Below are 57,671 nucleotides of genomic sequence, written 5' to 3' on the forward strand. Positions count from 1 at the left end.
TTGTGACGACAGACGGTACAATTGCTGAAATACCGCGCAGCTCTTACGTTGAATCAGAAGAGCGTGTCATTAACGAGCTAAAAGAAGTAGGTAAGCCATTTGTACTTGTCATCAACTCGACGCGCCCTAAAAGTGAAGAAGTGCAGGCGCTCCGCAGTGAGCTTCAAGAAAAATATGATATACCGGTAATGGCGGTCAGTGCTGCTACGATGGGTGAAGAAGACGTGATGGGGGTTCTGAGAGAGGTATTGTACGAATTCCCGGTTCACGAGGTCAACGTAAATTTGCCAAGCTGGGTTATGGTGTTGAACGATCAACATTGGCTCCGATCCAGTTACGAAAACTCTGTTCGCGATACAGTTAAGGATATTCGTCGCTTGCGAGATGTGGATCGTGTCGTACAGCAGTTTTTAGAATATGAGTTTATCGCGCGAGCGGGTCTCAGCGGTATGAATATGGGGCAAGGTGTTGCAGAGATTGATTTGTATGCACCAGATGAACTCTATGATCAGATATTGATGGAAGTTGTTGGTGTTGAGATTCGCGGCAAAGACCATTTACTGCAATTGATGCAGGAATTCTCACACGCCAAGCGTGAATATGATCGCTTTGCCGGAGCGCTTGAGATGGTGAAGACGACAGGTTACGGTATCGCTGCGCCAACCTTAACTGAGATGGCGTTGGATGAGCCGGAATTGATTCGACAAGGTTCTCGATTCGGACTGCGCTTGAAGGCAACAGCACCTTCTATTCATATGATACGGGTGGATGTGGAATCGGAATTTGCACCTATCATCGGTACAGAGAAACAGAGCGAAGAACTGATGAGATACTTAATGCAGGACTTTGAGAATGATCCTACGAAGATTTGGGAATCCGATATATTCGGGCGCTCCTTGCATTCGATCGTCCGCGAAGGTATTCAGGGCAAGATTGCGATGATGCCGGACAATGCTCGCTATAAGCTGCAGGAAACGCTAGGCCGCATTATTAATGAAGGCTCAGGCGGGTTGATTGCTATTATCTTGTAGGCACTTGAGATTGTGTACAAAAGCTCGTTCGAGCAGGCCCTTTGGTCTGCAACGAATGAGCTTTTTTGCTGATTTGACCTATCCAGCCTAAAATAAAAAACAGCTAATGTGCAAATGCTCATTTTAGGGTATGATGAATAATGATGAGGCAGGGGTTAACCTTGAGAATGTAAAAAGAGAGGGATAGGCATGAGTTTACACATCGAGCAAGCTGCTTTGAAGCAGATCGCAGAGAATGAATTTACAGGCAACGTCATATTCAAGTTAGAAGGATTTCATTATCCATATGAGATCTCTTTCTTCAGCAAGAACGGTCGTGACTGGGATTATAGCTTGCATTTTACGTCACAATCAGGTGACGAGGACGAATATACGAAGTTGGACGAGCGTCTTGAACAGGACGATGAACTGTTTGATGCGCTGCTGGATGCTGCACTTCAATCTCATGAAGATGCGGAACAACCCAAGTCATAGTAGTGGATACTTCCCTATTCATGTACGTCAATAGTAATGGTGCATAGCCGCTAAGACCACTGAAATAACATAAGAATAATGAAGAGGTTGAGCAGATCCGAACTGTGACCCGTAAGATGGATACTTTGAAAAAAGTGGCCTCTGACGGGTCTTTTTGTGTATTGCTAAAGAATAAAAAATGGTAATTGAAAGCGATTTATAACTGGAGACAAACAGCTTATTTTCAAAAAAATATAATTATTTTCAATAAACCGATTTACATACTCGGAATTAGCGTATATATTATTGCTTAATGATTCGTGAGGTAAATGATGGATGTCATAAGCAGACAGTACAGGTGACTAGAGGGGGACATGAGGATGAAGGCACAACGGATTGAAAGTACGAAGCGTGGAAAAGGGATCATGATCACGATGCTGCTTGTTATGTCGATGCTGGCGAGCGCATGCGGCGTGAAGACAGCTGGCGAGCACAACGTTGCCAGCAGTTCAACTGAAGGCAGCAGTGGCGCAGCTGAAACGAAGCAGAACGATGCAATTGATCTGAAAGGCAAACGGATCGCACTCGTCATGGAGTTTAACACAGGAACCTTTTCTCAGCAGTATTTAGAAGGCGTCAAGGAAGAGGTAGCCCGTTTTGGTGGTGAACTAACTACTTTTGTAGCAGAGAACGATAAAGCGAAGATGGCATCGCAATTGGATATGGCAGTCAACCAGAAGTTTGATGGTATTTTAACGGATCACGGCAGCCCTGATTCACTCGCTTCAGGTGTTAACAAAGCACTCGCTCAAAAAACACCGGTTGTTGCTTTTGATGCTTTGTTGGACATCCCTGGGGTAACCGTGCTAGAGCAGGGAGATCAAAAGATGGCGGAGATGACGCTGGAACAGCTAGCGCAGGATATTGGCGGAAAAGGTAATATCGTGAAAGTATGGGTGGCTGGTTATGCGCCAATGGAACGGCGTCAATTAGCATATGAGGCCTTTCTGAAGAAGTACCCTGATATTAAGGAAATAGCTGCATTTGGTTCTGTGACAAGCAATACCGCATTGGACACGCAAGCCAAAATGGAAGCAATTCTGAAGCAGTATCCGAGCAAAGGTGAGATCGCTGGGGTATGGGCGGCGTATGATGAGTTCGCTAAAGGGGCAGCACGTGCTATCCAGCAGGCGGGACGTACAGATATTAAGGTTTACGGTATTGATATGAGTGATGAAGATCTGCAAATGATTCAAGATAAGAACAATCCATGGGTTGGCTCGGCAGCCGTAGATCCGAGAGATATCGGTCGCATTCAAGTGCGTTATTTGTATCAGCAGCTGCATGGGGAGAAGCCAGATGAAAAGGTCGTTTTAGAGCCCGTATTTGTGAAACGTGAAGATTTACCAGCAGATAAACAGGTGTCCACCAACGAGCTTAGTCAATATGTAAAAGGCTGGAGCGGCAGTAAACAAGGCGAGCAGGACTGGATGAGTGAATACAAGAAATAAGCAATTGAATTAATAGGGTGACCTATAAATGTAGCAAAGGCGTGAGTGAATGATGAATAAGACAGCAAGAAATAAACTCGCAGCCATACACTCCGAACTTGAGTGTGACGTGAAGACGGGAGACGCTGCTGTGGGCGTGTCCCGTTCCTTGCTTCGCATGAGCGGTATAGGGAAGTCGTTTAACGGTAACCCTGCCTTGCAGCATGTGGAGTTTGTCGCATATGGCGGCGAGATTCAAGCGCTGCTTGGCGCAAATGGTGCGGGTAAAAGCACTTTAATGAAAATATTGTCTGGAGCATACAGCTTGGATGAAGGAATCATTGAATTAAACGGTCAAGCCATTCACATTCATGCACCTGCTGATGCAAAACGGTTAGGCATTCATTGTGTCTACCAGGAGGTTGATACAGCGTTAATACCGCAATTATCGGTTGCGGAAAATGTGATGCTGGACCGTCTGGCATATGGCACTGGTTCTTGGTGGGTGAAGCCGTCCAAGATTCGAATGGAGGCAGAGCGGGCATGTCGAGAACTTGGAGTAGCATTGCCCTTGCACAAAAGAGTGGGCGAGTTGTCGCTCGCAGACAAACAGATGGTTTTAATCGCCAGAACGCTAGTCGAACAAGCCAAAGTTGTTATCTTTGACGAGCCTACTGCACCACTTAGTCAAGAAGAGTCAGAGACACTGTTTAGGGTCATGCGGACGATGCGTGATCGTGGAATCATTGTTATTTTTATTACGCATAGGCTGCCTGAAGTATTTGCAGCATGTGATCGGGTGACGGTGATGCGAGACGGGAAACTCGTATATCAGGAATTAACGAGAAGTAGCACCCAAGCGCACATTGTCAGTGAGATGTTAGGCAGGTCGTTCCAAGAAGAGTTTCCTAAGGCAGATGCAGAAATAGGCAATGTCGTACTGGAAGTCAGCGGCCTTCGGCTAGGCAACAAAGTGCGGGGAGTGGATTTGACGGTTAAAGCTGGCGAGATCGTCGGCATCGTGGGCCTGGTAGGCGCCGGCAAGACGGAATGCGCTCGTCTAATAGGTGGTGCAGATCAACCAGAAGCGGGGCAGTTTAAGATCCGAGGCCGCAAAGTTAGCTTCAGAGACCCCGCGCAAGCGTTAGCAATCGGCATTGCCCATATCCCGGAGGAACGGCGCAAGCAAGGAATTTTTGTGAATGAATCCGTGCGGGCCAACCTCAGTCTGCCGATACTGCGTAAGTTTGCTCACTTCGGCTGCATCTCCCGCGCAGGAGAACAAAGCTGGAGCAAAGCAGTTGTCGAACGGTTGGGCATCAAGACAGCTTCTGTCGAGAATGATGTGAAATATTTAAGTGGAGGCAACCAGCAAAAAGTATCAATCGGAAAATGGGTGGAAACTGCAGCAGACCTATACGTGTTTGATGAGCCAACCAAAGGTGTTGATATTGGAGCTAAAGGGGATATTTTTCGTCTCATTGGTCAGCTTGCACAGCAGGGGAAAGGCATCCTTTATTTTACATGCGAGTTTTCCGAAGCAGTTGGCATTGCTGATCGAACCATCGTGATGTGTGACGGAGAATTCGTTAAACATTTCAAGCGGGGCGAAGTAACGCAGGAACAACTGCTATTTTATGCAAGTGCTGGCAGAGAGGAGAACAGCAAGCATGAACACGGACATCAAAGATAAGCTGCTGCTATTTTTGTTTCGTTATGGGGCAATTATCGTGATCATAGGCGTTATCACTTTTTTCACGATACGATTAGATTATTTTTTTACAGGCTCTAACATCGCTGACATTTTGCGATCTATCTCTATCGTAACATTCGTGGCGATTGGTGTCACATTTTCACTTATTGTGGATGGCTTTGACCTCTCGGTCGGGTCTACTGTGTCGCTGACAACGGTAGTTACCGCTGCTATGATGATATGGTATGAAATGCCGCTAGCGGTTGTTATTTTCGTCCCGATTATTACTGGCGCTGCGATTGGATTATTAAATGCATTGTTTATCGTAAAATTTCGAATTCCGGACCTTCTGGCGACTTTAGCGGTTATGTACATCATTGCGGGTATCCACAAGACGTATACCAAAGGCTATTCTATTTATAACCACATGCAATTTCAGGATGGAACCAAGGCGCCTGGCAGGATGTCAGATGCTTTTCTGACTATCGGGCAGGGTGAATTTTACATCGGAAGTTTCTCGATACCAATTCCAGTGCTGCTGATGATCGCTGCAGTAGTGGCAGCACATGTATTACTTTCTTATACCCGCTTTGGGAGACAAATGTATATGACAGGGGGCAATGAAGAAGCAGCTCGATTATCTGGTATCCGAGTTAAGCACATACGTACTTGGGCATATGTATTGTCCGGTATCTGTGCGTCTATTGGTGGAATTTTGTATGCTTCACGTGTTGGTACTGGTCAAATCGATGCAGGAGCTCCGTTATTAATGGAAGCTGTAGCAGCCGTGTTTGTAGGCTTTTCGGTATTCGGCGCGGGCAAGCCGAACATTCTGGGCACTTTTGTCGGCTCTGTGCTTATCGGAGTGCTTGTTAACGGGTTAACGATGATGAATTTGCAATATTACACACATGATATTGTCAAAGGAACGGTGTTAATTCTGGCATTGGCTGTTACATTTTACGTGGTTCAAAGGTCGCGTAGAGCCTAACGGATTGTTAAAAGGGCAGGAATGCCCTTGCAATTGTGAATCGTGTATATTACTATAAATTTGTTCCAATTTGCGGAATATGCAATCAAGAACATGATATCGCATATTCAGATGTATAAATTGTCATAAATCCGTGCACAAAAGGGATATTGGCATACTAGAATCGAGAGGTGAGTTTAAAATGAACAAATCCGAATTAATTAATGAAGTGGCAGAAGCAACCGAGTTGTCCAAGAAAGACGTGACAAAAGCAGTTGATGCAGTATTCGAAGCCATTTCGAACGCACTGCAGAATGGTGACAAGGTTCAACTCGTTGGCTTTGGCAACTTTGAAGTCCGCGAACGTTCCGCTCGTAAAGGGCGTAATCCGCAGACTGGGGAAGAAATTGAGATCCCTGCTAGCAAGATCCCTGCATTCAAACCTGGTAAAGCTTTGAAAGACGGAATCAAGTAACCATCTCTTGTCGGTGACTTTTCGTAAGCTTACATAGTATCCATCGATGGCAAGCCGTGACGTTCGTCACGGCTTGCTTGCTTATTACGGCGAGAAATGGAGAACGGAGTGAATATGTGATCCCGGTTGACAAGCTTCCATGTTGCGGGCATCATTACTTATAGGATTAGGTAATTGAAAAGGAGGACACAGGTGTGGAACAATCGCAGAATGATTTTATTGTTGTAAAAGCGAAAGAACAGGGCGTTCAGGTTATAGGATTGACTCGTGGTCAAGATACTCGCTTTCACCATATGGAGAAGTTAGACAAGAATGAGGTGCTTGTAGCTCAATTTACAGACCACACTTCTGCAGTGAAAATACGTGGCAAAGCCATCGTGATGACTAAGCATGGCGTCATTCATACGGATACAGATGAATAATGCAGGCATAGCCTGCTTTTTTTCATTGTACAATGAGGTATGGACATCCTTGCATACGTCGAAACTATGATGTAAGCAAGGAGTTGACGATAAGAGGTGAATTGCATTGCAAAAGCTTCGCTTAATAGTCTTGTCTCTCCTCATAACCGTAGGAGGTACGGTTGGATTGGGAATTGTTGCTTCGCTCGGGCAGAAACAGCAGGAAGTACGGAATCATGTGGCGGTGTTTACGCCTTCTCAGTCAACGATAACGCTTGATAACGATCATATCGTTGATCAACTGATAAGCAGCGGTTATTCCCTGCCTATCCGCCGCGTTCAGTTTAGTAAGGATGGCATGTTATCAATGGATATCAAAGTTTCCTCAAGTGTGCAGAATGCGAGTATTTTGTACGAAGAACTTCATCACTGGATGTACTACTGCTTTAACGAAACAAGTAATGTTAACCGGTTGCAGCTAAGAATTGTGCTGGAAGATGAACGATTGCGCAAAAAGCATGTTCTCCTTGCGGTGGATACGCTGCGAGACAAGGTTACTTCTGAACGACTACAGGAAATCAAGCATGCATATGACGGAATTTCAGCTGAAACCGTTCGTGCACTGCGTTTGACCTATACCCCGCTTTGGCTTCAGAAATTCTCAACATCAATGCGATAACGAATGGTGGCAGCTGTTGTGAAGTGGATATTTATCCTGACGAATAGGTGATTGCGTCAACCTGCACTTCGGTTTTGATTTGTCAATAAAATATGTCCGATCAAACAAAACATATGCTATAATAATCTAGATCACGACATCCAGAAGGATGACAGCACTCGGAGGCAGTTACATGAAAGGTTATCATATACCGCAACTCGTTCAACGGTATGTCGAGCATGACATGATTCAGGCGCACACAGAGCTGCCGGCATTAGCTAATGCACGCGCGGCGATGCTGTTCGCCTTTTTACAGCGCAATCGAGCTAATACCCATATTAGCGAGCTCGCCTGTGTCGTCACTTCATTGGTTCAGTTGGGGCTCGATACTCATGATTGGGTAGAGATGGCCGCGGATAAAGATGACCGCAATATGCGTTCTAGACAGCTTAAGGTGCTTGCAGGCGATTATTTCAGCAGTCGCTTTTATCATTTGTTAGCCCAAGCGGGACAAGTTGATGCGATCCGCTCGTTGAGTCGAGCGGTATGTGAAGTGAATCGCATGAAGATGACGATGGTGGAGAAGATGAGGCAGTGGAAAATAACAGCTGAGGGTTATTTGCAAGATTGCATTAACTTGAAGCAGTGCTTATTTCATGCCTTTGATGAGCGTTTGTTGGCACAGGATATTTCCTTTTGGGAAACGTTGCTGTATCGATTGTCAGAAGTTGAAGTAATGGAGCAGGAACAGGTCCGTGCCCACGATTATGATGCATTTGAAGGCAGTTGGTCTTTTTGGCATATTATGAATAGTGCTGATGCGGATGAACGTCATATGCTGATGAACAGAAGCTTCGACCAGATCTCGTGGATGCAGTTAATGGACAAATACGATTGCAAACAACAATTATCCAACCTGGTTCATAAAGCACAGCTCAAATATGAGCAAGCGATAGCTTTGTGCAGCCCAGACCTGCTTGTTGATTTAGGATATGTGTCAAGCGATGCGCCTTATGTATCGAATCCGACAACTATGCCTTCATTTAGCAGTGCTCCACAGCACGGATAATACACACAATATGACAGCAGGCGATGAAAGGACAAGGTGACGTGAACGTGAATACACATTCGCCAAAGACGGGCAAGTCCAAGGAAGAACACGTACACTCGGTGTTCGAGAGCATCGCGCCGAAGTACGATATTATGAATGATATTTTGAGCTTCCGTCGGCATAAAGCTTGGCGCGGCTACACGATGCGTAAGATGAATGTACAGCCAGGTCAGACCGCATTAGACCTGTGCTGCGGCACAGGAGACTGGACGATCCAACTTGCACAAGCAAGTCAGACAGGAGCTATTACAGGCCTAGATTTTAGTCCACACATGCTGTCCTATGGACAGAAGAAAGTGGACAAACTGGGGCTGCAGAATCAGATAAGGCTTATAGAAGGGAATGCAATGGCGCTCCCTTTTGCAGATGACAGCTTTGATTACGTGACGATTGGTTTTGGATTACGTAACGTACCTGATTTTATGCAAGTGATTCGAGAAATGAGACGTGTAGTTAAGCCGGGGGGCAAGGTGGTATGCTTGGAATTGTCCAAGCCAACTTGGCAGCCGTTTAAAGGGTTATATTATTTTTATTTCCGCAAGATGCTTCCGCTGCTTGGCAAGCTAATTGCCAAGCGATACGATCAGTACAAATGGCTTCCTGAATCTTTGACCACATTTCCTGACCATGTACAACTGGCCCAGATGTTTCGTGAAGCAGGTCTTGAGAGCGTTGAGGCCAAGCCATTCACAGGTGGCATCGCGGCATTGCATATAGGAACAAAGGGGAAGGGTCATGCTTAAAAAAATTCGAATATTCCTTGAGATGATCAAGATTGAACATACGTTATTTGCACTTCCATTTGCATTTATGGGAGCATTACTCGGATCTATGGTTGTTCATCAGCATTTACCAAGCTGGTCGCAGATCGGCTGGGTGCTTATGGCGATGGTAGGCGCACGAAGTGCTGCCATGGCGTTGAACCGTGTTATTGATGCGGCTATTGACGCCAAGAATCCGCGAACAGCCAATCGTGCTATTCCAGCCGGTTTGCTTAAGGCGGGGGAAGTCCTATTGTTTACTGGGGTATCGTTTGGACTGTTAATATGGGCAGCAGCTATGCTTGAGCCATTATCCTTTTATTTATTACCAATTGCAGTCTTTATGTTAGTTTTCTACTCCTTTACGAAGCGATTCACTTGGCTTTGTCATGTCGTACTTGGCTTAACGATAGCTTTGGCGCCATTGGGTGGCTGGGTTGCGGTTACCAATGTCATGGACTGGACTGCCATCGTATTTTTCCTGACGGTTTCTTGTTGGACAACAGGCTTTGATATTATTTATGCCTGTCAAGATTATGAGTTCGATAAGAAAGAAGGTTTGCACTCGATTCCCGTACGATTCGGAATAACACGTTCATTACGTATTGCGCGTTGGTTCCATATTGTGACGGCGATCGGATTTGTCATGCTGGCATTTATGACAAGTCTAAGTTGGTGGTACATTATTGGTATGGTGATTGCGTGCGGACTCCTTATTTATGAACACCTGATTGTGAAGCCGCATGATCTGACCAAATTGAATACGGCATTCTTTACGATGAATGGTGTGCTTAGCATCGTTGTATTCGGATTTACCCTCTTGGATTTGGTGGTGTTGCAGTAGTGGATAAACAAGATCGTTATGTTGTAGGTATCACAGGGGCGAGCGGCGCTATTTATGGCGTTCGCCTCGTTCAAGCTTTGCTTGAAGCAGGGCATTTTGTCCACCTGCTAATATCAGATGCCGGTTGGCGAGTGTTAAAGGAAGAATTGGATTGGGAGGTTACCAAACGGCAGGTTGCGATAGAACAGGCCTTTGGTGAACAAGTCCATAACATACAGTACCATCCAATTCAAGATATTGGTGCGAGTATTGCAAGTGGATCTTTCCGGGTAAAAGGTATGATTATTATGCCTTGCTCTATGGGGACGTTATCAGCGATTGCACAAGGCGCTTCCGACAATCTAATGGCAAGAGCGGCGGATGTTATGATGAAGGAAGATCGGCCGCTGATCATCGTACCACGGGAGACGCCACTGCATGCGATTCATCTGGAAAATATGCTGAAGCTGTCTCGAATGGGTGTACGCATGATTCCTGCTATGCCTGCATTTTACTATCGACCACAAACGCTGGATGATATCATCAATTTCCTTGTTGGCAAAGTATTAGACAGCTTGCGTATTGAGCATCAACTGTTCACGAGGTGGGGGGAGACCAATGCATAATCATCCGTTTGAATCGAACCATAATGAGGGCTGCATCCGAATTGGACGTATTAATTATACCAATGTATGGCCTATTTTTTATCATTTTAACCCGCAGCATACTAAAGCTGAGATTGAAATGATACCAGCCGTTCCTTCCACTCTTAACAAGGCAATGCGTGAAGGCAGCATTGATATGGGACCTATCTCGGCATTTGCTTATGGGGTCTCTAGCGATCAATATGCTTTGTTTCCTGATTTGTCCGTGAGTGCCCACGGCGCAGTTAATTCAATTTTGTTATTTTTGAACAAGCCGCTTGAGGAAGCGTTAAATGGGACGATTGCATTGACTACAACTTCCGCTACGTCTGTTAATTTACTGAAGATCATTGCGGAGAAATTTTATCATGCCAAGCCTTCTTACTTGCCTATGGACCCCAATATTGATAAAATGATGTCCCAAGCAGACGGCGCACTTTTGATCGGTGACCATGCTATTCGTGCTTATTGGTCGAACCGGGAGCATGGAAAGTATGAGGTCATTGATCTCGGCGAGCGTTGGAATCATTTTACGAAGCATTGGATGACATTTGCGGTATGGGCGGTCCGTAAGGAAGCAATCAAGCGATATCCGGAAGATATTCGTTGTATTGTTGATTCTTTTGAAGCGAGTAAGCAGCTCAGCATCGCAAATCCAGAACCTCTGGTCCAAGAAGCTGTCGATCAGATTGGTGGAGATGCAGCATACTGGCGTCATTATTTCCATCATCTGAATTATGATTTTGGCCCAGAGCAGCAGAGAGGCTTACAGCTATATTTTGAATATGCTTATGAATTAGGGCTTATTGATCACAAAGTACATTTAGATATTTGGTCGGAAAATACGGTTGGTTAGGTGAAAGCATGAAACTGTGGGACATTTATGCAACGATGAAAAATGACGTCTCCTTTATTGAACGTGAATTGGAACGGACGATCGTATCCGATCACGAACTGCTAAATGAGACGTCGTTGCATCTGTTAAAGTCTGGTGGCAAGCGAATACGGCCTGTATTCGTCTTGCTTGCCGGCAAGTTTGGTACATATGATTTAGAGCAATTAAAGCGGGTGGCTGTTCCCCTCGAGTTGATCCATATGGCTTCGTTGGTACATGATGATGTCATTGACGATGCGGATACAAGACGGGGCAATTTGACGGTGAAGTCAAAATGGGACAACCGAATTGCGATGTATACCGGGGATTATATTTATGCAAAAGCACTGACGATGATTACGGAGCTTGAGAATCCGCATATTCATCGCATCCTGTCCAAAGCAATGGTACAAATGTGTATTGGTGAGATGGAGCAGATTCGCGATTTCTTTAATACAGATCAGTCAGTCCGCCAATATTTGCTGCGCATTCGTCGTAAGACAGCTATTTTAATTGCGATAAGCTGCCAATTGGGCGCTTTGGCGGCAGGCTCGGACTTAAAGACTAGCCATTTGCTGTATCGTTATGGATACAACGTAGGGATGACTTTCCAAATTCGGGACGATGTGCTTGATTTGACGGGTACGGAGGCTCAGATTGGCAAACCCCCGGGCAATGATATCAAGCAAGGTAATATTACACTGCCTGTTTTGTTTGCTTTGCAAGACAACAATATCCGTCTTCCTTTATTAGAAGAGATTCATCGGATTCGTCAGCATAATGGAGATACCGATGTGTCGGAGGCGTTATCGATTATTCGGAATAGCAAAGGCATATCCGAAGCAGAGCAATTGGCTAACCGTTACATGCAGAAAGCTTTAGATGCTCTAGTACAGCTGCCTGATCGACGTGCCCGCAAAAGCTTGCGTGACATTGCTCACTTTATTGCCAATCGATCCCATTAAACATTTAACAAAATGATGAACAAAAATAGTGTACATACAAGATATATCTGGTATAATGCGTGTGTTGGACAACTTCACATGTATCGAGGAGTGAACGTATGGAACGCACATTCATCATGGTTAAGCCAGACGGCGTACAACGCGGTCTAATCGGAGAGATTGTAAACCGCTTTGAACGTAAGGGTTTCAAGCTAGTTGCCGGCAAACTAATGATTGTTTCCCGTCAACAGGCGGAGTTTCACTATGCGGAGCACAGCGAGAAACCTTTCTTCGGAGAACTAGTAGATTTTATTACATCCGGTCCGGTGTTCGCCATGGTATGGGAAGGCGATGATATTATTTCCCTCTCACGTCTCATGATCGGCAAGACAAAAGTTGCGGATGCACAACCAGGCACGATTCGTGGCGACTTTGCTTCACACACGAATTTTAACTTGGTTCATGGATCGGATTCGCCTGAAAGCGCTGCCCGCGAGATTGGTAACATGTTTGAAGAATCGGACGCTGTTCAATTTGAGCGTGCGATAGAGCCTTGGATTTAAGTCGAAATTATTATCTTTTTTGTTGCGAATAGATGTAAGAGCTTACATGAAGCAGGAACATCGAAGAACACGGCGAATGTTTAACATTCGACCGTGTTTTTTATTTCATGAAACAATAGCTGAACAGTACAGCTCACGGTAGGCTTGAGTATAAAGATAGCGAAATTTACGGGGTGAACGAAGTATGGACAACAAGAATGTTCGAATAGGTACGGGCCGTCCAGATACGGCTTCTGGTCTAGAAGAGCTGCAGGCACGATCCATCGTCTACACAGACGAAGAAACTAAAGATTATTATCGATTTATTGAGCAGGTTCGCAAGAAGAGCGGCATTGATCTTGCCCTTTACAAGGAAGCACAGATGCGGAGAAGATTAAATACACTGCGTGTGAAAAACGGATATGCAACTTTTGATGCTTTCTTTAGATCAATGGATGCTGATAAACAGTTATTTTATGAGTTTCTGGATCGGATGACAATTAACGTCTCCGAGTTCTGGAGAAATCCGAATCGCTGGCAAACGCTGCGTGAACGTGTCCTTCCTTATTTGTCAGCACAGAATCGAAGTCTTCGTTGTTGGAGTGCTGCATGTTCGACTGGGGAAGAACCGTATACGCTGGCTATGATCTTAGACGATGCTCGCTTGCTAAACACGACCACGATGATTGCAAGTGATATCGATGATAACGCGTTGGCTAAAGCTAAGGAAGCTTTGTATATGGAGCGCGCGCTAAAAGACGTGCCTACGTCTTTTCAAGATACATATTTTCATAAGGAAGAAGAAATGTACCGAGTACAAGACAAGTTGAAGCGTTCAATTACGTTTCGTAAGCAAAATTTATTGTCTGATACATTTGACGGCGGATATGATCTCATCATTTGCCGCAATGTGATGATCTATTTTACCGAAGAAGCCAAGCATGAACTGTATCACAAGTTTTCGAAGGCGCTGCGACCTGGCGGTGTATTGTTCGTAGGCAGCACAGAACAAATTTTTAATCCGGCCCAATATGAATTCGAGACGATGGAGACCTTTTTCTACCGTAAAGCGAAGTCGACCGTATAAGGCAGCGGCTAATATCCGATACTGAAGGTAACTGCTGGGTGAGTAGTTGCAGCTATGGTACTTGATATGGATATTCGGACCACATACGGAGGAACAACTATGGACAAAAGAACAGTCATATCGGCCTATTATCGAGGTGAATTATCTCTTCAAGAATGCGCGCAGATACTAGGCTTGGAGCTGAGCCCCTTACAGAGCTGGCTTCAGCAGGATAAGACTTGGAACTCGATCGCCCACGAAAGCCATGAGCTGCAATTGGATACCAATAGTGGCGCTGACGCATGGACTGGTGCAAGTGATCAAGTAGCTTCTTCCTTCGGGTTCCTCTTCAAAAAAGTGTAAAGTTCAGATTCATAAGATGAATATAAGCTCTAAGCATACGTACGAGCACGTTCCGGCGCCATACAGGCGATGCGGGACGTGCTTTTGTTTTCTTGTCAAACGTTGCCGCCTATACTATAATGAGCAAAAGAGATTGAGATTTTAGCAATTCAACGCAGCACAGTCAAAGGGGGAATACACGTGAGTTTACGTTATTTAACAGCAGGGGAAACACACGGACCACAATTGACTGCCATCATTGAAGGAATGCCAAGCAATATGGCCGTTGATTTTGAACAATTGAATTTCCAATTGCATCGTCGCCAGAAGGGATACGGTCGCGGTCGTCGCATGCAGATTGAACAGGATACAGCAACAATAGCAGGTGGAGTCCGTCATGGACGCACAACAGGAGCACCAATTGCGCTTATCGTAGAGAATAACGATTGGAAACATTGGATGAAAATTATGAACGTGGAACCAATCGAAGGAACAGATGAGGAGAAGCGTCGTGTTCATCGTCCGCGTCCAGGGCATGCCGATTTGAACGGTGGTTTGAAATATGATCTTAAAGATCTGCGTAATGTGCTTGAGCGTTCCAGTGCACGTGAGACCGCTGCTCGTGTTGCTTGTGGCGCACTTGCACGGCAATTGCTTGCTGCGTTTGGCATTAAGGTAGCAGGTCAGGTCATACGGATTGGTGAGATTGAGGCGCCAGCGCATAATCTGCCTATCGATGAGCTAATCGAACGAACGGAGCAATCTTCCGTTCGTGTCGTGGATCAGGAGACAGAGCAAAAGATGGAAGCTTACATCGATCAGATCAAAGAAGACGGCGATTCTATTGGCGGCATTGTGGAATGTATGATCGAGGGTGCTCCTATCGGTCTTGGCAGTCATGTACAATATGATCGAAAGTTGGACGGACGAATCGCACAGGCAGTTATGTCCATCAACGCATTTAAAGGCGTTGAGATCGGCATTGGATTTGAAGCGGGCCGTTTGCGCGGTTCACAAGTACATGACGAGATTGAATACGACGAGAGTCGTGGATTCACACGTGCCACTAACCGTCTGGGAGGCTTCGAAGGCGGCATGACCAATGGAATGCCGATCGTGGTTCGAGGTGTCATGAAGCCGATACCTACTTTGTACAAGCCGCTGCGCAGCGTGGATATTGATACAAAGGAAGCCTTTACAGCGCAAGTTGAACGCTCAGATGCGTGTGCTGTTCCCGCGGCAAGTGTCGTATTGGAAAATGTAGTCGCATGGGAAGTGGCGAAAGCCTTCTTGGAGAAGTTTGGCGGTGACTCGATGGAAGAGATTAGAGCCAATTATGAGAACTATTTAGCGCAGCTTGCGCGCTATTAGGTGATGATGATGAATATAAATGAACAAGTGCAGGCTGCGGAACTATCAGTCGATATTAACGGTCGCTCCTATCCAATCTGGATAGGAGAAGGCCTGCTTGTCCGTTCTGGGCAATTGTTTCAGTTGGCAGCTATCACATCGAAGAGTCCTGTGCTTATTATTACCGACACACATGTGGCGGAGTTTCATTTACACACTGTGAAGACATCGCTTGAGGCGGCTGGTTATCGGGTAGCAGAATATATTGTCCCGTCAGGGGAAACGTCCAAGTCTTTATCCCAATTGGAGCACTGTGTGACGGCAGCGTTGGCAGCTGGTCTTGATCGCAAATCAACCATTGTTGCACTTGGGGGCGGCGTTGTCGGTGATCTGGCGGGGTTTGTGGCGTCGTCCTATATGCGCGGTATTCGTTTTGTGCAAATGCCTACCACAATATTGGCACATGATAGCAGTGTCGGCGGTAAAGTTGCTGTCAATCACCCGCTTGCCAAAAATATCATTGGTGCGTTCCATCAACCAGAGATGGTTATTTATGATACAGAATCGCTGCGTACGTTATCTATTCGTGACATTCGTTCGGGACTTTCGGAGATGGTTAAGCATGGCCTTATCTGGGACGCTGACTTCGCTGCTTGGTGTGGCGAGCATGCTGCCGAATTGCTGCGTCTGGATAAGGAGAGTTTGCAGTACGGATTATACACAGGCTGCAGTGTTAAAGCGCAGGTCGTTTCACAAGATGAGCGGGAAAATGATCTGCGTGCGATACTCAATTTGGGCCATACGATAGGGCACGCTTTGGAGGCAGTCGGCCAATACGGAGAGTTGCTTCATGGCGAAGCGATTGCGATTGGCATGGTGGGATCGGCCATGCTTGCGGCCAGACTAGGGGAAGATCCGACTATCGAGTCTCGTACACGTGAATTGATGGAGGCATTTGGCCTGCCAACGGTTATTCCTGCCCATTATGATACAGATGCTATTATGTCAGCCATGATGCATGACAAGAAGTTCAGCGAGGGACAGATGGTGTTTGTAGTGCCGACTGCTATCGGAGCTGTGGACATCCGGCGCGATGTATCTGTATCTTTAGTGCGGGAAATCGTTGATCAGCTGAAAGGAGAGAGAGAATAAGATGCTCGTGAGGGGAATAAGAGGAGCTACTACTGTAACGACTAACGATGCCGATGAGATTCTACTGGCGACGACAGAGCTATTAAACAAGATTGTGCAAGAGAATAAGATTGATCCCGAGCACATCTCACATGTATGGATTACGATGACACAAGATCTAGATGCAACGTTTCCAGCGCGCGCAGTCAGAACGATTCCAGGTTGGGAACTGGTTCCAATCATGTGTTCATTGGAAATACCCGTGGCAGGCAGTTTGCCGATGTGTATTCGAATTATGTTAAATGTAAATACGGACAAAGCGCAGGCGGAAATTCATCATGTTTATTTGAATGAAGCGGCCAAACTACGACCAGATCTTGTGGACCGTACCCAAACTTTATCCTAATGTTTGACGAATGCGATGCTGTTGTTGTATATTGACAGTAGCAGAGTTGAGCAGAGTATAGTTTAGATGAGATTAGTTGAGCAGAGCAGAGCTGAGAATTAGAGCCTATGTTATTGAATTCGTTCAGGCAGATTATATGCAACGTCTTGTATCGAACAAGACTTTATTCTGGCATATTATCTATACCCTGAGCTGTATTCACCTACTCACTAATAATTTCATCGTTATTTACAACAACCTCTACTGTGCGTAGAGGTTTTTTTGTTGCACTCTGTCCATTTTAAATCAGCCTTTTGAGGCTAATGGACTGAAAGGAGTGAAGGACGATGTTTCCCCATATTAATCAAGTTCTTGAGTTATCCAAGCATTATAATGTGATTCCTTTATCCTGCACAATCGTAGCAGATACAGAAACACCAATACGGCTGTTTCAACGGCTCCAACATGAGAAGTATGCATTCCTGCTTGAAAGTGTAGAGGGGGGTACCCAGTGGGCCCGTTACTCTTTTATAGGTACAGACCCATTCTTGCTTTTCAAAGGAAAGAACGGTGTTAACGTTGTTGTTGAGCAGGGAAGACAGCATTGCATGGAAGATAAGCCGTTAGAAGCACTTCAAAGTCTGCTGCAGCAATACCGCAGCCCGATTATTCCGGGATTGCCGCCTTTGACTGGCGGGGCGATCGGATTTTTCGGTTACGACCTGATGCAGCAATATGAAGCACGACTGCCGCGTCATACCAAGGATGATTTGAACATGAACGATATTCAGTTTATGTTCTGTGATCAATTAATTGCATTTGATCATGTAAAGCAGCAGATGCAGGTGATGGTGAACCTACACGTTCCAGAGCATGCTGAAGCCACACAGATCACTCAATTGTATGAAGAAACTAAGATTAAGCTGGAGCGGCTAATCTGCTTACTATCAGCACCGCTAACCAATGCTCTGAGATCTATGCCCCATGAGGAGTTCACAACACAGCAGTCGACTGCCAGCCGTTCATTGCGCAGCAACGAAACCAAGCAATCCTTTATGGATAAAGTGGAACGGGCGAAGGCGTATATTCGAACAGGAGATGTGTTTCAGGTGGTGTTGTCGCAAAGATTTGAACAAACAACGGAGGCGGAGCCGCTAGATGTATATCGAATGCTTCGTATTACAAATCCGTCACCCTACATGTACATGCTTAAAATGGGAGAGGAGACACTTGTCGGGTCTTCGCCTGAGGCGTTAGTGCGGGTGAAAGAAGATCGCGTCGAGACTCGACCGATCGCAGGAACAAGACCAAGAGGAAACACGGTCGAATGCGACAATGCGCTGGAGCAAGAGCTTCTGGCAGATGAGAAAGAACGCGCCGAACACATCATGCTGGTTGATCTCGGAAGAAATGACATTGGACGTGTATGCGAATATGGTTCGGTTCAATGTGATTCATATATGAATGTTGAACGCTACTCGCACGTCATGCACATTGTGTCTAACGTATCCGGCCAACTTCGCGCAGACAAAAATTTCTTTGATGCTTTTATTTCTTGCCTGCCTGCTGGAACCGTATCAGGTGCGCCGAAAATTAGAGCGATGGAGATTATAGCAGAGCTGGAGCATGAAGCGCGTGGAGCTTATGCAGGTGCAATCGGGTATCTTGGCTTTAATGGCAATCTTGACACTTGTATTACGATCAGAACGATCATTTTTAAGCATGGCAAAGCTTATGTACAGGCAGGAGCCGGTATCGTGTGGGATTCGATCGCAGAAAAAGAATACGAAGAGACCGTAAATAAAGCAAAGGGAATGTTAGTGGCCATTGAACGAGCAGAACTAATATTCAGTGAACAGCTTCGTAAGCAGACAGTTGATAGCAGTACAGCGTCCCCTCCAACAACGGGGTGCAGCCAAGTGAATTGGGATTATTACTTACAGGTTGAACCGGGTTCGGAAATGGAAAGGGGGATTCAATGATGAACACAGATGAGCGGGTAAAAGAAGGGTTGCGTCTTGTGCTGGAAGGGAATCATCTATCAAGGGAACAGGCAAGAGCAGTCATGGAAGATATAATGGAAGGGCTGGCCACTTCGGCTCAGATCGGCGCCTTGTTGGCTGGTATGCGGCTAAAAATCGAAACCGTTGATGAAATTGCTGGCTTTGCGGAAGCGATGCGCAGCCGTGCTCATCAGGTTGTTACAGCAAAAGATCGCCTCCTGGATACGTGTGGTACAGGTGGATCAGGTATTCATAAATTTAATATTTCTACCGCTTCCGCTATTTTAGCAGCATCCTCGGAAGTACGTGTTGCCAAGCATGGTAATCGTTCAGCTTCGAGTAAAGCAGGCAGCGCGGACGTCTTAGAAGCGCTTGGGGTGAACATTCAGCTTAGCAGCGAGCAAGCTGCTGATTGCCTTGACCAGATTGGCATCTGCTTTATGTTTGCACAGGTATTCCACCCTGCAATGAAGCATGCTGCTGCTCCACGTAGAGAATTAGGTGTACGCACCGTATTTAATATGCTTGGGCCGCTAACGAATCCTGCTGGGGCTGATCGTCAGGTGCTGGGCATATATGATCGGACAAAGACGGATACAGTCGCAGCAGTGTTACGTGAACTGGGCCTAAAACGTGCCTTGGTCGTAGCTAGTGCAGACGGCTTGGATGAAATAAGCTTGTCTGCTCCTACACGGATCAGCGAGCTGAGAAATGGTGATATCATTACTTACGATATTACGCCAGAACAAATTGGGTTAGCTACAAAGCCGCTGAGCGAAGTACTGGGTGGGGATGCGAATGTGAATGCAGCTCTGATAAATCGAATACTGCACGGTGAGCATGGCGCACACCGCGACATCGTGCTTGCCAATGCAGGAGCCTGCATTTATGTATCAGGTCAAGCAGAGTCCATTGCTGAGGGAGTTCATACAGCATCAGCAGCAATCGACAGCGGTAAGGCATTGCATAAGCTTGAACAATGGATCGAAACGACAGGAGGCCTAAGTCATGTTTCTTAATCGAATCGTAGCAACTAAGCAAGAGGAAGTAGCGAATTTGCGCAAGACGATGAATCGTCATGAAGTAGAGCAAGCGGCGGCGAGTATGCCCGCTGTTCGTTCCCTGAAAGCGGCATTAACCACACAGCGCAAGCGTGCAATCGGCCTCATAGCAGAAGTGAAGAAAGCTTCGCCATCTAAGGGATTGATCCGGGCTGACTTTGACCCTGTTGCGATAGCGCGCGATTACGTTGGGGCAGGGGCTGATGCGCTATCTGTGCTGACTGACGTATCCTATTTTCAAGGTGGGATTGATATATTTAAAATGGTGAGAGCGGAAGTACAGGTCCCCTTGCTGCGTAAGGAATTCATTATAAGCGAAGAGCAGTTGTTAGAGGCCCGCGTGATTGGAGCTGATGCAGTTCTGTTGATCGCTGCGATACTGAACGATGATGAGCTTAAGCACCTGCACCAATTTACTCGTGAGCTTGGAATGGAAGCTCTTGTCGAAGTCCATGATGAAGCTGAACTGGCGAGAGTAAATGCTTTGGAGAATGTGGAATTAGTAGGGATTAACAATCGGAACCTCCATACTTTTGTAACTGATCTCAAACAGACGGAGAAGCTGCGCCCTCTTGTGCCAGAAGGACGTGTCTTAATAAGTGAGAGCGGAATTCATTTGCCAGAGCATCTGGCAGCATTGGCAGAACAGCATGTTGACGCAGTCCTGATCGGTGAACATTTTATGCGCCAAGGAGAAGTTGGAGCAGCCGTAAATGACCTTATGAGCGGGGTGGAGAACGCCTCTGAGCAAATTAATAGCTAGGAGGAGAACGATGAAGGTAAAGATTTGCGGCTTGAGCGATGTCCGTACTTTATGTGATGTAGCTGTTTTGAAGCCAGATCACATCGGCTTTGTGTTTGCACCGAGCAGGCGCCAGATTACTCCTCTTGAAGGGAAACGACTCATCAGACAGCTACAAGCATCAGTCGCTGATATTCCACACACAGTTGGTGTGTTTGCCAAAGTAGATCGTGATGGATTGCAGCAAGTGCTAGACCATGTTCCCCTGCAGGCTGTGCAATTGCACCACGTTGAGGATACAGACATATATCAATGGATTAAAGAACGTTGGGACGTTCAAATATGGAGTACGATATCGATAACAGAACCTCGTGTTGCTCAAAAAGATCAGATTTCATATACACGGAACGAACAAGCCGAGCGACAGCTGTCTACGTTGGACAGATGCAGCAATTATGTAGATCTGTTACTGCTGGATACACATGATCCTGTGCATGGCGGCGGGTCAGGTATAACTTTTGCATGGGACGTCATTCCGGCATATGCAAAAGTGGCTCATCAAATGCATTTACCGCTTTACGCGGCAGGTGGATTAGATCCTAATAATGTAGGCTCTCTTCTCTCACAATACTCTATTCAGGGAGTAGACGTATCCAGTGGGGTTGAATCTAACGGCATAAAAGACATAACTAAAGTGGCTTCATTTATAGAAAGGGTGAGATCTTATGACAAGCTCAACTGATACGACTAACACGTATACCTATCCGGATCAACAAGGTCGATATGGATCATTTGGAGGCCGCTATGTCCCAGAGACATTAATGAACGCACTCTTGGAACTGGAGGAAGCTTATAAACAGTATGTAGTTGATCCGGATTTTCAGAAAGAATTGATCCATTTGCTGCGAAATTATTCAGGCAGACCAACAGCCTTGTATCACGCAGAACGGCTTAGCGCAGAACTTGGCGGTGCTAAAATATATTTGAAACGCGAAGACCTAAACCACACTGGAGCACACAAAATTAATAATACGATCGGCCAGGCGCTGCTGGCCAAGCGTATGGGCAAACGTAAAGTCATTGCGGAGACGGGAGCGGGCCAACATGGTGTTGCCACGGCAACGGTTGCTGCACTGCTAGGCATGGAATGCAAAGTGTTTATGGGCGAAGAGGACATGAAGCGTCAGCAGCTAAATGTATTTCGCATGCGTCTACTTGGAGCGGAAGTCGTTCCCGTGCTATCTGGCACACGGACGCTCAAAGATGCTGGCAATGAGACGCTGCGCTACTGGGTCAGCCATGTCGAAGATACGTTTTATATATTAGGATCCGTTGTGGGTCCGCATCCTTATCCTATGATCGTAAGAGACTTTCAACGGATCATCGGCGATGAGACACGGAAACAACTACTTGAGATGGAAGGACGACTGCCAGATGCAGTAGTGGCTGCTGTTGGTGGGGGTAGCAATTCGATGGGGATGTTCTATCCTTTTATTGAAGACAACCAGGTCAGACTGATAGGGGTCGAGGCTGCTGGGAAAGGGATCGACACCGAGGAGCATGCGGCAACGATGACGCTCGGCCGTCCTGGTGTGTTTCAAGGATCGCTCAGCTACTTGCTCCAAGATAAGCATGGTCAGGTTCAGCCCGCACATTCCATCTCAGCTGGACTCGACTACCCTGGAGTGGGCCCTGAACATGCCTATCTTAAAGACTGCTCTCGCGCCGAATATGTGCCGATTACAGATGCTGAGGCGATTGAGGCGCTGCAGTTGTTGTGCAGAACAGAGGGCATTTTGCCTGCATTAGAGTCCTCCCATGCGATTGCACATGCAGTAAAGCTTGCGCCACAGATGAGCCCAGATCAACTTCTTGTAATCTGTTTGTCGGGTCGAGGCGATAAAGATGTAGGGACGATTATGCAAGCATTGGAATTAGGAGGCGAGTAGGATGACTAATGTAGGAAATGCAACTGCTCAAATAGAGAATCGAATTGATACTGCATTCGCACAATTAAAGGCGAGAGGCGAGACAGCACTTATCCCTTTTATTACAGTAGGAGACCCAAACAGACATATAACGCTGCAATTGCTGCTTGGTATGGAAGAAGCGGGTGCAGATGCAATTGAGCTCGGAATTCCTTACTCCGATCCCTTAGCGGATGGTCCTGTAATTGAGAAGGCGTCAGCTCGTGCTTTGCTGCACAATATTACAATCAGCGATGGGATTGAGTTGGCTAAGCAAGCACGCTTACAGGGTGCTAAAATTCCATATATTTTATTTACTTATTATAATCCTGTTCTTCAGTATGGCCTTGAGTCATTATTTCAGGCGTTATCAGAGGCAGATATTAGCGGAATAATCATCCCTGATCTCCCAGTAGAAGAAAGTGGGCCGGTACTTGAGATTGCTGATCATTACCAAGTGCATCTTGTACCTCTTGTAGCCCCGACTTCTAAAGAACGGATTCAGCGAATCGTGAACTCAGCTCGAGGCTTTGTTTACTGTGTCTCATCGCTTGGGGTGACCGGGACGCGAGATACGTTTGAAGCGAACGTAGAAGCGTTCTTGGACGAGGTGCGCGCTTCCACGGCATTGCCGATTGGTGTCGGGTTTGGTATCTCCACCGCAGAGCATGTACGCCGATTCAGTCCGCATTGCGACGGGGTTATTGTGGGTAGCGCAATCGTAAGGCAAATTGAAAATGCAATACCGTTGCTGCTGAACCCAGATACTTCCCATGCAGGGGTCTTGCAAATTTGTGAATTTGTGCGACAATTGAAGTCATAAATTTGTAAGCACAATGAGGGATTTGCAGAAAGGGTGGGGCAGCTATGCAGCCTAAGAAATCAGTCGTACATTTGCCTGTATATCAGCCAGGCAAGTCAGTTGAAGATGTGAAGCGTGAGCTAGGACTTGACGAAGTGATTAAATTAGCGTCGAACGAGAATCCATACGGCAGCTCCGAACTGGCTAAGCAAGCCATTGTAAATGAAGTAAACAATACCAGTCTTTACCCTGATGGTGCAGCTTTGCAGACAACAGCGGCTGTTGCTCATCACTTGGGTGTAAACACGAACCAGATTATTTTTGGAGCTGGCTCTGATGAGATTATATTAATGATCTGCCGGGCTTACCTCGTCGCAGGTGATGAGACAATCATGGCGGATCAGACGTTCCCACAGTATAAGCATAACGCGGAGATTGAAGGCGCAAAGTGTATTGAAGTACCGATGAAGCACGGTGCTCATGATCTGGATGCTATGCTTGCCGCTGTCACGGAACGTACCAAGATTGTATGGATCTGCAATCCGAACAATCCGACAGGCACTATTTTATCCCACAATGAGATTGTGGCTTTTATGAATCAGATGCCTAAGCATGTATTAGTCGTGCTGGATGAAGCATATGTTGAATATGTGACAGATGATCAATTTCCGGACACGTTTGCTTTGTTGAAAGAGTTCAACAATTTAATATCATTGCGTACATTTTCAAAAATTTATGGGTTGGCATCCCTCCGCATCGGATATGGGGTTGGCGATCCTGCTGTGATCCACACAATTAATCAAGTACGTGAGCCTTTTAATACGACACGTTTTGCGCAGGCTGCCGCAAAGGCTGCTATTGAAGACCAGGCCTTCATTGAAATGTGCAGGAACAACAACAAACAAGGAAGAGAGTACCTGCAAGAGCAGTTCAATCGTCTTCAATTGCACAGCTTTCCTGCCCATGGCAACTTTGTCCTCGTAGATGTTGGCATGCCCGCACAAGACATGTTCCTGATGCTAATGCAGAGAGGAATAATTACACGAGCAGGTCATGGGAAGTACCCAACATATTTGCGTGTTTCAATAGGGAAGCCTGAGCACAACGAAGCTTTCGTACAAGCATTGGAGCAGATTCTGCTGGAAGTTAAGGTGACATCATGAGTACAAACATTGCAATTCTGGGCGTAGGGCTCATCGGCGGCTCGCTCGCCCTTTGCTTTAAAGGTAAACCAGGTATTAAAGTGATCGGGTATTCACCAAATCCATCGTCCACAGATAAATACGTAAAACGAGGAGTAGTTGATACGGCAACGACCTCACTTGAGGAAGCCGTAAGCGATGCAGATTACATTTTTGTATGCTCCCCCGTAGGCATGCTCGATAGCATGCTCTTGCGTCTTCGTGCTTTACCGCTTAGACGCGGTTGTGTTGTTACGGATGTGGGCAGTACAAAAGCCTCAGTATCTAAATGCGCGCGTGAACTGAATTGGGAGGACGTACATTTTATTGGCGGTCATCCGATGGCAGGTTCTGAGCGCTCTGGAGTTGAAGCAGCTTCTACATTATTGTTTGAGAATGCATTCTATGTCCTGACACCTGACGAAGAAGTCAATGAGTCTGCTTATCAGCGTCTGGTCGACTTACTGCAGTACACGCGTGCTCATATTATTAGGATGAATCCGGAGGAGCATGATCGCGTTGTAGGTGCAATCAGTCATCTTCCGCACATCGTGGCTGCGGCGCTTGTTAATCAAGTGCGAGAATATAATGAGCAAAATGACATGTATGTTCATTTGGCTGCTGGAGGGTTTCGAGATATTACACGGATTGCTTCCAGCGACCCGACGATATGGAGTGATATCTTAATTAATAATCGGGATGTTATGCTCACGCTGTTGCGTGATTGGAGACATAACGTTGAGGATTGGATTGACATCTTAACGAACAAAGACAGTGATCGAATTCAGCAGGCGTTCAAACAGTCTGGTGAATTCAGGAGCCGGATGCCAGAACGGCGGAAAGGGATTATCCATGCCTTATACGATTTGTACATGGATGTTCCTGATACGCCAGGTATTATTGGTAAGATTGCAACGGTGCTTGGCAGTCATCACATTAACTTGAGCAATCTCCAGATCATTGAAAGTCGGGAGGATGTGCCAGGGGTGCTGCGACTGTCCTTCCGCCAGCAGGATGATTGGGATAAGGCTAATGCACTGCTGACGTCAATTGGATACACGGTATATGTATAAGGGAGTTAGTGCCAAAACAGTAGATGCAGAGGGCTTGTGAAGGTTCGTAAACAGGGCCCAAACGGAAAAATTTGATAAAATAAGAAATTATTTTTGTAATGTTATTGACATAATGAAAACGTATACAATATAATAACAGTACAGTATGGTTTCTCTCCACTCCTATCCAATATTTGCACAGTGTGCAGCCACTCCTTGATGGAGTGGTTTTTTTTTTGTTTTTAAATTTTTTTATGCCGTGTGCAACAAAACAGGAAAGCTATGCGTTAGATATACAGAAGCATAATGAATGGTACCTAATTTTGAATCTTAAGAAAATTTAAGGTTAATTGGCTTTTGACCTATGTTAAAATACGATTGTGCCCAATAGTATGACAAAAGCTAGCATAACTTGACAAAATGGTAGAACATATTAAGAGATTTATAGTTTTGAATCACCGATTCGCAACTTTTTATAACTTCTGGAGTATAAACGTAAGGTAGCGCATCGGGATCGAAATGGAAAGCTAGGAGGATCGCAATCCATGACTGATTCCCAGATCATTCGCGATATTAAAGACGGTGATGTCGAATTATATGCGGATTTGATGAATCGTTATCAACGTAAAGTGTTAGCCTTTATTTATCACATGCTCAAAAGTTCTCAGCTAGAGCTGATGGCGGAAGATTTGTGCGCGGATACTTTCTATAAGGCATTTAGAAGCTTACATACGTTCCGAGAGGCTGAGGCGTCATTTTCAACCTGGCTGTATACGATTGCACGCAATACGGTGCTAAGCGAGCTACGCAAGCAGCGCAGCATTCAGGTCTCACTTGACGAGGACAACAGTATCGTACCGGAAGCGCCTAAGGAAGTAGTCCCTGAATATGCAGCATTACGAAACGAGAAAGTGAATCTCGTCAGGGAAGCAATTAATAATTTGCCCGAGAAACAAAGATCCGCTATCATCTTACGTGAATACGACCAGCTCGACTATCAAGAGATCGCACATAAGCTGGGGCAGACAGTTAGTTCCGTTAAGTCACTGTTGTTCCGGGCAAGAGCGAGCATCAAATTGCAGCTGGAAGGCTACATTGCTGAGCCTGGGTTGAAGGGATGAACGGATAATGAAATGTGCGGAAGCGCTCGATTGGATATCGGAATACACCGATATGCCGGCTGACGATCCGCGACGTCTTGCGATTGATATCCATTTGCAAGAATGTGAGGGGTGTGCGGAGCAATATCGCATATGGGCAGCAAGTGAAGAATGGAATGAAGACCTCATGGATTGGGAGGCAGAAGATGAGGTGTTCGAAAGAATATCATTCGAGCCCGCCTTGGTGATGGAACGCATTTATAGCGAGGACCAGTGGCTAATGCCGGTTCATCGTCGCGGTCATCGCATGTCACCGCGTACACGCAATGTATTAGCGGGGATCATTTCATTTTGTCTTGCTGTGTTTCTGTGTAGTCTGATCGTGTTAGTTATCCGCCTTGAACCGAGCAAGGCAGAGCCAGTAACAGGTCTTATCCCGGCTGTTATTGCAGGAAGTACAGACGCAACGACGAATGCTATTATCGTCGATATACCTGCAGATAGTGCGATTGAACCACTTCTTCTTGTTCCAACAGTCCCTCATTATTGGATAGCATTATCTTTGTTTGGAGTGACGTTTGCGTTACTGCTTCTGAATTGGTTGACGAGGGTGAAGCAGTAAGTTCATAATATAGTGAGGGGATTCCCCATCGTAATCAACCTAGTAGATTTAAGGTGAACTAAGGAGAATTCATGACTTCACAAATAATCGGACTTGTCCGTCATGGATTGACGGATTGGAATGCGTTAGGCAAGATACAGGGACAGACCGATATTCCGCTGAATGAGGTGGGTCGTTCGCAAGCTTTAATGTTAGCTGACCGGCTTAAGCAAGAATCTTACCGTTTTGATGCTGTCATTTCAAGTGGTTTGATGCGTGCTGAAGAAACGGCCACCATTATTGCGCGTGAACTCGACCTCCCGTTATTAGCACCGCATCTAGGATTGTTAGAGCGTTATTATGGTCAGATAGAAGGTACGACTGCGGAGGAACGAGAAACGATGTGGGGCTTGAACTGGCGCAAGATGGAGCTTGGTCAAGAGACTGACGAAGTGCTTCGTCAACGAGCTCATGATAGTCTGGAGCACATTGCATCCGCCGCAGATGGGAAGAACATTTTAATTGTATCTCATGGCAGCTGGCTGGCCCAGCTGTTTATTGGTTTGTTCGGTGAGTCATGTACAGGACATATTGGCAATTTGTCATTTACAGTTATCGAGCGCAATCACACGGAGTGGCACTCTTTGCTGATGAATTGCTCAGCCCACGTTCAACCCCACTCATTGCAACGCTAATAAAGTCTGTATTAGAGTAAGGTATTCGCATTTGTTTGCGATTAGACACAACGAATAAGCCTGTGGTTTGCATGCTGCTAAGCATGTACCCGCAGGCTTATTTTATTTGTATAAAAAGTTTTTTTAATCTGTTTGTATATAGATCGTATAAATAAGTGCATTTTTCCAATAATGGTTACTGTACAACGAGATTCGGCAAGAAATTAAAAGAATACGGGATGGAGGTGAAACATGAACTTAGCGGATATGCTTAGTTACGCGGATATACAGCAGCTTGCTCGTATTGCCCGTCAATATGATTGTGAATGCAACTCGCATTCCAAACATGACCTGATTCAATCCATTCTGAGCGCTGTGGGCAGCAGAGATATATTCGAGCACCAAGTGAATACGATGTCATTAGAAGAGCTGCGGTTTTTAAATTCTTTGCTTTTCGATGAACGAGCTGCATTTAGTCTGGAAGAGCTCATTTCGCGTGTGCAGCAGACTCGGTTTGATTCACAGGCGGCTGATAACAAGGAAGCAGCAAATCCAAGGGATACCATCGTCAAGTTTAAACATAGTGGCTGGTTATTTAATGGATGCAGTCAGCAAACCAAGTATTTGTTCCAGGTTCCAGATGATCTGAAAAGAAGGTTTCGTGATGTACTGCACAAGCGATTTCAGCATCAGTTGGTTCATGTGCACGAGCCTGAGGCGTATAGGGATGAGGATGGGCGACTAGGAGAAGATCTGATAGAGCTGCTTCGGTTTGTTCATACTGGAGTAGTGCCGCTTAACAACGAAAGTGTGATGTACAAAAAAACACAGCAGCAGTTGTTAGACAGCTTTGCAGTGAAGGAAGCTGTTGTCCAGAAAGGCGAGTGGCGATTTGGATACGGCAGGCGGTTCCATGATTACCCGAATCGGATGTCCTTGATCTATGATTATGCATTTTATCAGGGCTGGTTGGAGGAAATGGAAGGCCACCTGCGCTTAACAGCGACAGGACAAGAACGGTTTATTAATGGGGGCGGATATGAACCGATTCAACCCATCTATCGTTTTTGGTTAAAGTTATACAAAAATGCGGTGCCCAATTTATTGTCGATTGTGCACTGGGTAAACTTGTGCAGCGCTCGCTGGTCAACAATAGAATCGTTAGAATCCATTCTACAGCCATATCTGAAGCCATTTTATTATGATACGCCGCAATCTATTTTCAGAGAGCGCATTATTCGTATGATGGTATATTTGGGGCTGCTGCGATATGGAGAACATTCGCAGCTTGGTCCGCTCGTGCAGGTTACGAAGCGTGGACAAACCTTAATTCAAGGCGTGTATGTCGATCATGATGATAAGATTCCATTAATTGTTGACAAGCAGCAACGGCATTGCTAAGATGATTCCAACTTTTTTCTTGCTGCGCTTGCAGAAATCCATCCGGTATTCTGAAGGAGCAAGAACCTGTTGGAGGCGATCATTTGTTGTACATACCCTATCAAGATAAGATGCCACGTATCGATGAATCAGTATATGTGGCGGATGGAGCCAAGCTTATTGGCGACGTTACAATCGGCGCAGGCTCCACTGTGTGGTTTAACGCGGTGCTGCGCGGAGATCTAGCACCTATTCATATTGCTGAACGCGTCAATATTCAGGACGGTGTTATCGGACACGTCAACACGAATCAGCCGCTTCTTGTAAGTGAAGATGTATCTGTCGGGCATGCCGCCATTATACACGGCTGCCGGATAGGCAAGGGTACATTAATCGGCATGGGGGCTATCGTCCTGAACGGTGCGGAACTCGGTGAATATGCTTTAATAGGGGCAGGATCGGTCATTACCGAAAATAAAAAAATACCGGCCTATACTCTTTCTCTCGGTTCACCCGCACGAGTTATCCGCGAGCTGACAGAAGAAGATTTACAGCGCATGAAACGAACAACAGATAGCTATGTGGTGAAAGGAAAGGAATATAGGAGCTCTTAAGCGTTCGGGTTTGGAGGTGCATCCTATGGATAAAATGAAGGTTTCTTACGAAGTGATGTTGGGCTTGACGGCAGAGATGATATGGGACGACGCGATTCGTAAGCATCGTACCCGTCAAATTTACGTAGCAATTGATGAAGCATTGGCTACAGGGGATGAAGCATCCTTTCAAATGCTGACGAACGAGCTGAAAACGTTACAATGAAGAACGCATCATGCGATTCTTCATTTTTTTGTGCAAATCAGTATAATGGAGAGGAAGAAGTAGGAAAAACGGGGGGGACATCATGAAGTTCAGTGAAATCTCGGAAGCGCAGTGGCAACAATGGAAACCGTATTTAGATACGTGTGTAATTCCTGTAACCGGATTGACAGGGGCTCTGGCACCTTATCAAGCGACACAATGCTTGGAGCAATTAAGAGATTGGCTGGAGCATGTCGAAATTCCTTTTCATGGACGTATCGTTACTTATCCAGCATACCATTTTGTTGGTCATCCATCTGACATCTCTGTTGCACATGGAGAGTGGACAAAGTTGGATCGATTAGCCGCAGAGCTTAAAGGTGCTGGCTTCCGTTATGTTATTGGTATGTCTGCTCAGGTGGATCTGCCGCACGAGAAGCTGTCGAATTGTGATCTCGTATTAACTCCATTTGCTACTCGAGATATTGAGAGCGAGAATAGTCGTCAACGAATCAGTGAGCTTGTCCAAACAATGTGGTCTTCATCACAATACTAGTGTCAAATGTGACAAAATCCCAACATTTAACGAAACACTATTGGTTGATCGTACCAAATTAATTGGTAAATTCTTGACGCTTACATAGGGCTGGGATATTATAGGGATGTCTTAGTTAGAATGTGATAATCGTCATAGTAAGCTGCGAGAACGGTTGGGTAAAGGGGGGTAAGAGACGATGAGCAAACCGCATGAGAACGAGCATAATCCTCACAAACCAGCGGCACGCAAAGAAATGTCGCGTCGACAATTTCTTTCATACACGTTAGGTGGGGCGACTGCTTTTATGGCGGGGGGAGCAGCATTGCCAATGGTTCGGTTTGCGGTAGATCCACTTTTGCAGAAAAAGACAGAGGGAAATTACATCAAGGTTGTAGAAGTAAGCAAGATTACAGATCAGCCGCAAGAATTCAACTTCGAAGTGACGCAAGTTGACGGCTGGTACGAGAGCAAGCCGACATTGACAGCATGGATTCGCAAGGATGATAAAGGAATCTTGGCGTTATCCCCTGTATGCAAGCATTTGGGCTGTACAGTTTCCTGGAACAACAATGCGAAGTATAAAGACCAGTATTTCTGTCCTTGTCACGGCGCGCATTATACACCGGATGGCAAACAGCTAGCTGTTGCCCGTGCACCATTGGATGAATACAAAGTAAAAATCAAAGACGGTTTTGTTTACTTGGGCGATAAGATGCCGAACACACGTGCGAAATAAGGAGGCGTAGCAACAGATGTTAAAGGGTGTTTACAACTGGATTGACGAACGTCTCGATATTACGCCGATGTGGCGGGACGTTGCCGATCACGAAGTACCTGAACATGTCAACCCCGCGCACCATTTCTCCGCATTTGTGTATTGCTTCGGTGGATTGACGTTCTTTATTACTGTTATCCAGATTCTATCTGGAATGTTCCTGACTATGTATTATGTACCGGATATCGTGAATGCCTATTACAGTGTTGAATATTTGCAGACAAAAGTAGCATTCGGGCAGATCGTTCGCGGTATGCACCATTGGGGCGCAAGTCTCGTTATTGTTATGATGTTTTTACATACGCTTCGCGTATTCTTTACGGGTTCATATAAGGCTCCGCGTGAAATGAACTGGGTCGTTGGGATGTTAATCTTCTTTGTAATGCTCGGCCTTGGTTTCACAGGATACTTGCTCCCGTGGGATAACAAAGCATACTTTGCTACCAAAGTCGGTATGGAGATTGCGGATACGGTTCCTTACATAGGACCTTATTTAAAAGAATTGATGCAAGGTGGCACGATCGTAGGTGCCCAGACTTTGACGCGATTCTTTGCCATCCACGTCTTCTTCCTGCCGGCAGGACTGTTAGCCTTGTTGGGCGCTCACTTCTTTATGATTCGCCGTCAAGGTATTTCCGGACCGCTATAAGAAAGGAGGAACCAAGATGGCACACGGACATTCATCCAAAGAAAAAGTCGTGTATGTTGGCGACTCCCGCGTAAAGAAAAGAAGTTATAATCCGGAACAACCGGATTACACGACTTATCCTGGCAAGTCGGAAGCATTCATTCCTAACTTCCTGCTAAAGGAATGGATGGTAGGAGTCGTGGCGTTGGTAGCTTTTCTCGTACTAACGATTTCCGAGCCGCCTCCGTTAGGTTATCCAGCAAATCCAAACAACACAGGATTTGTTCCGATTCCAGACTGGTACTTCCTGTTCCTATATCAATTACTGAAGTATCCATATGCCTCCGGTTCCTACGTTGTGATTGGCACTGTACTGATACCGGCCATTATGTTCGGTGGACTGGTTATGGCTCCTTTCCTCGATTCAGGTAAAGAGCGTCGTTTCTACAGACGCCCAATCGCTTCCTCCTTGATGTTTGTATCTCTGCTCGCGGTTATTTATTTAACCAAGGTTGCTTGGAACGGATATGAACACGAGTTAAAAGAGCTTAACATCATCCCAGAGCATATTGAGCGTGAAGAGAAAGCTCGCGAGGCAGCAGCGGCTGGGAAGCCGACCGGTCAAGCCAAGCCTGGAGGCAAGGAGATTGCGATTGTGGACAAAGATGATCCTGCAATGGCATCCTTTAAGAAGGCGACATGTGTGGCGTGCCACGGTGCTGACTTGAAAGGCGCAAGCGCTCCAAGCCTACGTGGAATTGGGGATGCGCTTTCAAAAGATGAGATTTTGAAAATCATCCATGAGGGCAAGGGTGATGGCAAGATGCCAGCAATGTATGATACGGCAATTGGTGCGGGTCTTACAGATCAGGACATCGATCACCTAGCAGAATGGCTTGCGAAACAGAAAGCAGCAGAGTAAACTATAGTTAGGAACAACCTGATCGTTATTGACGGTCAGGTTTTGTTTGTTCATACAGCTGATTTACAGCTTATTTTGGATGTATGTTGTACCATTTATGTCACTGGTCCAGTAACTTTCTGTTTTATTAATCTGGGAGGCTGTGGTATTCGTTGAAGGTGTCAATGTTATGGAGTCGCTATTTTTTGAAGCAGAGATGGGTGCTATGGTCGTTATTTTTGACCAACTCGTTGGGAACCATTTACGGCTATTACTGGTACAAATATCAATTGGTGGATACTTGGGAGCACTCTCCGAAATGGCAAATTGTATTTGTACCAGACAGTCCGACAGCAAGTTTGTTTTTTTCATTAGCTCTGTTGTTTTTGCTATTTCCGATGAAGAAACAGAAAAGATGGCTGAGTGCGATCCGTGTCGTAATCGAAGCTTTAGCAGTAGTAACTTCTATTAAATATGGGATATGGGCTTGTGCGATGATATTGGCGGGTGCCTATCAGGGTGAGTCGTTGATTTGGCAGGATTGGATGTTAATAAGCTCTCACTTAGCGATGGCCATAGAAGCTGTTTTGTTTGTACGTCTATTTCGCTTTGCTGGCATTAGTCTTTGTCTTGCAGCAGCCTGGACATGGTTGAATGATTATGTGGATTATAAATATGATGTTTACCCCTATTTGCCACAAGCGTTATGGGATGACGTATCTGCAGTATCGACTTTTACAATTATATTAACGGGTGTAAGTGTAGTTACTGCAGGCATAGCTTGTTATTATCGTCTGAGACAAGAACGCATGATGAGCGGCAGCTCGAATAAGCTGAATGTGAAATTGTAAAGGTATTCAATCGTTGCTGTAATGCAGCTTTGCTATTTATTGAAGAAATGCGGAATTACACCGTACGAGCTGTTCTAAATTCAGACATCGCCCCATAGGTTAGTCATGGAGGGATGTCCATGCACCGTTACAGGATTGTGAGTGTCCTATTGGCTTTGATCATGCTAATCTTCACCAGCCCACTCCTTCATGCGTTAAATGAAACGGTCGAGGAGTCGAAAGAGCAGAATATGCACCAAGGATGGAGGGAGGTTGACACCTCCACGGAACGTTTATACCGAAAAGTCGCTTCCGGTGATGTATCGGGAGCTTTGCATACGGTAAAAAAATTGGAACTGGTCCTTGCGTCACCGGGATTGTTTGACAGCATGACTGCTGAGCAAATTAAAGCTATTACGGAAACGTATGTGGATATGAAGCGTGAACTTCATGCTGCTTCCATTAACGAAAAAGAGTTATCACATGCTGCAGCTAAGTTTAAATTGGCAGTAGATGCGATCACACATCCTAACCGATCGATGTGGCTTCAGTATGAACAAGTGCTGCGAGATGATCTGGAACAGATGGTTCAAGCGGCGACTAAGCAGCAGTGGGAACAAGCTAGTCGCCTCTGGTTAGAGCATACGGATCGGATAATGCCCGCAGTGGCTATACAAAGGTCCGTGCAGACAGTTGAGATGTTAAAGTCTATCAATGTACTGGTCATGAAGATTAATGATTCACGAGTATCAAGAGATCAGGCTCGAAGAGCTTTACAAGATTATGAGCCTATGCTGATGAAGGCGTTGTTTGGCCACGCGAAAGATAGCCCTGCATTTGCTAACGTAGCTGAGGATCAAATTCCATTACGGGTTGTGATGTGGTTAGCTTGTATAGTAACAGTGACCTTGGCATATGTTGCCTATCAGAAATACCGTTATCAAGAACATCACATCCATGCAGGCCCATGGAATAAATCGAGTTAGTTAATGAACGAGACAAACGATATTCTCTTATCATTCTAAAAGAAGAGGTCGGCAGTTCACGTCTAGTGACGAGTACTGCCGACCTTTTCTAATAACCTGCCTGTTATTCTTCTTTAAAGCCTTCACCAAGCACATCATGTACATCTCCGACAACGATAAACGCCCTCGGATCCACAGTCTTCACGATGGACTTTAGTCTTCTCATCTCATGACGGGCAACGACACAATACACCATCTGCTTGTCCTGTCGGGAATAATAGCCTATAGCAGGAATCAAGGTAACGCCGCGTTCCAATTCCGATGTAATTAGCTTGCCAATCTCGTCGGGATGGTCAGTAATAATGGTAAACGACTTGGCTGCGTAAGCACCTTCCTGGATGAAGTCAATCATCTTTGATGCAATAAATACAGCTACAAGTGTATATAATATTTTCTCTTTAGGTATGTAAAACAATGCTGCACCTATGATAAATACGTCTAGTATTAAAATAAATTGACCCATGCTGATATGAAACTTGCGATTGGCAATGCGTGCTAATATGTCTACACCACCAGTTGTGCCCCCGAAACGGAATACGATGCCTAATCCGGTTCCTAGTGTAACGCCAGCATATAATGTAGCCAGAATAAAGTCATGTTCCGTTTGGAAGGGGACGATCCATTGTCTGGATACGGCTAATTCGAACAGCCACAAAAAGAAAGTAAGGGACAGGACACCAAAAATGCTATAAATCATTTGGACTTTGCCAAGTGATCGCCAACCGACTAGAAATAAAGGAATGTTAATAACGAGGGTGGAAAGTGCAGGATTGATCTCTGCGGCATATTTGAGCAGGACGGTTATACCCGTAACGCCGCCTTCCATAAGCTGATTCGGGATAATAAAGTAGAGCAGACCGAAGGCGTAAATGGCAGTTCCAATCATGATCGGAAGGAATGTATGCCATACCCTATTCAGAAACGTGGATGTCATATATCGCTGTTCTCCTTGTGTCAAAATGCTTAACCTTCCTTAGTATATCGAAATGATGTAAGGATAAAAAGCATTTGTTTTCCATGATGCTTTACGATAACATAGAAGCTAAATACAGCCTACATAATTGTACAAGTAGAAGAAGGAGATGGCATGACAGAACAAGAACGCAGAGCCATCTTGGACACGCTGCGCAGCAAGCCTTTAGCCGATATGCAGCATGAGGTGGAACAATATATTTCTCAGTTTAAAGAAGGGTACTTCAGTCCACTGTCCATGCTAGCCAGGCTGCTTGAAGAAGCTGGCGAATTGGCACGTGAAGTAAACCATTTATATGGAGAAAAACCTAAGAAAGCAACAGAAGCCGATAACTCCATTGAGAATGAACTGGGTGATCTTCTGTTTATTTTATTATGCTTTGCAAATTCACTAGGCATTGACTTAACGAAAGCACATGATGAGGTCATGCATAAGTTCAATACACGCGATAAGCATCGTTGGACACGTATTGACGGCGAGCAAAGCTCGGAAGGGGAAGATTAATCAGCATGGAACGTATACGAGTAGCAGTAGCCGGAGCAGGCGGACGAATGGGACGCGAAGTGGTTAAGATGGTACTTGAGGATGACTCATTGGAATTGGCGGCAGCAATTGCTACAACAACAGGACCAGTAGATGCAGCATCGTTGGTGGGCCTGCCATCGTGCGGCGTCACGGTAACCAATGATCTTTCCGCTGCACTAGCGGACAGCAAGCCCGATGTGCTCGTTGATTTTACGACGCCAAGTACAGTGATGCAGCATACATCGTTAGCTATTCAGCACGGAGTAAGGCCTGTAATTGGAACGACGGGATTTACCCCAGAGCAGATTGAGGAACTGCAAGCCATGTGCAAAGAAAAGGAACTTGGGGGGGTAATTGCACCTAATTTCTCAATAGGCGCGATATTAATGATGCGTTTTGCCCAACAAGCAGCTAAGTACTTCCCTGATCTGGAAATTATTGAATACCATGGTGATCAGAAGCTGGATGCTCCATCGGGTACAGCTGTGAAGACAGCAGAGCTTGTTGCACAGGTGCGTGCTGAACATAAGCAGGGCAATCCGAACGAAGAAGAGAAGATTGAAGGCGCTCGTGGGGGCTATTATAATGGATTCCGTATCCATAGTGTGCGCCTGCCGGGAATCTTTGCGCAGCAGGAAGTAATATTTGGCGGCAATGGACAGACGTTAAAGATTCGCCATGATTCCTACGAGCGTTCAGGCTACATGCCAGGTGTGAATGTTGCTGTTAAGAAAGTGATGCAATTGGACCAGCTTGTTTATGGTTTTGAGCATCTTTTGGATGACTAATAGACATGATGATATCATCGACCTACGATTTTCAGCAATAGAACATACATTTAACGGGATAGATGATGGAGGGGTAGACTTATGCTGAATATTGCTTTTATTGCACACGATCGTAAGAAATCAGAAATTGTTAACTTTGTAATTGCTTATGAAAAAGTATTTGAGGGTCATAAGTTATTTTCGACAGGAACAACAGGGCTGCGAATTATGGAGCAGACAAGCCTTGATATTACAAGATTTAAATCGGGACCGTTAGGTGGAGATCAGCAGATTGGCGCCTTAGTTGCAGACAATGAAATGGATTTAATCGTATTCTTGCGTGATCCGTTGATGGCACAGCCTCATGAACCGGACATCATCGCGCTTTTGCGTTTGTGTGATGTACAAGGCATTCCAGTGGCCACCAATATTGCAACAGCTGAAATTCTTGTTAAAGCGTTGGAACGCGGAGATTTTGCATGGCGTGAATTGCAGCACAAATACAAGCCGGGAGTCGATGAATCCTAATGGAACATGTGGACATTCTTGCCTTTGGCGCACATCCTGACGATGTCGAGATCGGGATGGCTGGCACACTCGCCAAACACCAGCTCGCTGGATATCGAACGGTGATCTGTGATCTTACCTATGCGGAGATGTCCTCCAATGGTACCGTAGAGAAACGACAGCAGGAAGCAGGCGTTGCCAGTGAAGTGCTTCAGTTGTTCGCGCGGGAAACGATCGGATTGCCCGACCGTGGTCTTCAACTGGTGGATGAGCATATTCAGGCGGTTGTTCGCATGATACGCCGTTATCGCCCGCGAATTGTATTTGCACCTTATTGGGAAGACCGGCATCCTGATCATGTCATGTGCAGTCGAATTGTACAGGAAGCTGTGTTTAATGCCAAGCTGAGACGTTATATGCCTGATATAGAAGCCCATCTTGTTGACCAGGTTTATTATTATTTTATTAATGATATTGCACCTGCAGATCTAATTGTTGATGTATCGGATGTATACGATCACAAACGCAGTGCACTACTGGCTTATGAGTCACAATTTACGGCACCATCGGCTCAGACTGACATTGTATCTACTCCACTGAATCAAGGATATGTAGAACGAGTGGAAGCTCGTGATTCATTGCTTGGTCAAGGCAGAGGGATGACACAAGCGGAAGCATTTATTCATAAAGGGCCATACGCTGTGCATTTATTCTAATACCGTCAAGTTATGACTTCATATAGGAAGATGACAGCGCTTGAATAGAGGAGGGGAACGGGTTGAGCGAAGGTTTGAAAATTGGAATAACGTGTTATCCGTCCCTCGGCGGGTCTGGAGTTGTTGCGACAGAGCTAGGCAAGTTGTTAGCAGAGCGCGGTCATCAAATCCATTTTATAACACACAATATTCCGTTTCGTTTAGGTTCTAAATTTCAAAAGAATATACAGTATCACGAAGTAGATGTAAATGATTATTATGTATTCCGATACCCGCCATATGATTTGTCATTAGCGAGCAAGATGGCGCAAGTCGCCAACATACAGCAGCTTGATTTGCTGCATGTTCATTACGCGGTACCACATGCGGTATGTGCCTATCTTGCCAAGCAAATGGCACATCCGGATCTTAAGGTCGTGACGACGTTACATGGCACGGACATCACGGTGCTGGCACAGGATGAGTCGCTGAAAGACATGATACGGTTTGCTATTAACCAGAGTGATGCTGTAACAGCTGTATCACAGGATTTAATTAAGCAGACGAGAGAAATGCTTGATATTAATCGAGATATCGACCTGACTTACAACTTTATTGACAAAAGGGTATATTATCCTCGCGATATTGCGCATTTGCGTTCAGAATTTGCTTATCCCCATGAGAAAATATTGATGCATATCTCCAACTTCCGTCCTGTGAAGCGGGTAAGTGATGTAGTGGAAGTGTTTGCGAAAGTGCATGAGCACGTTCCTTCAAGACTCGTCTTTGTAGGAGAAGGTCCCGATATGCCTAAAGTTCAATGCATGATTCGTAACATGGGCTTGGAGGATCGTGTTCATTTTCTGGGCAAGCAGGATGAGATTGCACAAGTCATCTCATTGGCTGACGTCTTGCTGCTGCCGTCAGAGAAGGAAAGCTTCGGTTTAGTTGCACTTGAGGCGATGGCTTGTGGCGTTCCGACAATTGGCTCAGAAGCTGGGGGCATTCCCGAATTGGTAACCCATGGTGAAACGGGATACTTGGCTCCTGTTGGGGATACAGACAAAATGGCGGAACATGCGGTACAACTGCTAAGCAATGAGTCCCTAGCGGCACAGATGAGAGAAGCTTGCTTGCATCGTGCGCGCCATGTATTCTGTAACGATCTTATAACGTGGGAATATGAAAAAATATATTATCGAGTACTCAATCGCGAAGTGATGAATGCGAAGCCTTCTTGCTAATCCATCGCTTTACGAGGACTGATGGATTAGGAGTTTATATATGAAGCTGCAATTGCAAGGTCCTTTATGGAAAGAAGCACAGGCCGTTATTTGTCGTCTGAATGAGAGTGGATACTCTGCTTATATGGTAGGCGGCTGCGTACGAGATACACTTCTTGGACGTCCGATTCATGATGTAGATATTGCGACCTCTGCCTTGCCGGATGAAGTGGCAGCGTTATTTGATAGAGTCATTCCCACTGGCATCGCACACGGCACGGTGACTGTATTAATGGGGGAACATACATACGAAGTAACAACTTTTCGTAGAGAATCGGCTTATGCTGATTATCGCAGGCCCGAGCATGTGGAGTATATTACAGATTTAACAGAAGATTTGGAGCGACGTGACTTTACAATAAATGCAATGGCACTTGCGGCTGACGGCTCCATCATAGATCCGTTCGGCGGACAACAGGATCTGATAAGTAGAAACATTCGCTGTGTAGGCTCTGCTCGTGAACGTCTCAATGAAGATGCGCTGCGCATGCTGAGAGGGATTCGTTTTGCGTCTGTGCTAAATATGAGAATGACGAAAAGTACGTGGCGTGCAATTCGGGAAACTCGTAGTAAGCTGAAGCACATTGCTATGGAGCGAATACGTGATGAACTATGGAAGCTGCTTGCAGGTCCGTACCCAGCTCGAGGATGGGCAATGGTGGTCCGCAGCTGTGTGTTGGCATATGTTAAGGAGCCTGTAGGATACTTAGCTACGGGGCTATGTGAAGCTCGATCAGACAGCTTTAAGGGTAAAGCTGCTGCAAATGATATCGATCTGACCGTGATCGAGTCAGGGGCTCATGATCAGGCTGCTTCTTTACAGCAGCCGTCTTCTATATGGAACGCGCTCGGGCAAGTCACTACACCCGAGCTGCGTATGGCTGTGCTTGCGCTTTCGCACCGCGCAAGCTTAGAAGAGGCGGCGCAGGTGCTGGCTGCGCTGCGCCTGTCCGGTGCGCAGCAGGACGCCATATTAGGCGTCCTGCACGCGCACGCACTGCTCGCGCAGGCGGCAATACCGCCTGCCGCCTGCGCGAACGTCTCCGCCGCAGAGGACGGCGCTGCCGCTCTGCGGCGGGCTGTCGCGCAAGCCGTGCTCGCCTATGGCGAGACGGCTGTGCGCGGAGCACTCGCGTGCGGCCGCGCATGGCTTGCGGCAAGCGATTCAATAGCCACGCAGCGCGTGGACGATTGTGCCGCGCCAAAGATTAATGAACTTCCACCGCAGGCTTTGGTGGATGCGGACGTAACGGCACGAATAGGCGGCTCTGCCAACTCAAGCAGCAATAAAGAGCTGACGCTGCCTATGACAAGCGGCAGTTGCTCGGATACTCAGCCGACTGGGTCAGGCATAATGCTGTGGAAGATGCTGCTCAATGAAGGTGACAGATGGATTCACGATTTGCCTGTGCGCCAGCTTAAGGATTTGGCGATAAGCGGCAAAGATGTGTTAAAAAGGATAGATCGGCCGGCCGGACCATGGGTTAGAGCATGTTTGGAAGGCATTTGGCTTGATGTGGCATTGGGCATCGTAGATAACAACGTTTACATGCTGCAACAACATTTAGAAAGAAAGTGGGGGGCATCGTGAACGAACGTTTGTTGGCTTGGTTTCAAGCGCACCCAAATGAGTTTGTATCCGGCGAAGAAATAAGCCGAGAATTAAATATTTCGCGAACTGCCGTCTGGAAGCATATTAATCGGCTTCGTGCGAAGGGATTCGAATTTGAAGCCGTGCCGAAGCTGGGCTATCGACTTTTACAGCAGCCAACACGTCTGGATGAAATCTCACTCCTTACACAATTGAAGACACAAACGTTAGGCCGTCAGATTCGTATTGTGGGCCGGACGGAGTCGACTCAGAACGAGGCGCTGAAATGGGCGGAAAATGGTGCGCGGGAAGGTGCGCTTGTCATTGCTGAAGAGCAGACTGGCGGAAGAGGACGACGAGGCCGTATCTGGCATTCGCCTCCTGGTAAAGGCATATGGATGAGTATGGTGCTGACGCCCCGTATCCCCTTGCATTTTACCCCACACTTAACGTTGTTAACAGCTGTAGCGATATGTAGAGCGATCAAACGGATTGTACCTGTACCGGTCGGCATTAAATGGCCTAACGATTTACTTATTCATGAGCGTAAAGTATGCGGGATATTGCTGGAATCGCAAGCAGAAGATGAGCGCTTAGTTCGTGTTATTGCTGGCATCGGTATTAGTGTGAACTTGGATGAACAAGACTATCCAGATAGCTTGCGTCATATTGCTACATCCCTAAAGCGTGAATACGGCCAAGAAATAGACCGAGCTACACTGCTGGCCGAGATTTGTCTGGAATTAGAGCAATTGTACAAGCTTTATGAGGAGCAGGGATTCGGGCCAATACGTACATTATGGGAAGCGCAAAGTGTCACGATCGGTCGTGAGGTATCGGTAGCAACACCTTATGGGGATGTGACGGGAACTGCACAAGGATTAGATGAATCTGGTGCGCTTGTTCTGCTTGGGCAGGACGGACAGTATCGGAAAGTGTTTTCAGGGGATGTTCATTTCACTAGTGAAGGAACCACTTTCTAATTTGTATAATAAATGTAAGTCATGGGTACACTCGAGGATTTACTTCGATTACATATTTGATTATACTACCTATGTAGGCGATATCCGTTCGGAATCGCACTCGCAAAGCAAAGGAACTGTGCTGACAAGTACATATCCTTGTTGTGCTGCATATTTCTGCTCTGAGCCGAAGGGACCGAGACAGAGAGACGTCGCATGCGACCTCTTTTTTGCTTTGGGACCTTTTTAGTGGAAACGCTAAAAGGTTTTTTTGTTTTGCGCAAACTAAAAAGAGAATCGATAAGGAGATGAGTTAGGATGAAAGTGAAACAACCTCTAAGTATCGTAAAAATGAAACAAATGAAGGTGAATCAGGATCCGATCACCATGATGACGGCGTATGATTATCCCTCTGCAGCCCTCGTAGAAGAAGCCGACATGGATATCATTCTGGTTGGCGACTCTTTGGGCAACGTCGTACTTGGTTACGACTCAACACTTCCCGTGACCATTGACGATATGGTCTATCATACGAGAGCGGTTCGCAGGGGAGCGCCTCATACATTTATTGTGGCAGATATGCCTTTTATGACCTATCACAGCTCGGTTAGTGAGACGATGAAGGACGTGCGGCGCTTAATGCAGGAAGGTCATGCCAATGCGGTTAAGATGGAAGGCGGTTCCGAGATTGCATTGATGGTTGACGCTTGCGTGAAAGCGGGTGTACCTGTGCTTGGTCATATTGGACTGACGCCGCAATCGGTACATCAACTTGGCGGTTATCGTGTTCAGGGCAAGACGCCAGAAGACGCAGCCCGTCTCTTGGACGACGCTTTAACTTTAGAAAGAGCGGGTGCTTTTGCTGTCGTCTTGGAGCTTGTGACGGATCAAGTCGCGGCTTATATTAGTGAACGATTATCGATCCCAACCATCGGCATTGGAGCAGGAGCATCTTGTGATGGACAAGTGCTTGTATTCCACGATGTGTTAAAATATACACCGGCTTATCGGGAAAAACGATTCGTCAAGACATACGCGGATATTGGTACGACCATTCGGGAGAGCATGAAGACCTATGTTAAGGATGTAAAGCAGCGTTCGTTCCCGGCTGAAGCTCACGCTTTTCATGCGGATGATGTGGTACTTGACAGCTTGTATGGACATGGAAAGGTGGAGTAATCGTTGTTAGTAGTTAGAACGATTGCGGAACTCAGAACCGCAATTAAAGAATATAGGTACAAGCAAAGAAATTGTACAGTCGGATTTGTACCGACAATGGGATATTTGCATAATGGACATGCAAGTTTGATGAGGCGTTCCGCAGCAGAGAACGAGGTATCTGTGCTTAGCATTTTTGTTAACCCGATCCAATTTGGGCCAAATGAAGACCTTGACCGATATCCACGGGATGAGCAGCGTGACTTGGCGTTAGCAGAGTTATGTGGAATCGATATTGTGTTTCTGCCGTCGGTAGAGATGATGTATCCTCAGGAGACCAAGACTAAGGTTGTTGTCGCACAGATGACGGCTTCACTTTGTGGGGCATCCCGACCAGGACACTTTGATGGAGTTACAACAGTCGTTTCGAAGCTGTTCCATATGGTGCAGCCTGACCGAGCTTACTTTGGGATGAAGGATGCCCAACAGATTGCTGTGCTGCAGCAGATGGTATACGACTTGAATATGGACGTTGAACTGGTGCCATGCCCGATCGTAAGGGAAGAAGACGGACTTGCACTAAGCTCGCGTAATGTTTACTTGTCCGAGGATGAGCGAGCGCAGGCGCTTGTGTTATCTCAATCCTTGGGTCTTGTCTCGGAGTGGCTTGCAGTTGAGCCAACGGTGACAGCTGGTGCGTTGGCGGACCGTATTCGAACGTATATCAACGGTTCACCACTAGCTGAGATTGAATATGTGGAAGTGGTGGCGTTCCCTTCCTTACAGCCATTAACAGCAGCACTACCGATGAGTGAGCGTACGACAGATGTACTAATTGCATTGGCAGTTCGATTCGGTGCGACCCGATTAATTGATAATCGATTGCTTCAAGCTGCAGAAGAGGAGTGAGCCGTTTGTTTCGCGAAATGATGAAATCTAAAATTCACCGTGCTACGGTGACTGAGGCTAATTTAAATTACGTAGGCAGCATTACAATTGATGAGCAGTTGATGGAACTGGCGGATATTTTGCCGAATGAAAAAGTTCAGATCGTCAATAATAACAATGGTGCGCGTCTGGAAACGTATGTGATTACAGGTGAACGTCATTCTGGCGTTATCTGTCTGAATGGCGCTGCTGCCCGACTCGTTCAACCCGGTGATAATGTCATTATTATTTCTTATGCGGGGATGAATGATGAGGAAGCACGTCAATATCAGCCTAAAGTTGTATTTGTGGATGAACGTAACCAGCCTGTTGAGCTTGCACATGTAGAAGTACACGCTACCATCCGTTAGTATTCAAGCGCAGAACGAGCAAGTACCGGTAAAGCTGTTGGATCGTTGGAGCATCGCATGAAACGTGAACGATTAACACACAATGAACATGAGCCGTACAATCATGCACAGCATCACATTGTAAAGGTGGGATGAAGTTGTGTTGCAGCACATGTTCGCGACGATGAACGAATTGTTGGATGAGATTATCCAGCAGTATCCTTCGGCAGAAGGGACAACCAAGCAGGAACTGGAACACCAGATGTCTCTGCTGCGTTCCATGAGTGACCACATAGTTGAGGAATGGCTCCGTTTTGAAGAAAAGCTGGCTCTCGTTCGAGCTGAACGGAGCGCGGGCAATCAAGTACCTGCCACAGTGTCGAATCAGAATCCGCCAAGCGAGGACTCCGAGCTTCCGGATTACAATGATCCACTGCAGTACGGGCAAGGTTACTTTACGCTTCGTATGTATGAACAAGCCTCCAGACATCTGGAACAAGCGATATCCAGACATCCGGACAAGTTAATTGCACGAGTATATCTGGGCTTATCGTATTTGCATCTTGGTCGCAATCAAGAGGCTTGCCGTCATTTTCATTTTATTATCCCTTTGACGGAAGATGCAAAGCTAAAAGCGTTGGCATATAACGCTCTTGGCTGTATACAAGCGCTTCACCGCAATACCGAAAAGGCGCAGCATTATTTTCAGAAGGCACATTTTGCCGATCCGACAATTCCGGAACCGATTGCCAATTTGAAGGTATGCATCCATAATCACGGCGTACTTCAATATGGAGAGAAGCGGATGGCGCACATGTCGTAACGATGGAATGAAGCGTATAGATGTACACAAGCATTCGTTCTAGACTGCATCATACACATGGAGAGGGGAACATCTTTTCGTAGATGTTGCCCTCTCCTCATTTTCAAACGACTGAACATCTGTTATTCTTAAAACAGAAATGGTGAGAGGAATTGTTAGGGATGAGATTTGCCGTATTGGATTTTGAGACTACGGGTAATCAACCGGGAGATGAAATTATCCAAATTGGACTCGTTATTCTCGGAGCTAATTTGCAGGTGGAACAGGAATATCATACCCTTGTGAAGCCTACAATCCCGATACCCGAATTTATTACACAATTAACGGGCATTAGCGAAGAGATGGTGAAAGAAGCACCTGATCTGGATGAAGCAATGACTGGGATGGTACCTTTATTAAATGATGTTGTGCTTGTTGGACATCATGTTGCTTTTGATTATCAGTACTTAAGACAAGCGCTAGAACATACAGGTTACCTGCCCTTTACGGGTAGAATCCTCGATACGATAGAATTGCTGCGCATTTTATTTCCTTCCTTGACTTCTTATCAGTTAGGATCGGTTGCCCAAGCATTTAATATTACCCATGAACGTCCTCATCAAGCAGACAGTGATGCACTTGCGACCGCGGATATTTTTATTCGTTGCCTACAGGCTGTAGATGATTTACCATTGCTAACGCTTCAGCGGATTGTGGACTTATTTGGTTCCGACGAGAAGGATCTGGGTTGGCTGTTATATACGAAGCTGGTAGAACGCGAGCAAGATGCGGTACGGCTCAGTGAGGAGGGGGATGTATCGGCATATCGCCAGCTTGCATTTAAGCTGGGGGAGTGGACACATGTGCTTCCACCTCGTGAGGGAATGGATCAACCTGCTTTGGAAGGAAGCTCGTTTACACAATTTCTGGACGAAGTGAAATCTAATCTGAAAGAAAGATTAAGTAATTACGAACCGCGCGAAGCTCAAGAACAGATGTTCCAAGAGGTGATGGACAGCCTTGATCATGATCGGCATCTGTTGATTGAAGCAGGAACGGGTACAGGCAAGTCGCTCGGCTACTTGCTGCCTTCCATTTATTATAGCGTTAAGCACGATAAGAAAGTGATTGTTAGCACACACACGATTAATCTGCAGGAGCAGTTAAGACAACGCGATTTGCCGCTTCTGGAGCAGATATTGCCTGTTCCATTTAAAGCCACGATTCTTAAAGGACGCAGCCACTATTTGTGTTTGAGAAAATTTGAACATAAAATAAACTATAAAGAGTTTGTGCACGTCAAGGACGATATTTTGACTGCGGCACAGATGATCGTCTGGTTAAGTCAGACGGAGCATGGCGATGATGAAGAACTGCATCTGATTCAAAAGGGGCCGGAATTCTGGGATACTGTCGCGAGTGACAGCGATTCGTGCTTGAACCGGGCTTGTCCTTGGTTTAGAAGGTGTTTCTATCACCGGGCTAAGAATGATGCCAACATGTCGGATGTTATCATTACGAATCACTCTTTGTTGTTCACTGACGTGATCGCAGAGCATCGACTGCTGCCTGCCTATGAACACCTGGTCATTGATGAAGCGCATCATTTTGAAGAGACAGCAGGGAAACATCTTGGTCTTCACTTGCAATACTTTTCACTAATTCATCCCCTTATTCGATTGTTTAAGGACAGCAAGAACGGGGCGCTTATTCTTCTACAGATGCGTTTGCGTCTGTCAGGCAACGAGAAAGCGATGATTTGGGCTGAAGGCATTGAGAAGCTGCTCACTCAGCTTGCGGATGTACGAGAAGTGTGGGATCGGATGAACGATGCATTGTTCCAACTAATGCCACCGCCTGAAGCGGGTCAGGCGGAAGCAGGGCAATCCGTACTGAGGCTGCAGTCACAATCACGGCCAGAGTCTTGGAGCGGTGTAACTGAGTTGGAAGAAGATGTGCATGTACGTTTAAGTGACATCGTTCGAACGGGTGAGAAGTTGGTCAATGAGTGGAAAGATGTTGATGATGAAGAACTGCAGGCCGTTGTTGTTGATGTTACAGGGCTATTTAAAGATTTAGCTGAAGTCAGAGATGAATTCAGGCAATTTATGAAGGGTACGGAACCTGATACTGTTTATTGGATGGAAGGTAACATGCAGTACCGTCATAAATCAATGCAGATGTACGGCGTGCCAGTTGACGTAAGCGAAGCGTTAAATCGTTATTTCTTCGAACCGAAGAAAAGCATTATTTTAACATCGGCGACATTATCTGTTGACAAGTCGTTCCAGTTCGTGGAAGAACAGATTGGTTTGAAGGAAGCTGCACGGGACGGCAGACTGCACAGCGTGATTTTACCTTCTCCATTTAATTACCGAGAACAAGCACTGGTTGTTATTCCGCGAGATTTTCCTACTGTTAAAGGTTCAGGTGACCCGCTATTTAACAGCAAGCTGGCTCAATCGATAGGGGATATTGCCAAAGTAACCCGCGGCCGCATGCTCGTACTCTTTACATCTTATCGCATGCTCAAAGATGTTTATGAACAGCTCAAAGATTCGCTAGCGCCGCATGGAATTCAAGTGCTGGGACAAGGGATGGATAGCGGCAACCGGAGTAAGCTGACTCGAAGATTTCAGGAGCAGACGTCTTCTGTGCTGCTGGGTACAAGCAGCTTCTGGGAAGGTGTAGATATTCCTGGTGATGCACTTACTTGCCTCGCTATTGTTCGATTGCCGTTCCAGCCGCCGAATCATCCGCTTGTAGAAGCGAAGTCGGATCGCCTGAAAAGACAGAAGCAAAACCCGTTTCGCAAGCTGTCTATACCGCAAGCCGTCATTCGATTTAAGCAGGGATTTGGACGTTTGGTACGTACAACTCGAGACAAAGGAATCGTCATCATTTATGATACGCGTGTAATTGAGACAAGTTATGGCAAGCATTTCTTATACTCGCTGCCAGGTCCGAAGATGGAACATATGGCGACGGATCAACTAGTGCCTCGGATCGAGACCTGGTTAGAAGATAACGAAACGATAGACAATAACAGCTAAGAACTCTACAACTGTATTTAACTATCGAGAGGGGGCTCTATCGATGAAGACGTTAAAAATATCAGAAGCAGTCGTTCGTCGACTACCGATTTACCTGCGCCATCTGTTGGAATTAAAGCAACGTGAGGTTCTGACTGTATCCTCGCAGGATCTTGGGCAGAAGCTGGATTTGAATCCGGCTCAGATTCGCAAAGATTTGGCTTATTTCGGAGATTTCGGACGCAAAGGGATCGGCTATGACGTGTCGTATTTGATTGAGCAGATCAAGCATATTCTAAAGCTGGATCAGAAAGTGCACGTTGGTTTGGTTGGTGCTGGTAAGCTAGGACATGCCTTATGTAATTACACGGTATATTTGAATGATAACATGAAGATTGTAGCCGTATTTGATGCGCAGCCTTCCAAAATAAATACGACTATTAACAATCTACGCGTTCAACCGATGGAAGAATTACAATCTACCGTGATCGAGAATCGTATCCGTATTGGGATAATTACTGTACCCGCACTGGAAGCACAGCAAGTCGCAGATCAATTCGTAGAGGCGGGAGTTGAGGCGATTTTGAACTTTGCACCTGTTATTTTAAAAGTTCCAGCGCATATCCGCGTGCATACGGCTGACTTTACGACTGATCTGTTCAGCCTGGCGTATTATTTACAAGATGATGAAGAAGGAAAGGACACGGTGACACATGACGACAACATTAATCGTACGTAATGGCTTATTTGCACAATTGCAGCCAGATGCGACTAGTTCGACTCTCAAAGGATATATGGTAGTTGAAAATGGTCGGATCATGCATATTGGTGCAGATTTGCCTGAACAATATCATCAAGCCGATGCGCAAATTATTGATGGGAACGGGCTGTTCTTTATGCCTGGTCTTGTGAACACGCATGGGCATGCTGCCATGACGCTGCTTCGTGGTTATGGCGACGATATGGTGCTTCAAAGATGGCTGGAAGAGAAAATGTGGCCTATGGAAGGAAAGTTTACGGATCAGGATGTATACTGGGGCACTGCATTGGCTGTTCTGGAAATGTTAAAGGGCGGCACGACTACCTTTGTTGATATGTACGATCATATGAATGAAGTAGCAAAGGTAAGCGAGCAGGCGGGTATCCGTGCAGCACTGATGCGTGGTGCAATCGGCTTGTGCAGTGATGAGGTACAGCAGATGAAGCTGAATGAAGCGGTCCAATTCGCGAAAGATTGGAACGGTCAGGCGGAAGGGCGCATTACGACAATGCTAGCCCCTCATGCTCCTTATACGTGTCCACCAGCGTTTATAGAGAAATTCGTACAGGCAGCGCACGATATGGATTTGATGCTGCATACACATATGTCTGAGACACGAGCGGAAGTAGAGCAGAACGTCAAAGATTATGGCCTGCGTCCAGTAGCTCATCTCGAGAAATTGGGCTTCTTTAGCCGACCGTCCTTTGTAGCTCATGGTGTTCATTTGACAGATGAAGAAATTGAAGTGCTTGCACGTCATCATGTAGGTGTATCTCATAATCCAGCTAGCAACTTGAAGCTCGCGAGTGGGATTGCAAGAGTTGTAGATCTTCAACGCGCTGGAGTTAATGTATCCCTGGGAACGGACGGTGCGGCAAGCAACAACAACTTGGATATGTTCCAGGAAATGCGACTGGCAGCAATGATTCATAAAGGGGTATCGGGCGATCCAACGGCTGTTCCTGCCGCAGAGGCGATGCGTATGGCTACGATTAATGGTGCGCGTACAATCGGACTGCAAGATGTCGGACTGCTTGAAGTGGGTATGAAGGCAGATTTTGTTGCTGTGAACATTGACCAGCCTCATTTGCTGCCACATACCGATCTTGTATCGCACATGGTGTATTCAGCTTCAGGCCAAGATGTCAAACATGTATGGATTGACGGAAAACAAGTGGTCAAGGACGGCACATGTACGACGCTTGATGAAGAACAAATTCGCTATGAAGCTTCGCAATGCTTTGAAGGCTTGCTTAGCCGATAGACGGAGGAGGCGAAGATGGCCAGAACTCGAGCGAGGCGGCACAGCCGAATGAGGTTGTGGATATTAGCCGTATCTTTTGTAATCGTTTTGTTGGGATTTCTGACTGTTCGATATTTGATGTCGGTTAACGATATTGAGCATGCGAGGGAAGCAGAGATCATTCAGCGGGCCAATAAAGCAATTGCGCTGAAAGAAATTATTCATGTAGATAAGTCTGTATGGGATACCGTTTATTATATCGTAACAGGTAAAGATCAAGCCGATGCCGAACAAATGGTATGGGTAGGTGCTAAAGATACGGACCCTGTAACTGTGATGAAGGCAGCTGACGGTGTCTCAAAGGCTCAAGTAACCGAATTGCTTCAGACGGAATATGCAGGAATTCATATTGTACGTGTTATTCCAGGTGTGAAAGCTAACGATAAGGGCGAACAGACATTTGTATGGCAGGCGCAGGTACAACGTCCAGATGAAAATGGCATTAAACGATATTTCTATCATTTTTTTGACTTCAAGTCTGGTGCTAAGCTGGATGTATATGCAATGCCTAATCAATAATACCCTAGGGGCTATGCCCCTAGGGTATTATTATTTTGGACGACGTGGTCAGGATAATTAACCTATTTCAGCTGCCACAAAGCGGGCACATTGCTTGGCTCCCAACCAATTAAAGAGGTGTGAGGCTGGCGGCACTCATACACATTGCCATTGTAGCTAACTTTTGTACCGACGGTATATGCCGTGTTAGGTGCCCAAGCCGGAACAGTAGGAGTTGCGGTCGTTGTGGCGCTAATCGCATTGCTGTCTGCGGACACATTGCCCGCTGCGTCGAACGCACGAACAGTAAACGTGTAAGTAGTGCTGGCGCTCAAGCCTGTAACGACGTAACTAGTCGTTGTGCCCGATACGGTCGCGACTAAAGTTGTTCCTTGATATACACGATAACCAGCTACGCCGACATTGTCTGTGGATGCACTCCACATTAACGGTATGCTTGTAGCCGTCGTTGTGCCCATCACATGTAAGCCAGTAGGCACAGTTGGTGCTTGAGTATCTACTGGAACTGGTGGTGTGGTGACAGTGACTGCATTGCTAGCCGCAGATACATTGCCGGCAGCATCGACAGCTTTAACAGAGAATGTATAAGCTGTGTTGGAAGTAAGTCCGTTAACGGTGTAATTTAACGTCGATCCTGACACAACAGCAACAAGAGTACTACCGTTATAGACGTTGTATCCTGTGACACCTACATTATCGGTAGACGCGTTCCAAGCCAACGATACAGAGGTAGATGTGCTGCCGGTAGAGTTAAGAGCGGCAGGAGCAGTTGGAGCTTGGGGATCAGTAGGGTTGTTGCCACCAAAGTTCACGTCAATGACATTGTAGAACGCATTTCCTGTATCCGCGATTTCCCATACTGCTAAGATGACATGATATCCCGAACGATCTGTAGGTACGTTGCACGTATCGGAGTAAGTAAATGGAGGACGCGCACCGCCATAATTCACAGAGCAGAATGGTGTAAGGTCAAAGGAAGCGCGAGTAAGGGCCGAATTAGGGTTCCAATTAGGCTTAGTAATGTAGTATTTCCAACTCGTTGTTGCATGCGCAGCTGTTAGCTTCCAATTAAAAGTAGTCTGTCCGCCGCTAATGTTGACTTTTGTCCAACGAGTAGAAGATTGCTCATCCAGCTTAGGGAATGCGCCGTTAGCGCTTGCGATCTTCCCATCCGCAGGGCCAGTGTTAGGGAAACCTTTAGGGGCTTCCAAACTTTGTGGCTCATAAATGATGGCACCGCAATCGGTGTTCTGTCCCAATTTGCATAAAGCGGCTCGGCTGGCAGGCCCCTCTATATAACCGTGTCCAAATGCTTTATCTGAAAAAAGTACCATACATATAGCAGCAATAAACATCACGCCACACGCAACAAAAAGCTTGGTCATCACTTGGTTCGGCAATCGAAGTTGATTCATATCATTAACCTCCTCTTATTTTGGCAAATGACAATCTATTAAATTCGATTTTAAGCTTCTGAAAATAGACGTTATAACCTCCTTTCATACATGTGTTCTTAAAGCGGTAACAAAAGATCTATCAGCAGCAAAGAACCCTCCTTTCTGAAGCTAGATTTATATAAACTCATATGAGCTCATATACGATGTGAGATCGGAAACATGATGTGAGTTGTCGATAAATCAGCTGGGAGTTGACGAGTCGCTAGCTTATAACTGGAGTGGTGTTCGTAAAGGATGTAGGCGGAAGAGGGAAGGTGACTTGTCCTTATCATATCTTAAATTGTGAACGTTGTGTGAACTAAAGATTTTAACAAAATTTAATACATCATCATTTTTATTAATTGATACCGTATAAACTTTGCGGCTCTAACTAATTACCACTCTCCATTTGACTGCAATAATACGTATACGCATTGCTGAATACGGATTAGAACTAAAATCTCTATAAATTTTTAGGGGGATAACCGTTTTCATTTTATGGCAGGCATAATTTTTTTATGTATGTTCTGTAAATTAAATAATTGAAGAATTTGTTCAGCTTTGCATGATTAGTCAGCGCCTTACTCCGATCTGGGCAGTAATCCATGCAGTTAGAAGCCTAAAGAGAATAAAAACCTACACGTCAAAGGATTATTGCCCTGTTCGCTGCGGCAGTAACCCTTTGACATCGAATAGGTTGAGACGCCCGACTTAGAATCTTACATCGCTTTAGGCTTGTACGGACCTAATTGCTTATCCGAGAAGCTATGACACGAGTTTTTATCCTTTAGCCACATGTTACCTTTAATAATCAAAATATAGACAGCTATTAAAAAGTATATCGTGCCGAGAATCCAATCCGTCGTACTTACCAACTGTTGTGTCACGATATGATAGATATACCAGCCCCCAATAGGCAAATGAAATACGAGAACTGCAAATAAACCGGGATTATAGAGTGTTTTGGCTTTGATATTGGCGAAGATGCCGTGCCATATGAATTGGAAAAATCCCATAAAGATAGGAGCAAGTGCAAGCCAAATTACGTTTGGAAGCAAGATAGGAAGTAGATAAAATACATAAGCGATAATCAAATTAATAATCATGGCAGATTGTGTATTCAGCGGATAGTGGTCTGGATACTCGCTCTTAAAAATAACGACATTAAACAGTCCACCGAAGTAACCGGGCCAACGATACTCTTCATATTGGTGCACAAGGATAGCTACAAAACTGAGCCACAAGATGACACTTATTTCGGACATGCTATTCCCATATACACCCAAGCCCACACATACGATAACTCCGATAAGCATACCTAGATCAGACCAGTATTTTCGCAAGAAGTTCATAGTATCGTTCTCCTCTGCATCTAGTGATTGTGGTTGTGAAAATAGCGTTCAAACAACAAATCAATCTGCTGCTCAGTTGGCCCCATATTGACGCCAGCCCCGCCTTCAAGAATAGGCCTCATTAGAGCCGGCAGGAAAATCGCGCCGAACACTTGCATGAGCATTGTCATTAGCTGATCAGGCTGTTGTTCATCCGTCATTTCAGATAATACATGTTGCACCTTGTGAAAGCCGGTAGCCTGTAGAAACTCGCCATATTCAACCTGTGAGGTAAACATCTTGGTGCCCATGGCAATCGTACGCGCCACAAGTTCCGGATACTGTTGAATAACTTGTACATAATGGAGCAGAAACGACTTGAGTCGCTGCCCTGGAGTCAAAGTCAAGTCGTCCAGTAACGCAAAAGACTCTTGAAACCCCGATAATAAATGCTTGATTACTTCATTAATAAGCTTGTCCTTCGAGCCAAAGTAATAATTAACAAGTGAAATGTTGGTATCGGATCTTGCCGCGATCTTGCGGATCGTGATGCTTTCGAAGCCGTCCTCTTTGATCATGTCGAGGGCAGCAGCTAAGATTTTAGCTTTTGTATCGTTGGTAGTGTCTGACTGGACCATAAGATACCTCCTTTTTGTGTATTAAACAACGTTTTAAAAGTTGTTTAAATTGAGTTTAGCACTCTTTTTTTAACTCTGCAATAGGAGATTTGTTGCGCCTGTAGAAAATAAAGTATTAGACTGACTCTTGAAATTGAAGAAGCGAAAGCCATGGACAAGAAAATAAAGTCCTAGACTGTCGCTTTTTCATTGAACTTACGTTATCCAATTGTTGAACATCACATTAGTCTTTTGAATAGTAGTATTGTACCGCGCTGCTTGAAAGTGTTCTTCTTAAAGATAAGCGTCCCTACAGATCAAATAAGATTGTGAGCTAATCATTTACATCTTCCTTGCATTTTTCACTAGCTAGCTGCCATAACATGCTGTTTTCTTTATTTTTCGGTCCAAGCCTATTACAATTTTCATATTTCATAATTAAGGCTTTGAGTTTCTGTATTTTTACATTAATCCTTAATAAATTTTTCAAAGGTAACTAATTAAGATGTCGTTTGTTAACTTCAATCGTAATGAACTCCGGTAAATAGCTGGGGGTACATCCTTTTGCTACTATTTCATCTTTGTAAAGTCCTGTTTTCTCTCCAATTTTAATACAACGTGCACGATTCTTTTCATCATAAACGCCTATCCAGCCTGCGGTGAAATTCATCGCCCATTGAACTTCCGGTTCTTCCTTCGTAATATTGGCTTCTAATGTAGATAGTAAGTCTGCGGTGTTATTAGGCGGTGCTTGTCCAGTCCATCTCAATCGCGCTTGATAATACCAGAAAGCCCGCCTTTGAAGAGCAGAAGGACTATTTTCCCATGACTCCATCAATGCAATTGTCTTTTTGTCTTTGGTGAGCTGATTAGCCATTAACCAATCCATTAAGTTATTTCGCTCATCAAAAGTATGAGTCTGCATATCCTTATCAAGCTTATTTAGAACTTCTAGTGAAAGAAGTTTTTTATCCATAATTAAGATTGCTAAAAGTCTAGGCAAAAACTCTTCGGTTGACCAAAGTTCCATAGCTAGTTCGTGATCCTTTTTAATGTCCTTTGCGATTTTTCGTAAGTCGCCTAGCTTCGTTTTACTATTGATCAGAGGTAGAATGTTTTCTGCCTTTGAAGAACGTTTTATTTCTGTACCTTTATTTTCATTCATTTTATACAACTCCTTTATTAAAGCACTGTGTCATAGTATGTCCTCAGATTCGACTATTCCGAACAAAATTCCTTCTTAATAACAATATTCCCGTATAATGGGGATTATCCTCATCGCACTTTTATCTGTGTAATCTGCAAAGCAAATACAGCCAAATAAAAAAGATACGAAATCATCTCTGACGAGATCATCCGTATCCTTGTGATTAGCTTTTTTAGCTCAATTCTATTACCCACATTCCTCTTCGTTCATACAGTTAAACTGCCATTCAATACCATATTTATCGACCAAGCTGCCGTAGCTTTTACTCCAAAACGTTTCTTGCAGCTCCATGCGTACAGAACCGCCTTCTTTTAATTTGTTGAAGTACGATTTAAGTTGGTCTTCTTCAGGAGAAACAAGTGCAAGACTTATATTGTTTCCTTCAACAAAGGGCATGTCAGGGAAAACATCGGAAAACATGACGTTGCTTCCATTGATGGAGAGTCTTGTATGCATGATGAGAGGCTTTGCTGCTTCTGGTAGCGGATATTCTGGATTAGGAGGTGCTTCACCAAAGGTCATGAATTGCGGTTGCTCCGTCTCAAATACATCTGCATAGAATGTTACGGCTTCTCGACAGTTTCCATTAAAATTAATATACACATCTACTGACATCTACATCGCTCCTTTGTTGGTTGCTTTCATTCTGGTAATGAAAGCATGTCCACCTGATATTATGTCATCATACCTGATTAAGTATACTACAAATCATTACGATATAGGGAAGGGTACGGCGTTGAAATATAAAATTTTAAGTATCTGCACACGTGATATTTGTTTTCGTCATTGATAATGAGAACGATTATCATTTATAATGATATGATGGCGCGGTTCTTGCTATACAGCGTCAATGCTAGCTAAGGAGTTGAATCGAAACGATGCGAATAAGCGATCAACTCGTTTTATGGAATCATGCATCCATTACGATATTGGATATTCGTTGTATATCGATGAACATAAACGAGGGGCTTCATTCCTATCGGCTGCCCGCCAGCGGATTCTTGTATGCGGTGCGAGGAAGCGCTGAGTTAGAATTGGATGGGATCAAACATCAGGTGAATCGATTTCATATCATGCACGGGGGAAAGGGTTGTCGTGTTGATATTTATCCGATAGGAGAGTCCTTTGACTACTATATTATATATTATAAGGCGTTAATTCCATTGCCGATGCGGAATGACATCGCTGTATTAATGGATCGTAACAATCCCTTTCAACTGCAATATGGATTTGCGCCACAATATCCCGCTTCACTACTCAGCAAGGTGAAGGAGATGCATCAGGCTTGGGAAGATCAAGGCTCACTTGAGCGATTTCATGTCAAATCGTTATTTTATCAATTTGTATACGAACTGGTTTGGCAGCTTCAAAATAACCAGATTCCTACGATTAAAGCAGATGTAGTCGCGCAAGCTTGCCACTATTTGCAGCAGCACTATGCAGAGACTATTACACTGGAACTGCTGGCAGAGCTGTTGGATTGCAGCCCGCGACATTTATCCAGGCTGTTTAAGCGTGATGTTGGCACAAGTCCAATTGATTATGTGATTCAGATTCGGATGAATAAAGCAAAAGAACTTCTGCTAATGACGGATGCTAACCTACAAGAGATTGCAGAAAGCGTTGGTTATCCCGAGAGTTATTATTTTGCTAAGATGTTTAAAAAATATGTTGGAACTGCACCAATACGCTATCGCTCGGAACAGAGAGGAAAAACAAGAAGG

Annotated in this window: 62 protein-coding genes (2 of these 62 cut by a window edge); 56 read left to right on the top strand and 6 right to left on the bottom strand. The window is 45.5% G+C overall.

The window, feature by feature from the left end; translation table 11 throughout:
• The 40 genes from spoIVA to MH117_RS03535 all read left to right on the top strand — a co-directional run.
• Positions 1-1,031: the 3' portion of a stage IV sporulation protein A gene (gene spoIVA / locus MH117_RS03340; RefSeq protein ID WP_239327218.1), read on the top strand. The gene continues 448 nt to the left of window position 1, outside the view; only the last 1,031 of its 1,479 coding nucleotides appear in the window; its start codon lies beyond the left edge, outside the window; it ends in the stop codon at positions 1,029-1,031.
• Positions 1,032-1,220: 189 nt separating this feature from the next.
• Positions 1,221-1,505: a hypothetical protein gene (locus MH117_RS03345; protein ID WP_028544244.1), complete on the top strand. Its 285-nt coding sequence runs from the start codon at positions 1,221-1,223 to the stop codon at positions 1,503-1,505.
• 359 nt (positions 1,506-1,864) lie between these two features.
• Positions 1,865-2,995 (top strand): sugar ABC transporter substrate-binding protein, encoded by a 1,131-nt coding sequence (locus MH117_RS03350; RefSeq protein ID WP_239327219.1) that lies wholly within the window; start codon positions 1,865-1,867, stop codon positions 2,993-2,995.
• 157 nt (positions 2,996-3,152) lie between these two features.
• Positions 3,153-4,667 carry a sugar ABC transporter ATP-binding protein gene (locus tag MH117_RS03355; protein WP_481857241.1) on the top strand — a complete coding sequence of 505 codons (1,515 nt, stop codon included), beginning with the start codon at positions 3,153-3,155 and terminating at the stop codon, positions 4,665-4,667.
• On the top strand, positions 4,657-5,658 hold the full coding sequence (locus tag MH117_RS03360; protein WP_239327747.1) for an ABC transporter permease: 1,002 nt from the start codon (positions 4,657-4,659) through the stop codon (positions 5,656-5,658). Before MH117_RS03355 ends, MH117_RS03360 begins: the two co-directional genes overlap by 11 nt.
• 181 nt (positions 5,659-5,839) lie before the next feature.
• Positions 5,840-6,112 (top strand): HU family DNA-binding protein, encoded by a 273-nt coding sequence (locus MH117_RS03365; RefSeq protein ID WP_028544248.1) that lies wholly within the window; start codon positions 5,840-5,842, stop codon positions 6,110-6,112.
• A 194-nt stretch (positions 6,113-6,306) separates the two neighbouring features.
• Positions 6,307-6,534, top strand: a complete 228-nt coding sequence (mtrB, locus tag MH117_RS03370; protein ID WP_239327221.1) for a trp RNA-binding attenuation protein MtrB — start codon at positions 6,307-6,309, stop codon at positions 6,532-6,534.
• A gap of 166 nt (positions 6,535-6,700) precedes the next feature.
• Positions 6,701-7,192, top strand: coding sequence for a hypothetical protein (locus MH117_RS03375; protein ID WP_239327222.1), 492 nt, complete (start codon positions 6,701-6,703; stop codon positions 7,190-7,192).
• Between the two features lie 172 nt (positions 7,193-7,364).
• Positions 7,365-8,240, top strand: coding sequence for a heptaprenyl diphosphate synthase component 1 (locus MH117_RS03380; RefSeq protein WP_239327223.1), 876 nt, complete (start codon positions 7,365-7,367; stop codon positions 8,238-8,240).
• 47 nt (positions 8,241-8,287) lie between these two features.
• Complete coding sequence (locus MH117_RS03385) at positions 8,288-9,025, top strand: demethylmenaquinone methyltransferase (protein ID WP_239327224.1); 738 nt, start codon at positions 8,288-8,290, stop codon at positions 9,023-9,025.
• Entirely contained in the window at positions 9,018-9,887 is an 870-nt protein-coding gene (locus tag MH117_RS03390; RefSeq protein ID WP_239327225.1) for a UbiA-like polyprenyltransferase, read from the top strand. Before MH117_RS03385 ends, MH117_RS03390 begins: the two co-directional genes overlap by 8 nt.
• Positions 9,887-10,492 (top strand): UbiX family flavin prenyltransferase, encoded by a 606-nt coding sequence (locus MH117_RS03395; protein ID WP_239327226.1) that lies wholly within the window; start codon positions 9,887-9,889, stop codon positions 10,490-10,492. The genes MH117_RS03390 and MH117_RS03395 overlap by 1 nt, the downstream gene beginning before the upstream one ends.
• The gene (locus MH117_RS03400) at positions 10,485-11,366 is read left to right on the top strand and encodes a menaquinone biosynthetic enzyme MqnA/MqnD family protein (protein WP_239327227.1); all 882 of its coding nucleotides are present in this window, start codon (positions 10,485-10,487) and stop codon (positions 11,364-11,366) included. Before MH117_RS03395 ends, MH117_RS03400 begins: the two co-directional genes overlap by 8 nt.
• 8 nt (positions 11,367-11,374) lie before the next feature.
• Entirely contained in the window at positions 11,375-12,349 is a 975-nt protein-coding gene (gene hepT, locus MH117_RS03405) for a heptaprenyl diphosphate synthase component II (RefSeq protein WP_239327228.1), read from the top strand.
• A gap of 98 nt (positions 12,350-12,447) precedes the next feature.
• Positions 12,448-12,891 (top strand): nucleoside-diphosphate kinase, encoded by a 444-nt coding sequence (gene ndk, locus MH117_RS03410; protein ID WP_239327229.1) that lies wholly within the window; start codon positions 12,448-12,450, stop codon positions 12,889-12,891.
• 184 nt (positions 12,892-13,075) lie between these two features.
• Positions 13,076-13,957, top strand: a complete 882-nt coding sequence (locus tag MH117_RS03415; protein WP_239327230.1) for a CheR family methyltransferase — start codon at positions 13,076-13,078, stop codon at positions 13,955-13,957.
• 99 nt (positions 13,958-14,056) lie between these two features.
• The gene (locus MH117_RS03420; RefSeq protein ID WP_239327231.1) at positions 14,057-14,299 is read left to right on the top strand and encodes a hypothetical protein; all 243 of its coding nucleotides are present in this window, start codon (positions 14,057-14,059) and stop codon (positions 14,297-14,299) included.
• Between the two features lie 180 nt (positions 14,300-14,479).
• A complete protein-coding gene (gene aroC, locus MH117_RS03425) occupies positions 14,480-15,649 on the top strand; it encodes a chorismate synthase (RefSeq protein WP_239327232.1) in 1,170 nt (389 codons plus the stop codon).
• A 9-nt stretch (positions 15,650-15,658) separates the two neighbouring features.
• A complete protein-coding gene (gene aroB, locus MH117_RS03430; protein ID WP_239327233.1) occupies positions 15,659-16,780 on the top strand; it encodes a 3-dehydroquinate synthase in 1,122 nt (373 codons plus the stop codon).
• Between the two features lies 1 nt (position 16,781).
• A complete protein-coding gene (gene aroH / locus MH117_RS03435; protein WP_239327234.1) occupies positions 16,782-17,165 on the top strand; it encodes a chorismate mutase in 384 nt (127 codons plus the stop codon).
• Positions 17,166-17,491: 326 nt separating this feature from the next.
• Positions 17,492-19,126: an anthranilate synthase component I gene (gene trpE, locus MH117_RS03440; protein WP_239327235.1), complete on the top strand. Its 1,635-nt coding sequence runs from the start codon at positions 17,492-17,494 to the stop codon at positions 19,124-19,126.
• The gene (trpD, locus tag MH117_RS03445; protein WP_239327236.1) at positions 19,126-20,166 is read left to right on the top strand and encodes an anthranilate phosphoribosyltransferase; all 1,041 of its coding nucleotides are present in this window, start codon (positions 19,126-19,128) and stop codon (positions 20,164-20,166) included. The genes trpE and trpD overlap by 1 nt, the downstream gene beginning before the upstream one ends.
• Positions 20,156-20,971, top strand: a complete 816-nt coding sequence (trpC, locus tag MH117_RS03450) for an indole-3-glycerol phosphate synthase TrpC (RefSeq protein WP_239327237.1) — start codon at positions 20,156-20,158, stop codon at positions 20,969-20,971. Before trpD ends, trpC begins: the two co-directional genes overlap by 11 nt.
• Positions 20,972-20,981: 10 nt before the next feature.
• Positions 20,982-21,692 carry a phosphoribosylanthranilate isomerase gene (locus tag MH117_RS03455; RefSeq protein ID WP_239327238.1) on the top strand — a complete coding sequence of 237 codons (711 nt, stop codon included), beginning with the start codon at positions 20,982-20,984 and terminating at the stop codon, positions 21,690-21,692.
• On the top strand, positions 21,676-22,899 hold the full coding sequence (gene trpB, locus MH117_RS03460; protein ID WP_239327239.1) for a tryptophan synthase subunit beta: 1,224 nt from the start codon (positions 21,676-21,678) through the stop codon (positions 22,897-22,899). The genes MH117_RS03455 and trpB overlap by 17 nt, the downstream gene beginning before the upstream one ends.
• A gap of 1 nt (position 22,900) precedes the next feature.
• Complete coding sequence (gene trpA / locus MH117_RS03465) at positions 22,901-23,740, top strand: tryptophan synthase subunit alpha (protein WP_239327240.1); 840 nt, start codon at positions 22,901-22,903, stop codon at positions 23,738-23,740.
• 44 nt (positions 23,741-23,784) lie between these two features.
• Positions 23,785-24,882 carry a histidinol-phosphate transaminase gene (hisC, locus tag MH117_RS03470; RefSeq protein ID WP_239327241.1) on the top strand — a complete coding sequence of 366 codons (1,098 nt, stop codon included), beginning with the start codon at positions 23,785-23,787 and terminating at the stop codon, positions 24,880-24,882.
• Positions 24,879-25,973, top strand: coding sequence for a prephenate dehydrogenase (locus MH117_RS03475; protein ID WP_239327242.1), 1,095 nt, complete (start codon positions 24,879-24,881; stop codon positions 25,971-25,973). Before hisC ends, MH117_RS03475 begins: the two co-directional genes overlap by 4 nt.
• Positions 25,974-26,497: 524 nt before the next feature.
• Positions 26,498-27,073, top strand: coding sequence for an RNA polymerase sigma factor (locus tag MH117_RS03480; protein ID WP_028544268.1), 576 nt, complete (start codon positions 26,498-26,500; stop codon positions 27,071-27,073).
• Positions 27,074-27,080: 7 nt separating this feature from the next.
• On the top strand, positions 27,081-27,674 hold the full coding sequence (locus MH117_RS03485) for a zf-HC2 domain-containing protein (protein WP_239327243.1): 594 nt from the start codon (positions 27,081-27,083) through the stop codon (positions 27,672-27,674).
• 71 nt (positions 27,675-27,745) lie between these two features.
• The gene (locus tag MH117_RS03490) at positions 27,746-28,348 is read left to right on the top strand and encodes a histidine phosphatase family protein (RefSeq protein WP_239327244.1); all 603 of its coding nucleotides are present in this window, start codon (positions 27,746-27,748) and stop codon (positions 28,346-28,348) included.
• A 231-nt stretch (positions 28,349-28,579) separates the two neighbouring features.
• Positions 28,580-29,728 carry a hypothetical protein gene (locus MH117_RS03495; protein ID WP_239327245.1) on the top strand — a complete coding sequence of 383 codons (1,149 nt, stop codon included), beginning with the start codon at positions 28,580-28,582 and terminating at the stop codon, positions 29,726-29,728.
• Positions 29,729-29,838: 110 nt separating this feature from the next.
• Positions 29,839-30,321 carry a gamma carbonic anhydrase family protein gene (locus MH117_RS03500; protein WP_239327748.1) on the top strand — a complete coding sequence of 161 codons (483 nt, stop codon included), beginning with the start codon at positions 29,839-29,841 and terminating at the stop codon, positions 30,319-30,321.
• Positions 30,322-30,346: 25 nt separating this feature from the next.
• Positions 30,347-30,526: an IDEAL domain-containing protein gene (locus MH117_RS03505; protein ID WP_028544273.1), complete on the top strand. Its 180-nt coding sequence runs from the start codon at positions 30,347-30,349 to the stop codon at positions 30,524-30,526.
• A gap of 82 nt (positions 30,527-30,608) precedes the next feature.
• Entirely contained in the window at positions 30,609-31,061 is a 453-nt protein-coding gene (locus tag MH117_RS03510) for a DUF2487 family protein (RefSeq protein WP_239327246.1), read from the top strand.
• A 178-nt stretch (positions 31,062-31,239) separates the two neighbouring features.
• Complete coding sequence (locus MH117_RS03515; RefSeq protein WP_239327247.1) at positions 31,240-31,779, top strand: Rieske (2Fe-2S) protein; 540 nt, start codon at positions 31,240-31,242, stop codon at positions 31,777-31,779.
• Positions 31,780-31,795: 16 nt separating this feature from the next.
• Positions 31,796-32,467 carry a menaquinol-cytochrome c reductase cytochrome b subunit gene (gene qcrB, locus MH117_RS03520; protein ID WP_239327248.1) on the top strand — a complete coding sequence of 224 codons (672 nt, stop codon included), beginning with the start codon at positions 31,796-31,798 and terminating at the stop codon, positions 32,465-32,467.
• Between the two features lie 16 nt (positions 32,468-32,483).
• Positions 32,484-33,368 carry a c-type cytochrome gene (locus tag MH117_RS03525; protein ID WP_239327249.1) on the top strand — a complete coding sequence of 295 codons (885 nt, stop codon included), beginning with the start codon at positions 32,484-32,486 and terminating at the stop codon, positions 33,366-33,368.
• 152 nt (positions 33,369-33,520) lie between these two features.
• Entirely contained in the window at positions 33,521-34,198 is a 678-nt protein-coding gene (locus MH117_RS03530) for a DUF1405 domain-containing protein (protein WP_239327250.1), read from the top strand.
• A 119-nt stretch (positions 34,199-34,317) separates the two neighbouring features.
• Positions 34,318-35,163, top strand: coding sequence for a sporulation protein YpjB (locus MH117_RS03535; protein ID WP_239327251.1), 846 nt, complete (start codon positions 34,318-34,320; stop codon positions 35,161-35,163).
• 103 nt (positions 35,164-35,266) lie between these two features.
• On the opposite strand, the gene MH117_RS03540 is transcribed toward MH117_RS03535, so the two are convergent.
• Positions 35,267-36,136, bottom strand: a complete 870-nt coding sequence (locus MH117_RS03540; protein ID WP_239327252.1) for a YitT family protein — start codon at positions 36,134-36,136, stop codon at positions 35,267-35,269.
• A 153-nt stretch (positions 36,137-36,289) separates the two neighbouring features.
• Between MH117_RS03540 and MH117_RS03545 the strand changes: the two genes are divergently transcribed.
• From MH117_RS03545 to MH117_RS03615, 15 genes are all read left to right on the top strand, one after another.
• A complete protein-coding gene (locus tag MH117_RS03545; protein WP_239327253.1) occupies positions 36,290-36,679 on the top strand; it encodes a nucleotide pyrophosphohydrolase in 390 nt (129 codons plus the stop codon).
• Between the two features lie 5 nt (positions 36,680-36,684).
• Positions 36,685-37,488 (top strand): 4-hydroxy-tetrahydrodipicolinate reductase, encoded by an 804-nt coding sequence (dapB, locus tag MH117_RS03550; RefSeq protein WP_239327254.1) that lies wholly within the window; start codon positions 36,685-36,687, stop codon positions 37,486-37,488.
• Between the two features lie 81 nt (positions 37,489-37,569).
• Entirely contained in the window at positions 37,570-37,995 is a 426-nt protein-coding gene (locus MH117_RS03555; RefSeq protein WP_239327255.1) for a methylglyoxal synthase, read from the top strand.
• On the top strand, positions 37,995-38,690 hold the full coding sequence (gene bshB1, locus MH117_RS03560; protein WP_239327256.1) for a bacillithiol biosynthesis deacetylase BshB1: 696 nt from the start codon (positions 37,995-37,997) through the stop codon (positions 38,688-38,690). The genes MH117_RS03555 and bshB1 overlap by 1 nt, the downstream gene beginning before the upstream one ends.
• A 62-nt stretch (positions 38,691-38,752) precedes the next feature.
• On the top strand, positions 38,753-39,913 hold the full coding sequence (gene bshA, locus MH117_RS03565; protein WP_239327257.1) for an N-acetyl-alpha-D-glucosaminyl L-malate synthase BshA: 1,161 nt from the start codon (positions 38,753-38,755) through the stop codon (positions 39,911-39,913).
• A gap of 40 nt (positions 39,914-39,953) precedes the next feature.
• A complete protein-coding gene (locus MH117_RS03570) occupies positions 39,954-41,543 on the top strand; it encodes a CCA tRNA nucleotidyltransferase (protein ID WP_239327258.1) in 1,590 nt (529 codons plus the stop codon).
• Positions 41,540-42,526 carry a biotin--[acetyl-CoA-carboxylase] ligase gene (locus MH117_RS03575; RefSeq protein ID WP_239327259.1) on the top strand — a complete coding sequence of 329 codons (987 nt, stop codon included), beginning with the start codon at positions 41,540-41,542 and terminating at the stop codon, positions 42,524-42,526. The genes MH117_RS03570 and MH117_RS03575 overlap by 4 nt, the downstream gene beginning before the upstream one ends.
• Positions 42,527-42,823: 297 nt before the next feature.
• Positions 42,824-43,684: a 3-methyl-2-oxobutanoate hydroxymethyltransferase gene (gene panB, locus MH117_RS03580; protein ID WP_239327260.1), complete on the top strand. Its 861-nt coding sequence runs from the start codon at positions 42,824-42,826 to the stop codon at positions 43,682-43,684.
• Positions 43,685-43,687: 3 nt separating this feature from the next.
• Positions 43,688-44,572, top strand: a complete 885-nt coding sequence (gene panC / locus MH117_RS03585) for a pantoate--beta-alanine ligase (protein WP_239327261.1) — start codon at positions 43,688-43,690, stop codon at positions 44,570-44,572.
• Between the two features lie 5 nt (positions 44,573-44,577).
• Positions 44,578-44,961, top strand: a complete 384-nt coding sequence (gene panD, locus MH117_RS03590; protein WP_239327262.1) for an aspartate 1-decarboxylase — start codon at positions 44,578-44,580, stop codon at positions 44,959-44,961.
• 139 nt (positions 44,962-45,100) lie between these two features.
• On the top strand, positions 45,101-45,763 hold the full coding sequence (locus MH117_RS03595) for a tetratricopeptide repeat protein (RefSeq protein WP_239327263.1): 663 nt from the start codon (positions 45,101-45,103) through the stop codon (positions 45,761-45,763).
• Positions 45,764-45,924: 161 nt separating this feature from the next.
• Positions 45,925-48,795, top strand: a complete 2,871-nt coding sequence (gene dinG / locus MH117_RS03600; RefSeq protein ID WP_239327264.1) for an ATP-dependent DNA helicase DinG — start codon at positions 45,925-45,927, stop codon at positions 48,793-48,795.
• A gap of 43 nt (positions 48,796-48,838) precedes the next feature.
• Positions 48,839-49,513: a redox-sensing transcriptional repressor Rex gene (locus MH117_RS03605; RefSeq protein ID WP_239327265.1), complete on the top strand. Its 675-nt coding sequence runs from the start codon at positions 48,839-48,841 to the stop codon at positions 49,511-49,513.
• Positions 49,488-50,798 carry an amidohydrolase gene (locus MH117_RS03610; RefSeq protein WP_239327266.1) on the top strand — a complete coding sequence of 437 codons (1,311 nt, stop codon included), beginning with the start codon at positions 49,488-49,490 and terminating at the stop codon, positions 50,796-50,798. The genes MH117_RS03605 and MH117_RS03610 overlap by 26 nt, the downstream gene beginning before the upstream one ends.
• 15 nt (positions 50,799-50,813) lie before the next feature.
• Positions 50,814-51,356 carry a cell wall elongation regulator TseB-like domain-containing protein gene (locus MH117_RS03615; RefSeq protein ID WP_239327267.1) on the top strand — a complete coding sequence of 181 codons (543 nt, stop codon included), beginning with the start codon at positions 50,814-50,816 and terminating at the stop codon, positions 51,354-51,356.
• A 62-nt stretch (positions 51,357-51,418) separates the two neighbouring features.
• Here MH117_RS03615 and MH117_RS03620 read toward each other — a convergent pair whose 3' ends face one another.
• The 5 genes from MH117_RS03620 to MH117_RS03640 all read right to left on the bottom strand — a co-directional run bounded on the left by MH117_RS03620 (position 51,419) and on the right by MH117_RS03640 (position 56,562).
• Entirely contained in the window at positions 51,419-52,771 is a 1,353-nt protein-coding gene (locus MH117_RS03620) for a lytic polysaccharide monooxygenase (protein WP_239327268.1), read from the bottom strand.
• Positions 52,772-53,511: 740 nt separating this feature from the next.
• Positions 53,512-54,144 (bottom strand): HXXEE domain-containing protein, encoded by a 633-nt coding sequence (locus MH117_RS03625; RefSeq protein ID WP_239327269.1) that lies wholly within the window; start codon positions 54,142-54,144, stop codon positions 53,512-53,514.
• 20 nt (positions 54,145-54,164) lie between these two features.
• A complete protein-coding gene (locus MH117_RS03630; RefSeq protein WP_239327270.1) occupies positions 54,165-54,761 on the bottom strand; it encodes a TetR/AcrR family transcriptional regulator in 597 nt (198 codons plus the stop codon).
• A gap of 475 nt (positions 54,762-55,236) precedes the next feature.
• Positions 55,237-55,905, bottom strand: coding sequence for a DNA alkylation repair protein (locus MH117_RS03635; RefSeq protein ID WP_239327271.1), 669 nt, complete (start codon positions 55,903-55,905; stop codon positions 55,237-55,239).
• A 228-nt stretch (positions 55,906-56,133) separates the two neighbouring features.
• The gene (locus tag MH117_RS03640) at positions 56,134-56,562 is read right to left on the bottom strand and encodes a VOC family protein (RefSeq protein WP_239327272.1); all 429 of its coding nucleotides are present in this window, start codon (positions 56,560-56,562) and stop codon (positions 56,134-56,136) included.
• Between the two features lie 263 nt (positions 56,563-56,825).
• Between MH117_RS03640 and MH117_RS03645 the strand changes: the two genes are divergently transcribed.
• Positions 56,826-57,671: the 5' portion of an AraC family transcriptional regulator gene (locus MH117_RS03645; RefSeq protein ID WP_239327273.1), read on the top strand. The gene runs 1,143 nt beyond the window's last position; the window shows 846 of its 1,989 coding nt (coding positions 1-846); its start codon is at positions 56,826-56,828; the stop codon falls past the right edge of the window.

Origin of the sequence: Paenibacillus sp. ACRRX (assembly GCF_022346885.1) — a bacterium.
Classification (GTDB): domain Bacteria; phylum Bacillota; class Bacilli; order Paenibacillales; family Paenibacillaceae; genus Paenibacillus_B.

Bases quoted from the DNA above. Each gene is read 5' to 3' on its own strand.
- MH117_RS03345 (WP_028544244.1), top strand. From the start codon at position 1,221: ATGAGTTTACACATCGAGCAAGCTGCTTTGAAGCAGATCGCAGAGAAT.
- MH117_RS03350 (WP_239327219.1), top strand. From the start codon at position 1,865: ATGAAGGCACAACGGATTGAAAGTACGAAGCGTGGAAAAGGGATCATG.
- MH117_RS03355 (WP_481857241.1), top strand. From the start codon at position 3,153: ATGAGCGGTATAGGGAAGTCGTTTAACGGTAACCCTGCCTTGCAGCAT.
- MH117_RS03365 (WP_028544248.1), top strand. From the start codon at position 5,840: ATGAACAAATCCGAATTAATTAATGAAGTGGCAGAAGCAACCGAGTTG.
- MH117_RS03380 (WP_239327223.1), top strand. From the start codon at position 7,365: ATGAAAGGTTATCATATACCGCAACTCGTTCAACGGTATGTCGAGCAT.
- MH117_RS03390 (WP_239327225.1), top strand. From the start codon at position 9,018: ATGCTTAAAAAAATTCGAATATTCCTTGAGATGATCAAGATTGAACAT.
- MH117_RS03400 (WP_239327227.1), top strand. From the start codon at position 10,485: ATGCATAATCATCCGTTTGAATCGAACCATAATGAGGGCTGCATCCGA.
- hepT (WP_239327228.1), top strand. From the start codon at position 11,375: ATGAAACTGTGGGACATTTATGCAACGATGAAAAATGACGTCTCCTTT.
- ndk (WP_239327229.1), top strand. From the start codon at position 12,448: ATGGAACGCACATTCATCATGGTTAAGCCAGACGGCGTACAACGCGGT.
- MH117_RS03415 (WP_239327230.1), top strand. From the start codon at position 13,076: ATGGACAACAAGAATGTTCGAATAGGTACGGGCCGTCCAGATACGGCT.
- MH117_RS03420 (WP_239327231.1), top strand. From the start codon at position 14,057: ATGGACAAAAGAACAGTCATATCGGCCTATTATCGAGGTGAATTATCT.
- aroB (WP_239327233.1), top strand. From the start codon at position 15,659: ATGAATATAAATGAACAAGTGCAGGCTGCGGAACTATCAGTCGATATT.
- aroH (WP_239327234.1), top strand. From the start codon at position 16,782: ATGCTCGTGAGGGGAATAAGAGGAGCTACTACTGTAACGACTAACGAT.
- trpE (WP_239327235.1), top strand. From the start codon at position 17,492: ATGTTTCCCCATATTAATCAAGTTCTTGAGTTATCCAAGCATTATAAT.
- trpD (WP_239327236.1), top strand. From the start codon at position 19,126: ATGAACACAGATGAGCGGGTAAAAGAAGGGTTGCGTCTTGTGCTGGAA.
- trpC (WP_239327237.1), top strand. From the start codon at position 20,156: ATGTTTCTTAATCGAATCGTAGCAACTAAGCAAGAGGAAGTAGCGAAT.
- MH117_RS03455 (WP_239327238.1), top strand. From the start codon at position 20,982: ATGAAGGTAAAGATTTGCGGCTTGAGCGATGTCCGTACTTTATGTGAT.
- trpB (WP_239327239.1), top strand. From the start codon at position 21,676: ATGACAAGCTCAACTGATACGACTAACACGTATACCTATCCGGATCAA.
- trpA (WP_239327240.1), top strand. From the start codon at position 22,901: ATGACTAATGTAGGAAATGCAACTGCTCAAATAGAGAATCGAATTGAT.
- hisC (WP_239327241.1), top strand. From the start codon at position 23,785: ATGCAGCCTAAGAAATCAGTCGTACATTTGCCTGTATATCAGCCAGGC.
- MH117_RS03475 (WP_239327242.1), top strand. From the start codon at position 24,879: ATGAGTACAAACATTGCAATTCTGGGCGTAGGGCTCATCGGCGGCTCG.
- MH117_RS03480 (WP_028544268.1), top strand. From the start codon at position 26,498: ATGACTGATTCCCAGATCATTCGCGATATTAAAGACGGTGATGTCGAA.
- MH117_RS03485 (WP_239327243.1), top strand. From the start codon at position 27,081: ATGAAATGTGCGGAAGCGCTCGATTGGATATCGGAATACACCGATATG.
- MH117_RS03490 (WP_239327244.1), top strand. From the start codon at position 27,746: ATGACTTCACAAATAATCGGACTTGTCCGTCATGGATTGACGGATTGG.
- MH117_RS03495 (WP_239327245.1), top strand. From the start codon at position 28,580: ATGAACTTAGCGGATATGCTTAGTTACGCGGATATACAGCAGCTTGCT.
- MH117_RS03500 (WP_239327748.1), top strand. From the start codon at position 29,839: ATGCCACGTATCGATGAATCAGTATATGTGGCGGATGGAGCCAAGCTT.
- MH117_RS03505 (WP_028544273.1), top strand. From the start codon at position 30,347: ATGGATAAAATGAAGGTTTCTTACGAAGTGATGTTGGGCTTGACGGCA.
- MH117_RS03510 (WP_239327246.1), top strand. From the start codon at position 30,609: ATGAAGTTCAGTGAAATCTCGGAAGCGCAGTGGCAACAATGGAAACCG.
- MH117_RS03515 (WP_239327247.1), top strand. From the start codon at position 31,240: ATGAGCAAACCGCATGAGAACGAGCATAATCCTCACAAACCAGCGGCA.
- qcrB (WP_239327248.1), top strand. From the start codon at position 31,796: ATGTTAAAGGGTGTTTACAACTGGATTGACGAACGTCTCGATATTACG.
- MH117_RS03525 (WP_239327249.1), top strand. From the start codon at position 32,484: ATGGCACACGGACATTCATCCAAAGAAAAAGTCGTGTATGTTGGCGAC.
- MH117_RS03535 (WP_239327251.1), top strand. From the start codon at position 34,318: ATGCACCGTTACAGGATTGTGAGTGTCCTATTGGCTTTGATCATGCTA.
- MH117_RS03540 (WP_239327252.1), bottom strand. From the start codon at position 36,136: ATGACATCCACGTTTCTGAATAGGGTATGGCATACATTCCTTCCGATC.
- MH117_RS03545 (WP_239327253.1), top strand. From the start codon at position 36,290: ATGACAGAACAAGAACGCAGAGCCATCTTGGACACGCTGCGCAGCAAG.
- dapB (WP_239327254.1), top strand. From the start codon at position 36,685: ATGGAACGTATACGAGTAGCAGTAGCCGGAGCAGGCGGACGAATGGGA.
- MH117_RS03555 (WP_239327255.1), top strand. From the start codon at position 37,570: ATGCTGAATATTGCTTTTATTGCACACGATCGTAAGAAATCAGAAATT.
- bshB1 (WP_239327256.1), top strand. From the start codon at position 37,995: ATGGAACATGTGGACATTCTTGCCTTTGGCGCACATCCTGACGATGTC.
- MH117_RS03570 (WP_239327258.1), top strand. From the start codon at position 39,954: ATGAAGCTGCAATTGCAAGGTCCTTTATGGAAAGAAGCACAGGCCGTT.
- panB (WP_239327260.1), top strand. From the start codon at position 42,824: ATGAAAGTGAAACAACCTCTAAGTATCGTAAAAATGAAACAAATGAAG.
- dinG (WP_239327264.1), top strand. From the start codon at position 45,925: ATGAGATTTGCCGTATTGGATTTTGAGACTACGGGTAATCAACCGGGA.
- MH117_RS03605 (WP_239327265.1), top strand. From the start codon at position 48,839: ATGAAGACGTTAAAAATATCAGAAGCAGTCGTTCGTCGACTACCGATT.
- MH117_RS03610 (WP_239327266.1), top strand. From the start codon at position 49,488: ATGACGACAACATTAATCGTACGTAATGGCTTATTTGCACAATTGCAG.
- MH117_RS03615 (WP_239327267.1), top strand. From the start codon at position 50,814: ATGGCCAGAACTCGAGCGAGGCGGCACAGCCGAATGAGGTTGTGGATA.
- MH117_RS03620 (WP_239327268.1), bottom strand. From the start codon at position 52,771: ATGAATCAACTTCGATTGCCGAACCAAGTGATGACCAAGCTTTTTGTT.
- MH117_RS03625 (WP_239327269.1), bottom strand. From the start codon at position 54,144: ATGAACTTCTTGCGAAAATACTGGTCTGATCTAGGTATGCTTATCGGA.
- MH117_RS03630 (WP_239327270.1), bottom strand. From the start codon at position 54,761: ATGGTCCAGTCAGACACTACCAACGATACAAAAGCTAAAATCTTAGCT.
- MH117_RS03635 (WP_239327271.1), bottom strand. From the start codon at position 55,905: ATGAATGAAAATAAAGGTACAGAAATAAAACGTTCTTCAAAGGCAGAA.
- MH117_RS03640 (WP_239327272.1), bottom strand. From the start codon at position 56,562: ATGTCAGTAGATGTGTATATTAATTTTAATGGAAACTGTCGAGAAGCC.